The sequence below is a fragment of the Pseudomonas sp. D5(2026) genome (assembly GCF_057766845.1).
In genome coordinates, this window is record NZ_CM173421.1 from 1,822,318 (window position 1) to 1,879,988 (window position 57,671).

Sequence of the window (57,671 nt, forward strand, 5' to 3'; positions counted from 1 at the left end):
TCAGTGCCCGGTTGGCCGAGCAACTTGGCGAGCACCTGTTGCAGGTGTTGCAGCAGATGCTTGAGAGCGGCGCCGAAACAGCGTTGGGCGAGTTGCCGATGCTGAGCCCGCAGCAGGCGCAAGCGGTACTGCACGACCTTAACGACACTGCCACCGACTACCCCGGCGACTGGCGCGTGCACCAGCTGTTCGAGGCGCAGGCGCGTCGTCAGCCAGACACCACGGCACTGCTGTTCGGCGACCAGCGCATGAGCTACCGGGCATTGAGTGAGCTGTCCAGCCAGTGGGCGCACAAGCTGATCGAACAGGGTGTCGGCCCGGAAAGCCTGGTGGGTATCGCCGCCGAGCGCTCGCTGGAAATGGTCGTTGGCCTGCTGGCGATCCTCAAGGCCGGCGCCGCCTATGTACCGCTGGACCCGGACTACCCGGCCGAGCGGCTGGCCTACATGTTCGAAGACAGCGGCATCGAGCTGCTGCTGACCCAGGCGCACTTGCGCGATCAGCTGCCGGCGTTTGCCGGGCAGGTGCTGCTGCTGGACCAGCCCGGCGAGCTGGGCGGTTATTCGCAGCAGGTGCCGGCGTGCCGGCTGCACCCGGAGAACCTGGCCTACGTCATCTACACCTCCGGCTCGACCGGGCGGCCGAAAGGCGCCGGCAACCGCCACCTGGCGTTGTACAACCGGCTGGCGTGGATGCAGCAGGCGTATGCGTTGGGCAGTGCCGACACGGTGTTGCAGAAGACGCCGTTCAGTTTTGACGTGTCGGTGTGGGAATTCTTCTGGCCGCTGATGACCGGTGCGCGGCTGGCCCTGGCGGCACCGGGCGAGCACCGCGAGCCGGAGCGGCTGATCGACACCATCGAGCGCCACCAGGTCACCACCTTGCATTTCGTGCCGTCGATGCTGCAGGTGTTCGTCCGCGAGCCGGGCCTGCAGCGCTGCCACAGCGTGCGGCAGGTGATCTGCAGCGGCGAGGCGCTGGCGGTGGACACCCAGCAGCAGGTGTTCAGCCACTTGCCCGGTGCCCGCCTGCACAACCTGTACGGGCCGACCGAGGCAGCGATCGACGTCACCCACTGGACCTGTGTCGACGAAGGGCGTGACAGCGTGCCGATCGGCCGGCCGATCGCCAACCTGTACACGCACATCCTTGGCCCGGCGTTCGAAGCCCTGCCGCAGGTAGCCATGGGCGAGCTGATGCTGGGTGGCCAGGGCCTGGCGCGTGGTTACCATCGTCGCCCGTCGCTGACGGCCGAGCGTTTCGTGCCCGACCCGTTCGGCAGCCACGGCCAGCGGCTGTACCGCACCGGGGATTTGGCGCGCTACCGCGACAGCGGGGTGATCGAGTACTGCGGGCGTATCGACCATCAGGTGAAGGTGCGCGGGCTGCGTATCGAACTGGGTGAAATCGAGGCGCGGGTGCTGGAGCACCCGCAGGTGCGCGAGGCGGTGGTGCTGGCCCAGGACAGCGGGCATGGCCAGCAGCTGGTGGCCTACGTGCTGGCCGAAGAGCAGGGCATGGCGGTGGACGCCGCCGCACTGCGTGACAGCCTTCGCGAGCAGCTCAAGGGCAGCCTGCCGGACTACATGGTGCCGACGCACATCCTGCAGGTGCAGGCCTGGCCGGTGACCGCCAACGGCAAACTCGACCGCAAGGCTTTGCCCAAGCCCGACAACAGCGCCCTGCAGCAGGCCTACCGGGCACCGCAAACCCCGCTCGAGCAGCACGTTGCGGGTATCTGGCAGGAGGTGCTCGGCCTTGAGCGGGTGGGCCTTGGCGACCACTTCTTCGAGCTGGGTGGTCACTCGTTGCTGGCCACCCAGGCGGTATCGCGGATGCGCAAGCTGCCGGGTATGCAAGTGACTTTGCGTGACCTGTTCGATCACCCGGTGCTGGAGCGCCTGCTGGCAGCGCTCGGCGGCGCAGGCAAGGCTGCGACCGCGCACGGTGTCGAGCTATTGGCCCATGGTAAAAAAGCCACCGCGCCATTGTCGTTGATGCAGCGGCGCTTGTGGGTTGCCGAGCAATTGTCCGGGGGCAGCGCTGCCTACGGCATGCCATTGGCCCTGCGCCTGCAAGGGCCGCTGCAGGTCGAGGTGTTGCGCAACAGCCTGAACGCGCTGGCGCAGCGACATGAAGTGTTGCGTACGGGCTACGTGCAGGACGACGAGGGTGATCCGCTGGCGCAGATTGCTGACCAGATCGAGGTGGATATCGCCCTCGACGATTGGTCCGGGTTCAGCTACCAGGAACAGCAACGGTGCATCGCCGAAGCCACCCTGGCCAACGCCAGCACCCCGATTGCACTGGAGCATGCACCGTTGTTGCGCTGCCGTCTGGCACGCCTGGCAGACCAGGAGCATGTGCTGTTCTTCGCCATGCACCACATCATCTCCGACGGCTGGTCGATGGGCGTGCTGGTCCGCGACCTGGTTGAAATCTACCGTCACAGCGCCCCAGGGCAGACCCACCTTCTGGCGCCGTTACCGCTGCAGTATTCAGACTTCGCCTTGTGGCAGCAGGCCCTCGAGCAGGCGGGTGAGCTGCAGCGCCAGGCAAGCTACTGGCAACAGGCCTTGGCGGGCCATGCCGGCCGCCTTGACCTGCCACTGGAACAGCCGCGCAGCGAGCAGGGCTCCCATGCCGGCGGTGCGGTGGACTTCAGCCTGTCGCCAACATTGACCGATGCGCTTGGCCAGTTCGCGGCCAAGGCCGGGGTGACCCTGTACAGCACGCTGCTGGCGGCGTTCCAGTGGTTGATGCACCAGACCAGCGGTGCCCATGACGTACTGGTCGGGGCCGACACCGCAGGCCGGCAGCACAGCGAACTGGAAGGCCTGATCGGCTTCTTCGTCAATGTGTTGCCGCTGCGTTCCAGGGTGAGTGATGGGCTGGCCTTCGGTGACTTCGTGCAGGGCACCCAGCGCACCTTGCTCGCGGCCCTGGAGCATCAGGACCTGCCGTTCGACATGATCGTCGAGGCCCATGGCGCCCCGCGGGTGCGCGGCATGAACCCGCTGGTGCAGGTGCTGTTCGTGATGAACGACCTGCCCGTACGCAGCGAAGCCCTGGCCGATATTACCGTGCAGGCGCTGCCCGCCCCGGCGCTGTATTCGAAGTTCGACATGGCCCTGTTCATCGAACAGGAGGCCGGGCAGCTCAGTGGCAACTGGCAGTTTGCGACAACGCTTTTCAGGCAAGAGCATATCCAGCGACTCGTCAGCGCATGGATCGCGATGCTCGAACAGATCGTCAGTGTTCAGGATATGAGGTGGCAAGCGATGAACGTTCCATTACAGGGTGGCGGCCTGGCTGGCAGCACACCGGTAAGCGCCCCGGCCAGCAAGGCCGACAAGCTGGGCAAATTCCTCAAGCGCTCTGCCGGCGCCACTGCAGCTGCACCGCCACGGGCTGCGGTGCGCGAGTCGTTGCTGGTGCCAGGCCAGTCGTTCCCGTTGCTCGTCGAGCCTGGCGACGCATCGATCGACCTGATCGAGTGGGTGCGCAACAACCGGCCGCTGGTCGAGCGCAAGCTGGGCGAGCATGCAGGCATCCTGTTCCGCGGCTTTGCCCTGGAGGGTATCCAGGGGTTCGAAGCATTCGCCGAAGCAGTCCAGCCGGGGCTTTATGGCCAATACGGTGACCTGCCGAAGAAGGAGGGGGGCAGGAATACCTACCGCTCCACGCCGTACCCGGAAAACAAAATGATCTTGTTCCATAACGAGAGTGCGCACCAAGACAGCTGGCCGCGCAAGCAGATGTTCTATTGCGAGCAGCCTTCGCCGGTCGGCGGTGCCACGCCGGTGGTCGACTGCCGCCTGATGTACGAAAAGCTGCCGCAGGCACTGCGGCAAACCCTCGAGGACAAAGGACTGCTGTATGTGCGCACGTTCGCCGACAAGCTCGACGTGCCATGGCAGCATTTCTTCCGCACCGATGACCGCGCCGAGGTCGAGGCCCGTTGCCGTGCCGCTGGCATCGAATGGCGCTGGCTGGACAACGACGAGTTGCAGACCCGTACCCGTTGCCCGGCGATCATCACGCACCCGATCACCGGCGCACGCTCGTTCTTCAACCAGGTGCAGTTGCACCACATCTATTGGCTGGAGCCGGATGCGCGTGAAGACCTGCTGGCCATGTTCGGCCTGGAGCGCATGCCACGGCATGTGTACTTCGGCGATGGTTCGCCGATCCCCGACCAGGACATGCAACTGATCGGCGAGCTGTATGAAGCCTGTGCCGTGCGGTTCCAATGGCAGAAAGGCGACGTGATCCTGGTCGACAACATGCTGGCGGCGCATGCCCGTGACCCGTACGAGGGGCCGCGCAAGATCGTCGTGGCGATGGGCGACATGTTCGACCGGGCAGCGCTGGAGGCGGCTGCGGCCATGCAGGTGATGGCGACCGAGGAGGCCGAGGAATGAACAGTTACGTAGACCAGGCCGACGACATCGGTTTTGCCCTGACCGTCGACCAGCAACACTGGCTCGATGCCTTGCCCGCTTGCCCGGACTGGTCACAGGCCGCGACGCTGCTGAAGATCAGCGTTCAGGGCCAGCCGGACCCGGCGCGCCTGAGCCAGGCGCTTGAGCGCTTGGTCGAGCGCCACCCGATATTGGCCGGGCGCCTGGGCACTGCCTCGGGATACCGCGGCATGCGCCAGTTCATCGGCGCCCGGCGGCCAGCCCTGACGCTGGCAGTGCAGGCCGAGGCAGATGCGCCGGCACTGCTCGAGCCTTGGCTGCGGCAGCGCTTCGAAATCGACCAGCTGCCAGCCGCCCAGGCGTTGCTGGTACCGGCCGCCGAAGCCGGGCAGTGGCATTTATGGCTGGGGGTGGCGGGCTTTGCCTGCGACGAGGCGGGCATGGCCATGCTGTACCGTGACCTGACGGCGTTGTATGACACGCCAGCCGGGCCGGATGAAGACCTGCCTGAAGCTTTCGGGCAGTATCTGGAGTGGCGTGCCGAAGTGGCCCAGGATGAGGATGCAGCGGCAGCCCGTGGCTACTGGCAAGGGCACCTGATGCCAACGGAGCAGGGCATGAGCGCGCCTTGGCCAGCCTATCGCCAGGACCAGCCAGCGACACACCAGGCACACCATCAGGTGAATCTGCCGCTGGCCTTGCAGGGGCAGTTGCAACGCTTGGCCGACGCCCGTAAGGCCAGCCTGGACACGCTGCTGCAGGCGGCCTGGTGGGGCTTGCTGGGCCGGCTTGGCGACAGCAACCGGTTGTTGGGCGCATGGCAGCACGATGCGCGACAGGATTATGACTACTTCGCGAACAGTGCGGGGGCGTTCAGCAAGCTATTGCCGTTGTGCCTGCAGTGGGCTGACGAAACCCGTTTCGGCGAGCACCTTGCAGCACTCGGCGCCGCGCTGGAGCAGCATGTGGCGTGGCAGGAGTACTGGGTACCGGAATGGGTGCCCACAGCCGTGCCGACCGTGGCGTTTTCCACTACTCCGGCGCTCGCGCCGCAGGTTGCCGGCGGGCTGTGCTGGCAGGGCGAGCTACTGGCGCCACGCCTGCCGGCGGGCATTGAGCTGCAGCTGCGCATTTGCCCAGCGGCGGGTGCTGACCAACCGATTACCGTGAGCCTGGATTACCTGGCCGGGCGCTACAGTGCGCGCGGCATGCAAGGCCTGCTGGAGCAGTACATCGAGTTGCTGCGCAGCATCGTCCAGGCGCCGGACCGCCCGCTGCGGCAGTTGAACCTGCTGGGTGAAGCCGAGCGCCAGCGCCTGCTGTCGATCAACCCCGCACCGCAGCCACTGGGCGCGACGTCATTGGCGGCGCAGATCAGCCAGTGGGCAATCGACACCCCCGACGCGCTGGCGCTGATTGCAGATGACGCGGGGCTGAGTTACGCCCAACTGGAGCTGACAGTGCAGCGCCTGGCGCTGGCGCTGCAGCAGGCTGGCGTGCAACCCGGGGCGGTGCTGGCACTGGCACTGCCGCGCTCGCTGGACTGGGTCGTGGCGATGTTGGCCTGTTGGCGCGTCGGCGCGGCTTACCTGGCGCTGGAGCCGCACTGGCCCGTTGCCCGGCAGGTGCGCCTGATGACACAGGCCGGGGCCACGCAGGTGCTGGTCGAACCGGCAGCGGTGGCCAGCCTGCGTGAGCAGGGCGTGGAAGCGCTGAGCCTCGACAGCCTGTACCCGCTGGCGGTTGACACTGCACGGCTGCAACCGCACGCCGCCAGCGCCAGCGATGCCGCCTATGTCCTGTTCACCTCGGGCTCGACAGGCACCCCCAAAGGCGTGGTGGTCGAGCACCGGCAACTGCTGAACTACACCGCAGGCGTGTGCCACACGCTGGCGCTGGAGGACTGTCGTCACTTCGCCTTCGGCTCGACCGTGTCGGCCGACCTTGGCCATACCACGCTGTTCGCTGCCTTGTATGTGGGCGCGACACTGCACGTGGCCGCCGACGAGGTGATGAAGGATGCCGAACTGTTTGCTGCGTACCTCGAGCAGCAGGCAATCGACTGCCTGAAGATCGTGCCATCGCACCTGAGCGCGCTGCTGGAGTCGAGGGCACCGGCAGTACCGGCCACCGTCATTCTGGGGGGGGAAGCCCCGAGCGCGGCGTTGCTGCAGCGCCTGTTGCAGATACGTCCGGACTGCAAGCTGTTCAACCATTACGGCCCGACCGAAACCACGGTCGGGGTCATGGTGCACCCGGTACGGGCGGTGCCGACTGGCACCCTCGGGTTGTCGCAGGTGTTGCCCAATAACCAGGTCTATGTGCTGGATCAACACTTGCAGTTGGCGGTCACCGGCATGCTGGGCGAACTGTATGTCGGTGGGCAGCAGGTGTGTCGCGGCTACCTGCAAGCCGTGCAGAGTGACCAGCCGGCTTTCGTCGAGAGCCCGTTCGTGGCAGGCGAACGGCTTTACCGCACCGGCGACCTGGCGCGCTATCGCCCGGACGGTGCTATCGAGCTGCAAGGCCGGCGCGACCATCAGGTGAAGATACGCGGCTTCCGCATCGAGCTGGCGGAGATCGAGGCACAGCTGTCGGGCGCACCGCAGGTGGTCGAGGCGGCGGTGTTGTGTGATGGAGAAGCGCTGAGCGCGTATGTCAGCTTGCGCGACGAGGCCACGGCGGCTGCCCTGGACGCGGTCCGCGAGTACCTTGGCCAGCAACTGCCGGCGGTGATGCTGCCGCGTACCCTGCAGGCATTGCCGCGGTTGCCGCGCCTGGGCAACGGCAAGCTCGACCGGCCAGCGTTGCGGCAGATGGGCAATGAACCTGCGGCGGGTCTGCTGGCCCCGCGTGATGCACTGGAAACCGTGATTGCGCAGCGCATGGCGCAACTGCTGGGGCTGGAGCAAGTGGGCATCGAGCTGGACTTTTTTGCACTGGGCGGACATTCGCTGCTGGTCATCAAGCTGGCGGCCGGTATCCGCAAGTCGCTGCAGTGCGACATCAATCCGGGTGTCATTTTCGACCACCCGACGGTTGCTACCCTTGCCCAGGCGCTGCGCGAGCGCGAAGCCAACCCTGGCCAGTTGCTCAAATTGGCCCAGGCTCGTCTGCGGCTCGACAGCATGAGCCCTGAAGAAAAAGCCCGGCTGCTGGAAAAGAGCCGCTAAGCCTCACCACGCCCAGGGGCGGGCAACCCGCCCCTGAGGTCTTTTGCATTACCTCCCCGTACTGCCGTGCCGATTGCGTGGAAGGATGCCGGCGAGATACTAATGCAAAAAATTCTCATTCTGGATTTTCCAGGGTGATGCGTCTTATGTAGGAGCGCGCTGAAAGCCACACGTGGCAAGCCGTTTTGACTTGCGTGTCAGGCGTCTGTCGCGGGATCTGCCCGGGGGAGGATGGGCAGCTCGGCCGTTTGGAGGCCGTTGGCGGGCGCGGGACGATTTCATTACCCGATATAAATAGAGAAATACCATGCCAGCAGGATTTTTCGAGTTCAAACCATTGGCCAAGGCGCTTTGCATGTCCCGCTCGATCAGCGCCCGCTCATCCCGGGCGTTGCTCGGTAAAGGGGTGCTGGGCGCCGCATTGATGCTGCCCATGGCCGCCCAGGTCTGGGCTCAGGGGGTCAACTTCGACATCGCTGCCCAGTCGCTGCCCAACGCCTTGCGTGCGCTTGGTGAGCAGGCCGATGTGCAGTTCATCTACAACGCCTCGGAAATGGCCGACCTGCGTGGCAACGAAGTGCGTGGCAGCTACACCGTCGACGCGGCAGTGGCCAAGCTGTTGCGCGGCTTGCCGGTCAGCTACAGCCTGGAGGGCGATACCCTGACCCTGGTGCGGCGTGAGCGCGCTGCGTCCTCGGCGCTGGAACTGGGCGCCACCAACATCACGGGCAACACGTTGGGCGTGACCACCGAAGGCAGCAACTCGTATACCACCGGTGGCGTCACCATCGGCAAGAGCGAACACAAGCTCAAGGATATTCCGCAGAGCGTGTCGGTGATGACCCGCAAGCGCATGGATGACCAGAACATCACCGACTTGCCGACGCTGTTGGCCAACGCGCCGGGCATGACCTTCGCCAAAAGCCCGGGCACCGGCGGCTTTATCACCTCCCGCGGTTTTGAAATCGATTCGCTGCAGTACGATGGCGTGCCCATGACCCGTGGCATCTATGCGCTGGGCAGCTACCTGACCGAACCGACGGCATTCTATGACCGTGTCGAACTGCTGCGTGGCGGCGCTGCGCTGCTGCAGGGGGCCAACAGCCCCGGTGGCGCGATCAACTTCGTGCGCAAGCGCGGCCAGGCCAAGCCGACGGTCACCCTGACCGCCCAGGCCGGTTCCTGGGACCACTATGCCACTCAGGTTGACGTTGGCGGCCCGCTGAACGAGGCGGGTAACATCCGTGGGCGTGCCGTGGTCGACTACGATACGCGCAACTCTTTCATCGACTATGTGGGCGGCTGGGAACAGAAGGTCTACGGTGCGCTGGACTTCGACCTGTCTGAAGACACCACCCTCGGTGTCGGCATCAGCGATCGCAAGACGCGTTTCACGCCCATGGTCGCCGGTTTGCCGCGCTTCAGTGATGGCCGGGACGTAGGCTTGTCGCGCTCGACCTTTACCGGCTCCGACTGGAACCGCGGCATGACCGAGCAGTTGGCGTTGTATGTCGACCTCGAGCACCGCTTCAACGACCACTGGAAGTTCAAGACCGCGGCGGTGGCGATCAACGAGCGCAACGAAATGACCTACGCCTACGTGGTAGCGCCGACCGGCCTGGCCAACGATGGGTCCGGTTTGTTCGACTGGCGCTACGCCACCGATTTCAACTCCCACAGCCGCGGCCTGGACATGTTCGTCGATGGCGACTTCAACGGTTTTGGCTTCGACCAGGAAGTGGTCTTCGGCGGTAACTATTCTCGCTTTACCAGCGACAACACCATGGCGGTGGTGCGCAGCGCCGGGGCGAACATTTTCGATCTCGACAACCACTTGCCCTTCGAGAACTACGACAGCCTGGCGGCCCGTGGCACGCGTACCGACAGCCAGTACAAGATCGTGCAGAAAGGTATCTACGGTACCTGGCGCGTCAAGCTGACCGACCCGCTGACCTTGATCCTGGGCGGGCGTACCAGCTGGTACTCCTATGATTACGATTCCCAGGTCTATCAGGCCGGCGTCCATCAATACGACAGTCCGGCCTCCAAGGCCAACAACGGTGTTGTCACCCCCTACGCGGGCCTGGTTTACGAATTGACGCCGCAATGGTCGGCCTACGCCAGCTATGCCGACGTCTTCATCCCGCAGAGTGCCATTGGCGTGGGTGGTTCCACGATCGAGCCGATCACAGGTAGCAACTACGAGCTGGGCTTGAAGGGCGAGCTCAACGACGGCCAGGTCAATACCAGCGTCGCGCTGTTCCGCTATGACCATGAAAACCGCGCGGTGCCGATTCTGAACACCGAATCGTTGTGTGGCGGCTCCAACTGCGCGGCAGCGTCCGGCAAAGTGCGTAGCCAGGGCCTTGAGGCCGAGATCAACGGTGAGGTGCTGCCAGGCCTGCAAGCGTCGGCCAGTTACGTCTACAACACCACCAAGTACCTCAAGGACAACACGAACGAGGGCAAGATCTTCTCCACCTGGACGCCGAAACACTCGGTGAAGGTGTGGACGGACTACACCCTACCTGGTGACTTCAGCCGCTTTAGTGTCGGCGGCGGTTTCAACAGCCAGAGCAGTACCGTTGCCTTTGATCGCAAGTTCGATTCGCCCGGCTTCACCATTTGGAATGCGCGCCTTGGTTACAAGGTCAGCGACGAAGTCAGCCTGGCGGTCAACTTCAACAACATCTTCGACAAGGTCTACTACATTCCGTCGTATGCGGCCGTCACTGCCAACAACTATTACGGCGACCCTCGCAACTTCATGTTCTCGGTCAAATACACCCCGCAGTTCTGAACCTGGGGCCACGCAGGCCATCTTGGCGGGTACCCCGCCCAGATGGCCTGCGCCAGGTCACAGCTCCCGCGCTACACGAAAGCCCAGGAAGTCGCCACGTACCGTGCGTTCGCGATCATTGCGATTGCCCGAACGCGAGAAGATCGGCGCTTCACCCCAGTCATTACCGCGCATGTGCGCCGCCTGGCAAAGCCCGCCGTCGGCCTCCATCCAGGCACTGCCATCGCTGGGCGCGCCGACGTAGTCCTTGTGGTAGCAGTCGGCGACCCATTCATACACGTTACCGTGCATGTCATAGACGCCAAAGGCATTGGGCGGGTAGCTGCCAACCGGTGAGGTATAGCTGTAGCCGTCCTTGGGGCCGTAGGTATTGGCATGCTTGCTGATCTGGTAATCGCCTTCTTCGTCGAACGGGAACGGGAACGGCCCGGTGGAGCCGGCCCGTGCCGCGTACTCGCGTTCGGCCTCGCTGAGCATGCGGTAAGTGTGGCCGGTCTTTTTGCTTAGCCACTGCGCATAGGCCTGCACTTCGTAGTAATCGACGCACACTGCCGGCTGGCGCGGCCCTTGCGGGTAGCGAGGCTTGCTGGCCTGGCACAGGCGCCCTGGGCGTTTATCACCGTCCTTGATGACCACGCCGGTTTCCTTGATATAGGCATCCAGCTCGCCGGCGGTGACCTGGAAGCGGCTGATGGCGAAGGGTTTGGCGAAGGTCACGGTATGTTGCGGGCCTTCGTCGGGCTGCTTGCCCGGCTCGTCATCCGGCGTGCCCATGACGAAACTGCCCGCAGGCAGCACGACCATTTCCGGGCAGCCGGCCTTGCAATCCTGGAAGACCTCGCCCGGGGTCTTGCCGGCAGCCTGGGCGAGTAGCGGGCAGGCCGCCATGGCCAGGGCAAGGGCCAGGCCGGTGACGGTGTAGGGGGCGCACTTCATGGCGAACGTTTCCTTTTTGGCAGGTGTGACGGGGTATTCAGGGTGCCGGGCAGCTACGGCCAAACGCCTCGATGAACGAGTCGATCAGGGGCTGCTCCAGCATCATGGTTTCGTGTGGGTAGGGTGAGTGCAGCGAAACGTCCAGCTCACCCCCTGCGCAGAACTGGCGGATGACCTGCTCGGCGGCGTGAATGTGTGCTGCGCTCTTGTGCACCTGCGACCACCAGCAGCTGGGCTTGACCCTGAGCGGAGTGAGGGTGAAATCGGCGAAACTCGCTTCCAGCTGGTCGTGAATGTCGAACGCCTGGGCATTCATGATCTGGGCCTTGGCACTGGCCAGCACGCCCTGGACATCGATGCCAGCGTCAGCCAGGTGCGCCGTGGCCCACTGGTAGAACGCCTTGATGTCCTGAGTAGGGTTGGCGTGCAGCTGCTCGGTGGCGGCCTGCCTGGCCTGCGGGAACAACAGCCCGAACAGCTCGACGGTGTCTTGCAGTTCGCGCTGGCCCGGTGCATCGCTGTGGCGGGCTGGGCGAGGGGTGTGATGGGGGAACGCGGCGCGGCTCAACTGCGCCTCGGGCAGGGTGCTATCGACCAGCCCCAGGAATGCGACCTCGCAGCCGGCCTGTTCCAGCTGCCGGGCGATGTCCCAGGCAATGCTGCCGCCCAGCGACCAGCCCATCAGGCGGTACGGCCCGGACGGTTGTGCCTGGCGGATCTGTGCGGTGTAGTCGGCGATCATTGCTTGCCAGCCCTGCTGTTCGGCCGGCGCCGGGCTGCCGCCCCGGTGCTGCACGCCGTAGACGCAAGCCTGCTGCTCCAGGCAGCGGGCCAGCGGCTGATAGCTGAAGACCATGCCGCCGCTGGGGTGGATACAGAACAATGTAGGCAGCGGTGCGCCCGGGCGGTTGAGGGGAACGATGCACGGGCTCGTACGTGCATGCTCACGGCCCAGATGTGCGGCCAGCATGTCGATGCGGGGGTAGGCGAGCAGGTCCTGAATGCGCACTGCCAGGCCCAGTTCCTGCTTGATGCTGGCCAGCAGCTGGATAGCCAGCAACGAGTGGCCACCCAGTTCGAAGAAGTGATCGTCGCGGCTGATACGTTCGACGTTGAGCGCGGTTTGCCACAACGTGGCCAAGGCCTGTTCAAGCGTGCCTTGGGGAGCGTTGTAGGCTTGCTGCAACAGGCTGGCATCGGCCTTGGGCAGGGCCTTGCGGTCGAGCTTGCCGTTGGCTGTCAGCGGCCACCGGTCGAGCAGCAACAGGTGCGCCGGGACCATGTAGTCCGGCAGCGCCTCCTTCAGCTGTTCGCGCAACTGCGCGCGCAGCCCGGCGTGCTGCTCCAGCGCTACCTCGGCAGCGGGTATCAGGTAGGCCACCAGCTGCTGGCCGGTCGCGCCTTCCTGGGCCAGCACCAGGGCCTCGCGCACCTGCGGCTGGGCCTGCAGGCGGGCTTCGATCTCGCCCAGCTCGATGCGGAAGCCGCGGATCTTCACCTGGTGGTCGATGCGCCCGGCGTATTCGATCACCCCGTCGGCGTGGTAGCGCGCCAGGTCACCGGTGCGGTACAGGCGCCCGCCAGGGGCACCGAACGGGTCCGGCACGAAGCGCGTGGCGCTCAGTTCGCTGCGCTTGAGGTAGCCGCGTGCCAGGCCGGCGCGGCCCACGTACAGCTCGCCGATGCAGCCTTTGGCTACCGGGTTCAGGTCGCCGTCGAGCACATACCAGGACAGGTCGGGGATCGGCATGCCCATCGGGCTGCTGGCCGCCTTGCCCAGGTCAGCCAGCGACAGCGGCCGGTAGCTGACATGCACGGTGGTTTCGGTGATGCCGTACATGTTCACCAGCTGCGGCTGGCGGTCGCCGAAGTGTTCGAACCACGGTGCCAGGCTGTTGACGTCCAGCGCCTCGCCGCCGAACACCACGCTGCGCAGTGCCAGCGGCCGCTGCGGCTCGGCCGTGGTGGCCACCGCCATCAGTTGCTTGAACGCCGACGGGGTCTGGTTCAGCACCGTGACCTGTTCATCGGCCAGCAACTGGTAGAAGGCCTCGGGCGAGCGGCTGGTGTGCTGCGGCACGATCACCAGGCGCCCGCCATGCAGCAGGGCGCCGAAAATCTCCCACACTGAGAAGTCGAAGGCATAGGAGTGGAACAGGCTCCACACGTCGTCGCTGCCGAAGCGGAAGTCGGCGTCGGTGGCCGTGAACAGGCGCAGCACGTTGCGCTGCGGCAGCAGCACCCCCTTGGGCTTGCCGGTGGAGCCGGAGGTGTAGATCACGTAGGCGAGGTTGTCCGGGCTGACCGTGACCGGTGAGCAGGCCAGCGGGTCGGCCTGGCTGCAGTCATCGTTGCTTTCCAGGCTGAGCACGCGCACGCCTGCCGGCACTGGCAGGCTGGCCAGCACCTGGGGCTGGGCCAGCAGGCGCTGCAGGCCGCTGTCTTCGATCATGTAGGCCAAACGGTCGGCCGGGTAGGCCGGGTCCAGCGGCACGTAGGCACCGCCAGCCTTGAGGATGGCGAAGATGCCGACGACCATGTCCAGCGAGCGCTCGGCAGCCAGGCCGACCAGCACGTCGGGCCCGACCCCGTCGTCGACCAGGCGCCGGGCCAGGGCGTTGGCGCGCTGGTTGAGCTGGGCATAGCTCAGGGCCTGGCCCTCGCAGGTGACGGCAATGGCATCGGGCGTACGCTGCACCTGGGCCTCGATGCGGCTGTGCAGGGCCTGGTCGGCCGGGTGCTCGGCGGGGGCCGGGTTCCACTGGGCGAAGGTGATCTGCTGTTCCTGTGCGCCCAGCATGTCGAGCTCGCCCAGCCGTTGCTCGGGCCCCCGGGCCATGGCCAGCAGCAGGTTCTGCCAGTGCCGGGCCATGCGTTGCACGGTGGCGTGGCTGAACTGGCTGCAGTCGTATTCCAGGCTGAAGCCAAGGCCATCGGCTGCGTATTCAAGGTCGATGCCGATCAGGCATTTGGCCTGGGCGCTGGCGGTATCGAGGAAGTCCAGCTGCAGGGGGCCCAGGGCCAGCGGGCCGCTGGCAGTCCCGGCCACGCGCCAGTTGAACAGCGCCTGGAACAACTGGGTGGGTAGCACCTGGCCGTTGTGCTGCAGCGTCTCCAGGTACAGCTCCATCGGGTAGTCGCTGTGGCTCAGGGCCGCAATAGACTGCTCCCGCAGGTTTTGCAGCAGGGTCTGCACGGATTGCTGCGGGTCGAGTTCGGCGCGGTAGATCTGGGTGCTGACGAAGAACCCTACCAGCTGCTGGGTTTCGCTGCGGTTGCGCCCGGCGCTGGGCACGCCGAGGGTGAATTGCCGCTGGCCGCTGTAGCGGCCCAGCAGCACCTGCCAGGCGGCCAGGGCGATGACGAAGGGTTGCACGCCCTGCTGCCGGCTGAGCTGCAGCAGGGCCTGGAACACCTCGGCGTCCAGTTGCAGGCCATGGTAGCGCGCACTGGTGCCCTCAGGCGGCGCGCCAGCGCAGCGCGGGTCGAGGTCACCCGGCAACATCAACGGCTGCAGTTCGTCACCCAGCCGGGTATGCCAGTAGCGGGCAGACGCTTGGCACGCATCGCTTTGCAGGTAAGCCTGGCGTTGCCAGATGGCGTAATCGGCATACTGGATGGCGGGCCGTTGCAGCTTGCAGGCTCCCTGGGCGGCTGCCTGCGAATAGGCGCCCAGCAGGTCCTGCAGCAGGATCGGATTGGACCAGGCGTCTGAAACGATGTGGTGCATGTTCAGCAGCAACACATGCTCGTCTCCTTGTACTTTCACCAGCCGGGCCCGGATCAGGGGCGCCTTGCCGAGGTCGAACGGTGCCAGCGCATCCGCTTCGATGAGCCGCTGCAATGCATGAGGGCGTTGCGTGTCGGGCATGGCGGTCAGGTCTTCGCAGGGCATTTCGAGGCGTGCGTCGGCTTCGACGAACTGCTGCGGTATGCCCTCGACCTCGGCGAACCTGCTGCGCAGGATGTCATGGCGGTCGACCACCGCCTGCAAGGCCATGGCCAAGTGCTGGCCATGCAGTTCACCCTTCAGTGACAGTGCCCGTGGCAGGTTGTACGCCGCGCTCTGCGGGTTGAACTGCTGCAGGTACCACAGGCGCTGCTGGGCGAATGAGAGGGGGGCTGGCCCGGCGCGCTCGCGTGGTGCTATCCGGTCGGGTTCGGACGGCTCATCCTGGAGGAGGGCGAGCAAGGCGTCGTCCAGCAAGTCTTCAGCGAGCGAGTCGGCATCCAGTGATTCGTGCATGGCGGTCCCTGTGGCAGTCGAGTCGAAGGACAGCAGCATGGGGGCCGGCCTCGCCGGGGAATGGCCGCTGTCCTCTGGAGAGGTGTATGGCCAGTAAACGAGCCGCCGCACGGCAAATTTACCGGCAGGCGCAGGGGCGGGGCGGGTGGGCAGGCCCCGGCCAGGGCGGCCGACGGCCTGGCTGGGGCGAGGGATGCAGCCGGTCAGGCCGGCTGGGCTGCGGTGCGGACCTTGCCGCTGTCCATGTGTACCAGCTGGTCGGCAATATCGAAGTAGCGGTCATCGTGGGAGATGACAATGATGGTCTTGCCCAGGCGCTTGAGGTCCGGCAGCAGCTCTGTGTAGAAGATGCGGCGGAAGGTTGGGTCCTGATCGGCTGCCCACTCGTCGAACACCAGCACCGGGCGCTGCTCCAGCCAGGCGCTGATCAGTGCCAGGCGCTTGCGTTGCCCGGTGGACAGGTCGGTGGTGGTGAAGGCGCCGTCGCGTACGCTGACCTTGTGCGCGATCTCCAGGCGTTGCAGGTATTGGGTAGCATCGTCGGGAATCTGCTGGTCGCCCTGGACCACGTCGTCGAACAGGTAGTAGTCGGCGAAAATGGTGGTGAACAGTTGTCGGTAGTCATCCCGGTCAAGCACCGAGACCGGCTGACCATCCAGCAGGATGTCACCACTGTGCGGCGCATACAGGCCAAGCAGCAGCTTGATCAGCGTGGTCTTGCCACAACCGTTCTCGCCGACGATGAACACGATGTCGCCCTGATTGATCGTGAGGTTCACCGGGCCCAGGCGAAACGGCGTGCTGCCCTCGACTGCCGGAAATGCGTACTGCACATTGCGCAGCTCCAGGCTGTCGATGGCCTGGCGGGGAGCGCCTTTGCCGCCGAGCAGAAGGTCAGGTTCGGGCGAGGAAAACTGCTCTGACAGCTCGGCAATGCGCTGGAATGCCACCTGTGCCTTGCTGACCAGCGGCAGTACGCTGACCAGATGGTCCAGTGGGCCTTTCATGTACAGCAGCACCAGCACGAAGCCGGTCATTGCCGCCTGATCGACGCTTGTCCAGGTGCTCTGCAAGGCCAGTGCCAGGCCGATGACGATGAAGAACAGCGTCGAGCCGAACGTCTTGGCCAGGATGTAGGTGTTGACTGCCTTGATCTGGATGGCGCTGATCCGCTCGCTGATCCCCTGGATGTGTCGGGTGAACATGCGATACCGGCGCGGCCGGTGTATGCGCAGCTCCTTGGCGCCCTGGGCAATTGCGCTGTAATGCTTCTGCAGCTCGTCCTCGGCCTCGCGGGCGGTGTTGAACCCCTTGATGCCGCGCGTGCGGGCGATGACCTGGGCGGTAATGCCGGCGCCCAATGCCAGCAGCATCAGCAGGAATAGCGGGCCGGACAACGTTGCCAGGTAGCCCATGCAGCCCAGCGTCACCGTCAGCGAAATGGTCAGGGGGGCGAAGGCGAACGAGAAATCGCTGATGGTATCGATATCGTGGGTCAGCACCGGGATCAGGCGGTGGCTGCGATAGCGCTCGATCTGCTCGATGGGCGCCGAAAGCACTTTTTCGCCCAACTCCTTGCGCAGTTTGGCGATGATCTTCTGGCCAACGAAATTGGTGCCCATGTCGGAGAAGATGCTGCTGAGCAAGGTCAGCACGCAGAGGCTGGCAAACAACCACAGCACGGCATGGGTCAGCCCTGCTTCGCTGTTGAGGGCGCGGTTGATGGTGGCCAGTAGCGTGGTGACGCTGAAGCCGCCGAGGATGCCCAACAGTATGGACACCAGCACGATGGGCCAGAACGGCTTGAGCAATTGGGCAAGCTCGCGGGGCGCGCTGAGCGGTTTGCGAATCATGGGGAAGTCTTCTCCAGGCGGATCAAAGGACGTGGTCATCAAAGAAGGCTTCACGCTCCAGACGCAGCAGAGCGGCTTTCTTGTGGGCCAGTTGAATGTCCTTCAGGTGGCCGAACCCCTGGGACTTGAGGAAGTCGATCTGGCGCGTATGGTCGATGCGCGGCTCGCCGAGGATGCGCTGGGTACGTGGGTCATCGAGGAACATGTAATGCATCAGCGAGCGGAACCAGCCGCGCAGCTTGCCAATGCCCTGGTGCTTGGGCTCGCCGATCACCACATGCCAGCCACGGTCGTAATCGGCGACGTCGTAGTAGGGGGCGATGCGGTCTTCCTTGCACCAGTACACCTCGAAGTAGGCGAAGGGTTCGTCATCGAAGCAGCCGATCAGCGGGTGTACGCGCGGGTCGTCGAGCATTTCGCGAATGTATTGCGCATGTTCTTCCGGAGTGCCGGTCTGCTCCCAGAAGAACGCGACTTGCTCCAGGTTCATCCAGCGGTTGAAGGCTGCAAGGTCCTTCACCGGGTCGATGGTGCGCAGTGAAAAGGTGGCGTTCAGCTTCGGCAGATGGCGTCGATAGACTTCGCCCGCCGGTTTGGGCGGGCGTTGTGGGTGGCGTTTCTCGCCGCTGAAGCAATAACGCGGGGCAGTGTGCACGCTGGCCGGCTCACGCAGCCATGGCAGGGGTTGCTGCCAGAAGGTCTGGCGGGTGCAGCGCAGGGCAAGCCTGCCTTGGTCGTCGACCTGCCAATGATCGAAAATGCCTTCACGTACGGCACGCACGGCAAATTCCCGGTCGCCAGGGACCTGCACATTCACCTCGTTGCATTGTTTGCGGTGGCAGAAACGGGTCGCCAGTACCGCCAGCATCGCGCTGGCCGGAAATGCTGGCGGAAGTTGCTCGAAGACGATGCGGTTGTCGACCTCCCGGTAGGGGATGGCGGCGCTGCTGTCGAGGCGCAGGCTGCCGCTCTCTGGCGTTTCATCCTGGGCACTGGCTTTGCGGCCATCGGCCAGGATCAGACTGAAAGAGGGTGCGTTCATAGGGCTTCCTGTGAGGGGGCGAGTGCGACTTGTCGGGTGCTGTCCATGGATAAAGACGAACCGCACCTGCCGATGTTTAAGCGCCGGGTATGGCACCTGCTTCAGCGCCATCGACCTGCCAGCCGCCGCCCAGGGCCTTGTACAGGGCGATGCTGCCCATGACCCGCTTGAGGCGCAGTTGCACACCCTCGTCCTGAGCCTGGTACAGGGTGCGCTGGGTTTGCAGGACGGTCAGCAGGTCCTCGGCACCTGCCTGGTAGCGGCTTTCGGCGATGTTGAAGGCTTTGCGCGCCTGTTGCAGTTCGATGGCCTGCCAATGCAGTTGCCGGTCGATACCGTCCAGGGTATTGAGGGCCTTTTCCACATCGCTGAAACCAGCCAGGATGGCGCCGCGGTAGTTCTGCAGCAGTTCGTCCTGGGTTGCCACCGCCTTGTCGCGCTCAGCGCGCAGGCGGCCGTTGTCGAACACCGGCGTGATCAGGCCTGCGGCGAGGCTGGTGAAAGGGTTGCGCAAGACGTCCGGGAAATGATCGTTGCCGCTGCCGACGATCACCGTCAGGTTGAGTTTGGGCAGCATCGCCGCACGGGCTACGCGCACATTGGCCTGAGCCGCCGCCAGCTTGGCCTCGGCATTGGCGATGTCCGGCCGTCGGCTGATCAGTTCGCTGGGCAGGCCCGCATTGATCGAGGGCCACTTGAGCTGTTCAAAGCGCGTGTTGCCCAGTTGCAGGTTCTGCACCGGCTGCCCGACCAGGGTCGCCAGGGTAATCAGGGCCTCCCGGGCCTGTTGCTGGTAGAGAGGACGTTGCCGTTGCTGGGAGGCGACCAGGCTTTGTTGCTGGGCCAGTTCCAGTGCCGTGGCCGAGCCTGCATCGAAGCGGGTTTGTACCAGTTGCAGGACATGCTCCGCGTTGATCAGGTTGAGGTCAGCGATATGTCCTTGTTGCTGGAAGGCCAGCGCCTGCATGTAACTGTCGGCAACCTTGCCGAGCAAGGTCAGTTCAACGGTCGCGCGCTCGAACTCACTGGCTTGCAGGCCGTGCAGGGCGCTCTCGCGCGCTGCCGCGTTGCCGCCCCAGAAGTCCACCTCATAGCTGGCCTTCAGGGCCACATCCAGGTAATGAGTGGTGCGCTGGGTCGGGCTGGAATTCAGTTGGCTGTAGCCGTTGCCGTGCTGCAGGCGCTCGCGGTTGGCATTGGCGGCCCCGGTGACCTCGGGCAGCAAGGGGGCGCCAGCAATGACCGCATCGGCCTGTGCCTGGCGAACCCGGGCCATGGCCGCGCCGACTTCAAAACTGTCGGTGCGGGCTTGCTCCACCAGTTGGTTCAGTGCAGGGCTGCCGAACGACTGCCACCAGCCGGTCAAGTGGCGTGGTGGGGCCTCGGGCGTGGCCGCCTGCCAGCGGGCCGGGGCATGCACGCCGTGTTGTGGCGGCGTTGCCGGGGTGGCGCAGGCGCTCAGCAGCAGGCAGGCGCCGAGCAGGGGCAAGGGTTTGATCAACGTTGGGGTACTCATACGCTGGTGAGGGCGGCCACCGGATCGAGCCGGGCGGCCTTGCGGGCGGGCATGAAGCCGAATGCGATACCGGTGACCACGGCGCAGGCGAAGGCGCCAATGGCGGCGGGCAGCGAGAAGGCGACGGCGACCTGGGCCAGGCTCAGGGCGCCGCCGATCAGCAATGCCAGGGCGATGCCGCTGACGCCGCCGACCATGGTCAACATCACGGCTTCGGTGAGGAACTGGCGCAAGATGTCGCGCTGGCGCGCGCCGGTGGCCATGCGGATACCAATTTCCCGAGTGCGCTCGCGTACGGTCATCAGCATGATGTTCATCACCCCGATGCCGCCCACCAGCAGCGAAATGGCGGCAATGGCGCCCAGCATCAGCGACAGCGCGTTCTGCGTCCTGGCTTCGGCCTGGATCATGGCCGCATTGTTGGTCAGTTCGAAGTCGGGTACGCCGTTGTGCAGTTTCAGCAGCAACTGGTCGATGACCTGCTCGGTCTGCTTCACCTGGCGCGCATCTGCAGCGGCGATCACCACGTATTCCGGGGCCTGGTTGCCGAACAGGCGCACGCTGGCCGTGGTGTAGGGCACCATCACTCGGGCGTCGGCATCCTGGTCGCCAGAACTGGCGCCCTTGCCGGCCAGTACCCCGATGACCTGGAACGGTGCGTTCTCGATGAGTATGTACTGGCCCACCGGGTTGCGGTCGGCAAACAGTTTTTCCCGGGTCTTTTCGCCAATCACCGCCACTGCCGCGCCGGCGGCTTCGTCGGCCTCGGTGAAGAAACTGCCCTGTGCCACTGGCCAGTTGAATATCTGCGGGAAGTAGGTGTTGGAGCCTCCGACATAGAGCTTCAGGTCCTGGTTGCCATAGCGCACACCGGCTTTGCCGCCATTGACGGGCATGATCATGCGCACTTGGGGCAGGGTGGCGATGGCGCGGGTGTCGTCCAGGGTGATGATGCCTTCCGGCGCCCTGGGGGCGGGTGGCTTGCCATTGAGGTAGATGATGTTGGAGCCGAAAGCGCCCATCTGCGCCATGACCTGGCGCTTGCTGCCTTCACCCACGGCCAGCATGACCACCACCGACGCCACTCCGATGATGATGCCCAGCAACGTCAGTGCGGTGCGGAAGCGGTTGATCCACATCACCCTCCACGCCGCCTTGACGGCGTCCAGCAGTTCACCTTTCCAGGCGCCGTTGTGCTCGCTGCCGTCGTTCAGGCGCTGGCGCAGGTCGACGGCCTGCAGCACCTCGCTCTTGGGCGGCGAAGCGGGCAGTGGCTCAGGCTGGGCCTGGTCGCTGATGATCTGGCCATCGCGGATTTCGATGATGCGCTTGGCTCGTGCGGCGACTTCCCGGTCGTGGGTGATGAGGATCACCACATGGCCCTGGCTGGCCAGTTCGTCGAGCAGGGCCATGACTTCGGTACCGCTGCGGCTGTCGAGGGCGCCAGTGGGTTCGTCTGCCAGAATGATGTGGCCACCGTTCATCAGCGCGCGGGCTATAGACACGCGTTGCTGCTGGCCGCCGGACAACTGGTGCGGGCGATTAGCGGTGCGCTCGGCCAGGCCCAGGCGGGTGAGCAGGGTATGGGCGCGCGCGTGGCGCTCGGCGGCGGGCATACCGGCATAGATTGCCGGCATTTCGACATTCTCCTGGGCGGTGCCGGAGGCAATCAGGTGATAGCCCTGGAACACGAAACCGAAGGCTTCACGCCGCAGCCAGGCGAGTGCGTCACTGTCCAGGCTGGCCACCTGTTCACCCGCGAACAGGTAGTCGCCACTGGAGGGGCGGTCCAGGCAGCCGAGGATGTTCATCAGCGTAGACTTGCCTGAGCCAGAGGTACCGACAATGGCGACGAATTCACCGGCGTGAATGCTCAGGTTGATGCCGCGCAACACCTCGATTCGCGGTGTATCGACGCCGCCATAGCATTTGCGGATATCGCGCAGCTCGATCAGTGGGACTGGCATTTACCCTCCCGCACTGAGCAAGGGGCTGATCAGCAGGTGGTCTCCTTCTTCCAGCCCTTCGAGAATCTGCACGCGCAGCCGGTCACTGATGCCGGTGCGTACTTCGCGATTCTCGATGGCGCCGTGTTTCGTCAGTACCTGTGCCAGCCTGCGATCGGGTTGCTTGCCTGGGTTCAGCGCAGAAATCGGGGCGGTCAGCACATTGTGCGCACGGTCAGCGACGAAGAATACCTGGGTGGTCATTTCCGCCATCAGGGCGCCGTCGGCGTTATCGACGTCCAGCAAGACCGTATACAACACCACGCGGCCATTGCTTTTGCTGGCCGGGCTGCCGCTGCCCTGGTTGGCGTGCTCCAGCGGCTTGGGCGGCACCGGCAGGATCTGCCGTACAGTGCTGTTCCAGCGCCGGGTGCCACCGCTGAGCGTGGTGAAATAGGCGTGCATGCCGGGTTTGACATGACCAATGTCCGCTTCCGACACTTCAGCCCAGACCGTCATCGGTGACAATTTGGCGATGCGCAGGATCAGCGGGGTCTGCTGCTGGGCGTTTAGCGTCTGCCCCTCGCGGGCATCCAGTGCGACCACGGTGCCACTCATGGGGGCATAGATGCGTGTGTAACCCAGTTCGGCCTGGTCGCTGCGCAGGCTGGCCTGGGCCTGGCGAATCTGCGCCTGGATCATGTCGATGCGCGCCTTGGTGGCCTTGAGTTCGGCGCGCGCCGTTTGCACATCCTCTTCGCGCGTGGCACCGCCCGCCGCCAGGCTCTGCTGGCGCCGGGCCTTCTGCCGGGCCAGCTCATGCTGGGCACGTTGCTCTTGCAGCTGTGCCTGCAGGTTCTCGATCGAGTAGCGCCCCGCGTCCAGCTTGGCCTGTTGCGTGGACGGGTCGATCTCGACCAGCAACTGGCCTTCTTGCACCGTGTCGCCGACCTCGACCTTGATGGCACGGATTTGCCCGGATGCCTGGGCGCCGACGTCTACATAGCGGCGTGGCTGCAAGGTGCCGATGGCGGTAACGCTGCTCTCGATATCACTCCGGCTGACAGTGACGGTATTCAGGCCGTTGCGGCTGGGCGGCATGATCTGCCAGGCACTCACGGCCAGCAGTGTTGCCAGACCAAATAAGGTGATCAGGGCCCGACGGGCCAAGAGGGGACGTTTCATGCAGGGTTCCGGCCAAAGTAAATTCCTCCGAGACACGTCGCGGGGTTGTACTTTGAACGAGAAGCAGCCCGCAAAATTTACTGCGCGGCACGGGACGGGGGGTGATAGTTGCCGAAGGCGAGTGAACTATCGGCTTAAACGGTTAAGCTGCAACTTGCGAACACAAAAAAACCCGACAGTTGTCGGGTTTTTTTGTTCGCTCAAGTTACTGCTTGGCAGGTTCTGCCGGAGTAGCTGGAGCTGCTTCTGGCGCCGGAGTAGTCGGAGCTGCTTCTGGTGCCGGAGTAGCCGGAGCGGCTTCTTCGGCAGCCTTCTGCTCGGCTTCGGCCTGATCTTTGGCAGCTTCAGCGTTTTCCTTGGCTGCTTCGTTCATCTTATCCTGAGCTTCACCCATTTTTTCCTGGGCTTGCTCGGCGTGTTGCTGTGCGTCTTGGGCTTTGTCTTCGCTCGCTTTATCGCAAGCAGCCAGGCCCATGGCAGCGGCCAGCATCAGAGCAAAAGCAAAAGGTTTACGCATGGGGATGTTTCTCCTTGGTGGAATAAGTGACTTGTTCCTTCGAGTGCCACTACGCGGAATAAGTTCAACAAAGAATACAGATATATAACGTCCGGTTCTATATAGACTTTTAAACGAATTCATGCCGCTGCCCTGCGGCCGGTGGAAACAGCCAATGAGCGATTCAACCTTGATGGCAATGGCCGAGCGCTTTCTCTCGGCGTTAAAACATTGTCAGTTGTTGCAGATGCGCGTGGCGCAGGCCGATGGCGACGGCATGACCTTGGTCCTGCCATGGTCGCCGGCCATTGTCGGCAACCCGCAAACCGGTGCCGTGCACGGCGGTGCACTGACCACGCTGATGGACACCACTTGTGGGATGGCCACGTTGTGTGTGCTGCCGCGCTTCGAAGTGTGCCCGACGTTGGACCTGCGCATCGACTACATGCACCCGGCTGAGGCGGGCAAGGACATTTACGGCCACGCCCAGTGCTACCGTGTAACCCGCGACGTGATCTTCACCCGTGGCACCGCCTACCAGGACGACCCCGACCAGCCCATTTGCCAAGTGGTCGGCACGTTCATGCGCCTGGGCCAGGACATCAAGGGCGGCATCCGTTTCGGCGACAGCCTGAAGGAGGGCGACGCATGATTCCACACGCGGTGCGTCAGCAGCTCAACGCCGCCCATGCGGTAGGCGACTATCGACCATTGCTGGCGCTGATTCCCTATGCCGGGCTGATCGGCATCGAATGCGAGCGTCAGGGCGATGATGTGTTGTTCCGCTTGCCGGCCAGCCCGGACAATATCGGCAACCCGCTGCTACCGGCCATCCATGGCGGCGTGATCGCCGGCTTCATGGAGCTGTCGGCAGCGCTGTACCTGCTGATCTACAGCGAGAGCGCAAGCATTCCGAAGATCATCGACTTTTCCATCGACTACCTGCGCGCCGGGCATTTTCGCGATACCTACGCCCAGTGCCAGCTGTGGCGCCAGGGCCGGCGGGTGACCAACGTGGCCATCACTGCCTGGCAGGGCGACAGACAGTCGCCGATTGCCACGGCCCGTGCGCATTTCAAGATCGAACCGGAAAAGCCCTTGAAATCATCCGGGCAGCCCCCATCTGCATGACATCCGCCGTTAACGCTGGCCGAACCGGCCGCCAGGCGCCACCGCCATCAGATCGGAGTTTCGAAGACCATGACTGTGGAAACACAAAAGGAAACGTTGGGCTTCCAGACCGAGGTGAAGCAACTGCTGCACCTCATGATTCACTCGCTGTACTCGAACAAGGAAATCTTCCTGCGGGAGCTGATTTCCAACGCTTCCGACGCCGCCGACAAGCTGCGTTTCGAAGCCCTGGCCAAGCCAGAGCTGTTCGAGGGCGATACTGACCTGAAGATTCGCCTGAGCTTCGACAAGGACGCCGGTACCGTGACCCTCGAGGACAACGGCATCGGCATGAGCCGCGAAGACGTCATTGCCCACCTGGGCACTATCGCCAAGTCCGGCACTGCCGACTTCATGAAGAACCTCACCGGTGACCAGAAGAAGGACTCGCACCTGATCGGTCAGTTCGGCGTGGGCTTCTACTCCGCGTTCATCGTGGCCGACAAGGTCGATGTGTACAGCCGCCGTGCTGGTCAGCCTGCGGCCGAAGGTGTGCACTGGTCGTCGAAAGGCGAGGGCGAATTCGAAGTCGCCACCATCGACAAACCACAGCGTGGTACCCGTATCGTCCTGCACCTGAAGAAGGACGAGCAGGAGTTCGCCGATGGCTGGCGCCTGCGCAACGTGGTCAAGAAGTACTCCGATCACATCGCCCTGCCGATTCAACTGCCGAAAGAGCAGACCGCCGCCGAAGGTGAAGAACAGCCGGCCGAAGAGTGGGAAACCGTCAACCGCGCCAGCGCCCTGTGGACCCGTTCGCGCACCGAGGTGAAGGACGAGGAGTACCAGGAGTTCTACAAGCACATTGGCCATGACTTCGAAAACCCGCTGGCCTGGAGCCATAACAAGGTCGAAGGCAAGCTCGAATACAACTCGCTGCTTTACGTGCCGGCCCGTGCGCCGTTCGACCTGTACCAGCGCGAAGCGCCGCGCGGCCTGAAGCTGTACGTGCAGCGTGTGTTCATCATGGACCAGGCCGAGTCGTTCCTGCCGCTGTACCTGCGCTTCATCAAGGGTGTGGTCGATTCCAACGACCTGTCGCTGAACGTGTCGCGTGAAATCCTGCAGAAAGACCCGATCATCGACTCGATGAAGACCGCGCTGACCAAGCGTGTGCTGGACATGCTGGAGAAGCTGGCGAAGAACGAACCCGAGCAGTACAAGGGCTTCTGGAAGAACTTCGGTCAGGTACTGAAAGAGGGCCCGGCCGAAGACTTCGCCAACAAGGAGAAAATCGCCGGCCTGCTGCGCTTTGCGTCCACCCAGGACGACAGCGGCGAGCAGAGCGTCGCCCTGGCCGACTACCTGGCCCGCGCCAAGGAAGGTCAGGACAAGATTTATTACCTCACCGGCGAGTCGTACGCGCAGGTCAAGAACAGCCCGCACCTGGAAGTCTTCCGCAAGAAAGGCATCGAAGTGCTGCTGCTGACCGACCGCATCGACGAGTGGCTGATGAGCTACCTCAACGAGTTCGACGGCAAGGCCTTCGTAGACGTTGCCCGTGGCGACCTGGACCTGGGCAAGCTGGATTCGGAAGAAGACAAGAAAGCCCAGGAAGAAGTGGCAAAAGACAAGGAAGGCCTGGTCGAGCGCCTTAAAGGTGCGCTGGGTGACAGCGTCGCCGAAGTGCGTGTCTCGCACCGCCTGACCGACTCGCCGGCAATCCTCGCCATTGGCGAGCAGGACCTGGGCCTGCAGATGCGCCAGATCCTCGAGGCCAGCGGGCAGAAAGTGCCGGAGTCGAAGCCGATCTTCGAATTCAACCCGAGCCACCCGCTGATCGAGAAGCTGGACAACGAGCAGAGCGAAGACCGCTTCGCCGAGCTGTCGCATATCCTGTTCGATCAGGCAGCCCTGGCGGCCGGTGACAGCCTGAAGGACCCGGCAGCGTACGTTCGTCGCCTGAACAAGCTACTGGTCGAGCTGTCTGCTTGAGTTGATGCACAGCAAAGCCCGCTTCGGCGGGCTTTTTTATGACGAGTGCCAAAGGAGTGCTTGATGAGCAAAGTAATCGTCGAATCACTGGTTTATCACCTGTCCGGCAAAACCTACGAAAGCCGCCTGGTCTATGAGCCGGGTGCGCTGGGCCGCCCAGGGCTGGTGATGGCGCCGAACTGGATGGGCATTGGTGAAGGTGCCGAGCGCATCGCCAAAGAAGTGGCCGAGAAGGGCTATGTGGTGCTGATCGCCGACCTGTACGGGCAATCGGTGCGCCCGTCCAATGCCGACGAGGCTGGCGCGGCGATGATGCCGTTGAAGGACGACCGTGGTGAACTGCGCAAGCGCATGCAGGAAGCCTTGGCGCAATTGCTGGGGCAGTCGAAGGCGCTGCTGGAGCCTGGCAAGGTGGCCACCTTCGGCTTCTGCTTCGGTGGCTGCTGCGCCCTGGAACTGGCCCGTAGCGGCGCCGATCTGCGCGCGGCAGTGTCGTTCCACGGGACCCTGGACACGCCGAACCCTGAAGATGCCAAGCGCATCAAGGGCTCGGTGCTGGTGTTGCACGGTGCCTCCGACCCATTGGTGCCTAAAGAGCAGCTGCCGGCATTCGAAGACGAGATGAACGCGGCCAAGGTGGACTGGCAGTTGCTCAGTTACGGCGGCGCGGTGCACTCGTTCACCGACCCGAGTGCCAATGTACCGGGCAAGATGCAGTATGACCGGCGGACCTCGGAGCGGGCGTTCCGCTCAATGCATAACCTGCTGACTGAAGTGTTCCAGCGCTGATAGTGCACGGGGCCGCAAAGCGGCCCCAATCACCGAGGCAACTCGATCCTCGAAGTTTCCCCTGGCACCGCAGGCCAATCCCCGGCAGCCCACCTGGCCCTTGCCTGCTCGATCAGTTCCGGGTCGCTGGCCACGAAATTCCAGTTCATCCGCCGCGGCCCATCCAGCGGTGCGCCACCTATCAGCACCAGCTGACACTCACCTTCAGCATACAACGTCACCGCTTCGCCCTCCGGAAGCACCACCAGGCTGCACGGCGCCACGTCCTCGTCATTCATCATCAGCTCACCGTCGAGCAGGTACAGCGCACGCTGCGCAGGCTCTTCTGGCACCAGCAGGGTAGTCGCCGGCTGCATCCGGACATGGGCATACAGGGTGGGGGACAGCACCGGTACCGGGGACGTCAGGCAAAACCCGCTGCCGGCAATCATGCAGATACGCACCCCCAGGCTGTCGCTGACCGGCAGGCTCGCCGCAGGGTGATGGCTGTAGCTCGCCGGCCCTTGTTCATGCTCACGCGGCGACGCCAGCCATACCTGCAGGCCGTGCAGACGTGAGCCATGGGCCAGGGCGTCCGCAGGCGTGCGCTCAACGTGGGCCACGCCGCTGCCAGCCGTCATCCAGCTGACATCGCCGGGCAGCACGTGTTGGTCCGAACCCAGGCTGTCCTTGTGCTGGATTGCCCCTTCGAACAGGTAGGTCAGGGTGGACAGGCCGATATGCGGGTGCTGGCGGATGTCCATGCCATGCCCCGGGGCGTAGTCGGTTTCGAGCATGTGGTCGAAAAACACGAACGGGCCAACGCTGCGGCACTGGGCCGATGGCAGCGGGCGCAGGATCGGCTGGCCCTCGACCGATTCGGCACGGGGGTGAATGACCAGGGGGCTGCTCATGGGACGGCTCCAGGCGAGGTGACAGTGCTTCAAGCATAACGGTTTGCCTGCCGTGGCTGAACCGTCGCGTTGGCCGGCCGGTCTATTGTTTTCATACTCGGAGAAGGAACCTGCCCATGATTGCCAGAGCGCTGGCCTGCGTGATGTTGTCTGCCTGTCTAAGCCAGGCGGCCCAGGCACGCGACTACCGCTACAGCGATGCCCATTTGCATTACGTGGACTTTTTCCAGGAAAGCGAAGGCATGCCGGCCCTGCTTGAGGCCATGGATGCTGCGGGTATCGAGCAGTCGATGATTTCCGGAATACCAGTGGCCAAAAAATGGCACGAAGACGAACCCAAACGCCCGCGCTACTACGCCGGTGATGACGCTGATGCCTACTGGTACAGCGCCACCGACACCTACGTGGCTGCGGCTCTGCAGCAGCTGCCGATCGAGCAGCGCAAACGTTTTCACCCGTTTTTGAGCGGTTTCAACCCGGTGGACAAGAACGCTGTCAGTCATATCGAGCGCATGCTCGATATGTACCCAGGGCTGTGGCAGGGCATCGGCGAGGTGTTCACCCGCCATGATGACCTGACAGCGCTGACCAGTGGCGACACGCCACGTGCCAACAATGAAGCCATGACGCGTATCTACCACCTGGCGGCCGAGCGCGACCTGCCCGTGCTCCTGCATTCCAACCTTACTTCCAAGCGCGAGCGCAACCCGCTGTACCTGGCGGAGATCGAAGAGCCGCTGCGCAATCACCCGCATACGCGATTCATCTGGGCGCACGCGGGCAGCAGCATGGAGATACACCGCCACCAGACGCAGATGGACTTTCTGCTGCCAGTGCTGACGCGATTGCTGGAGGACTATCCGAACCTGTATGTCGATTTGTCGTGGAGTGTGCTGCAGCCTTATCTGCTGAACGAGAAGGGCAAGCCGCGCGAGGAATGGCTGGCATTGGTCGAGCGCTTCCCGGAGCGGTTCATGCTGGGTTCGGATGTGGTAGGGCGGTTTGGCAGCCTGGGGGAGCAGATGCACGGGTTCAAACCGTTTCTGGATGCCTTGCCGGAGGCGGTAGCGCACAAGGTGGCCCGTGAGAACTTTCTGGCGGTGCTGCCCAAGGCGCGCCATTAGCCTGTGACGGCCTCTTCGCGGGCAACACAAACAAAAACGCCCCGAACCAGTCGGGGCGTTTTCATTTACAGCAGCAGCGTCTTACTTGCCTTCCCAGCGCTTGAGCACCAGGGTGGCGTTGGTGCCGCCAAAGCCGAAGCTGTTGCTCATGACCGTGTCGATCTTGGCGTTTTCTTCGGTTTTACGCAGGATTGGCAAGTCGGCGACTTCCGGATCCAGCTCGTCGATGTTGGCAGAGCCGGCGATGAAGTTGTTTTCCATCATCAGCAGGCAGTAGATCGCCTCGTGCACGCCGGCAGCGCCCAGCGAGTGACCCGACAGGCTCTTGGTAGAGCTGATCTTCGGAGCCTTGTCGCCGAACACGGCACGCACGCCCTTGATCTCGGCCACGTCACCGACCGGGGTCGAGGTACCGTGGGTGTTCAGGTAGTCGATCGGGGTGTCGACGGTGGACAGCGCCTGCTGCATGCAGCGGATGGCGCCTTCGCCGCTAGGAGCAACCATGTCGTAGCCGTCGGAAGTTGCACCGTAGCCAACGATTTCGGCGTAGATCTTGGCGCCGCGGGCCAGGGCGTGTTCCAGTTCCTCGACCACGACCATGCCGCCACCGCCAGCGATGACGAAGCCATCGCGGTCAGCGTCGTAGGCGCGCGAGGCCAGTTCCGGGGTTTCGTTGCGCTTGGTCGACAGGGCGCCCATGGCATCGAACAGGAACGACTGGCTCCAGTGCTCTTCTTCACCACCGCCGGCGAAGACGATGTCCTGCTTGCCCCACTGGATCTGCTCCAGTGCGGTACCGATGCAGTGAGCCGAGGTGGCGCAGGCCGACGAGATCGAGTAGTTGATGCCCTTGATCTTGAACGGGGTGGCCAGGCATGCCGACACGGTGCTGCCCATGGTACGGGTTACCCGGTATGGGCCGACGCGCTTGACGCCCTTCTCACGCAGGGTGTCCAGCGCTTCCATCTGGTTCAGGGTCGAGGCGCCGCCGGAGCCAGCCACCAGGCCGGTACGCGGGTTGGAAACCTGCTCTTCGGTCAGGCCGGAGTCCTTGATCGCGTCCTGCATGGCCAGGTAGGCGTAGGCAGCCGCGTGGCCGACGAAGCGGTAAACCTTGCGGTCGATCAGTTCTTCGAGGTTGAGGTCGATGGACCCGGAAACCTGGCTACGCAGCCCCATTTCCTTGTATTCCGGGTTGAAACGGATACCCGGACGGCTGTTGCGCAGGTTTTCGGTGACGGTAGCTTTGTCATTGCCCAGGCACGATACGATGCCCAGACCAGTGATAACGACGCGGCGCATGCGAATAACCCTTAGAAATTGTCAGTGGAGGTGAACACGCCGACCCGCAGGCCTTCGGCAGTGTAGATCTCGCGGCCGTCGACGCTGACCGAGCCATCGGCGATGGCCATGTTCAGCTTGCCTTTCAGGACGCGCTTGATGTGAATGTTGTACGTGACTTTCTTGGCTTCAGGCAGTACCTGGCCAAAGAATTTCACCTCGCCCGAACCCAGGGCGCGGCCACGGCCCGGCAGGCCCTGCCAGCCGAGGAAGAAGCCAACCAGCTGCCACATGGCGTCGAGGCCCAGGCAGCCCGGCATTACCGGATCGCCTTCGAAATGGCAGGCGAAGAACCACAGGTCCGGGTTGATATCCAGCTCGGCGACCAACTCACCTTTGCCGTACTTGCCGCCTTCTTCGCTGATATGGGTGATGCGATCGACCATCAGCATGTTCGGCGCGGGCAGTTGCGCATTACCTGGGCCGAACAGCTCACCGCGACTGCAGCGCAGCAGGTCTTCCCGAGTAAAGGCGTGTTGTTTGGTCATGCGAGCTCCTCAATAACCCCCTGCGGCAGGGGATGAATCTTCCCGGCCGGCCCGAAAACCAAGCGCTTCGAGGCGGCAGCCTACAGGTAGACTATTGCGTTGTGGTGAAAGTCACAGCGCACCTGGTGAAAGAAGTACAGGTGTGCACTGAAACGTCTATTTTCAGGTCCGATGAAGGTCCTGTCCAGTGTTTAAGACTGCCGCACTTTAGCATTTATCGCCAGTCGCGGTTGTCTGACCGGGTAACCAGTGCTGCAGCACCCGCTGCAATTCGGTGCGGCGCAAGGGTTTGCTGAGATAATCGTCCATACCGGCGGCCATGCAACGTTCACGGTCGCCCTGCAGGGCGTTGGCGGTCAGGGCGATGATCGGTAGCCCCTTGCCGTTGGGCAACTGGCGGATGCGTCGGGTGGCTTCATAGCCGTCCAGGTGCGGCAGGCGGCAATCCATCAGTACGGCAGCAAAGCGCTGGCGGCCGACCAGTTCGACGGCTTCGAGGCCATCCTCGGCCGTGCACACTGGCACCCCCAGACTGCGCAGCATGGCTTCTACGACACTCCGGTTGACCGGATTGTCCTCCACCAGCAGTACCTTATCATTGTCCGGTACCGTCGTTTGTGCAGTTGTTGGCGGCGTCCGCGGAATGGGGGCAGGGGTGGCGAGGGCCAGCGGCATCTCCAGGGTGAAGGTCGAACCCAGGCCCTCACGGCTTTCACCGCGTAGCTTGCCGCCCATGCGCTCGGCCAAGGTACGAGCGATCGACAACCCCAGCCCGGTGCCGCCGTAACGACGGGAAATCGAGCTGTCGGCCTGCTGGAAGGCGACGAACATCATTTCCAGGCGATCGCTGTCGATGCCGATGCCGGTGTCGCGCACGCTGCAGGTCAGCCAGATCAGCTGCCGGTCGAGCACCTGCCAGCGTGCCTCGACTTGCACTTGGCCACGTTCGGTGAACTTCAGGGCGTTGCCCACCAGGTTAAGCAGGATCTGGCGGATGCGCGTGGGGTCGCCGTTCACCTGCAACTGCTCGATACCGGCCGGCAGTTGCAGGTGCAGGCCCAGGCCGCGTTGCTGGGCGCTGTGCTGGAACGACTGGACACTGCTGGTGATCAGCTCGCCGAGGTTGAAGTCGATGTGTTCCAGTTGCAATGCGGCGCGTTCGATGCGCGAAAAATCGAGGATGTCGTTGATGACCTTAAGCAAATGCCCGGTGGACTCGCTGGCCACTGCCGTGTAATCGGCCTGTTCACTGCTCAGCGGTGTAGTTTCCAGCAGTTGCAGCATGCCCAGCACGCCATTCATCGGCGTGCGCAACTCATGGCTCATCATCGCCAGGAAATCCGATTTGGCGCGGTTGGCTTGTTCGGCCTCCTCGCGCGCCTGGATCAGTTCGGCAATGGCCTGCTTCTGTTCATCACTGGCCTGCTCCAGGGCGCTGGCCAGGTTGTTGATGTGGCGGGCCAAGTGGCCCAGCTCGCTGTCGTCGACTACCGGCAGGGGGGTGTTGTACTCGCCTTGCTGAATAGCCTTGACCGCGTGGCCCATGTCGCTGATCGGCTTGGCCAGGCTCAGGGCCAGGCGGCGTGCCAGCAAAAAGGTGAACAGCAGGGCGAACAGCGCCAGGATCCCGGCCTTGATCACGATTTCCTGCTGGCGCTGACTGAAGGCGTCATCAGACATGCCGACAATCACCCGGCCCAGGTAGTCGTCACCGATGGCCGGGAGGGTGGTTTTGCCCTGTTGCAGGAAGTCGTTGTCCAGGCGGATTTGTTGCAGGCGAATGGGCGCCTGGAACACCTCGACCTGTTGCGCGCGGTTGGCGCTTTCGTCGGACTGCTCGACGTACACCAGGATGTGGTTGCGGCTGTCCTGCACTTCCAGAAAGCGCACGTGCGGGATGCTGAGGGTGGCGCGCATCAGCCCTTCAAGCACTTCGTTGTTGCCCGAAATCACCCCGTACTCCGACGCCGGTGCCAACTGGTTGGCGATCAGTTGCCCGGTGTGGTTGAGTTCCTGGCGCAGGTCCTGGATGCGTACGAAGGTAAAGAAGCTGATCAAGAGCAAGGTCAGTAACAGGGCGGGGCCGAGGCTGATGATCTGCGTGCGGGTATGAATGTCCCAGCTCAAGCGTTTGCTCATGGGGTAGGTTCTCCCTCGGCCAGGGCCTTGGCGGCGGCGTTCTGATCGATCGGTTCCAGACCCAGGGCACGGGCCACCTGCTGGTTGCCACTGACGCCGTAGCGCATGGGGTACAGGCTGCGCGGCCAGCGCGTCGGCGGCTGATCGAGCAACTGGTCAAGCACCCACAACCAGTCGTCCTGGTCGCTGTAGGTACTGGCCAGGGCGCCGGCGCGAACGAAGCCGGCGTTCGGGCCGATCAGCGCCATCTGCCGGCCATAACTGCTCAACAGCAGATTCTTTGCAGTCTTGGAGTTGTACAAGTCAGGGTCGTCCAGGCCCAGTAGGACATCGCTGTTGCCCAGCAGATGCTGCAGGGGGCGGTTATCACGCGGATCGGACCAGTCCTGGGCAATGATCTCCAGGCCTAGCGGCCGTGCAGCATGGCGCAGTTCGTCCAGCAGGAAACTGCTGTGCTCGCCGTACAGCACGCCAATGCGCCTGGCCTGCGGCAACAAGTAGCGTATCAGGCGCAGTTGCCGTCCCAACGGTGCGTCGCTCCACAACAGTGTGAGGAACGCGGGGCGCGACTTTCCCAGGCGCTGTTCAGCCTGTACCCGGCTGACCCGCATGACCAGTGCCGGCGGGCCGGCGGTTTCCCCCAGGCGCCATTCCAGTGCTGCGCTGTCGAGCAGGATCAGGCGTTGGTCGGCTTTGAGCTTGCCTGGGCGTGGCAGGTTGGCGGTGATCTGAAACTGCACGTGATCTTGCGGTCGGCGGCTTTCCAGTGCGGCGATGAAGCTGCGGATACCGGGCTGGTCCTCAGCCCCCACCAGCAGGATTTCGCTGGCGGACAAAGGCCCCAACGGCCACAGGCACAGCAGCAACAAGCGCAGCAGCAGGGCCATCAGAACTCCAGCTCCGCGCTCACGCTCAGGCGGTGACGGCTGTCGTAGCGGTTCTGCACGGCAGTGGTCGGTTCATCGTCCAGGCGCTGCTGCCACAGCGCCGCCAGTTCCAGGTTACTGCCATACACCCGAAAGCGTTTTGCCAGGCGCAGGTCCAGACGCTCGTAGCGGTACTGGTTAAGGGCATCGTCGCCGTAGTAGAACAGCGCGCTCGACCAACCGGCACCCCATTCGCGCATCCACCCGGCCGAGCCGCTGTTGCGGGCGCTGAGGCGGCGGTCGTCGGGGTTGCTGGCCCAGGCATCGACGTAGGCATAGGTCAGGCGCAGGCGGTCGCGCAGGGTGGGACGCCAGTCCATCTGCGCCTCGCTGCCGCTGAAACGGGCCTTGTTGGCGTTGCTGGCGATGTACTGGTTGTTCCTCAGAGGCTCGCTGATCATGCCGGTGATCTCGTCGTAGAACAGCTTCACATCCAGGCTCAGGTCGATGTCGCTGAAGTAGCCGTTGTAGCCTAGCTCGCGCGAGCGCATGCGCTCCTGTTCAAGATCGCCAGGGCCACGGGTCTTGACGAAGTACTCACCGTTTTGCAGCCCGAATGCATTAGGGGTCAGGTTCTTGACCGTGTAACTCCAGTTGACGTTGTTCTCGAACATGTCGGGCGAGCGCACCGCTTCGGAGTACACCGCACGCAGGCCGTGGCGCGGGGTGATCAGGTAGTTGACCGCGACGCGCGGGGTCAGCGAACTGCCAGACAGGCGCGAGTCTTCGAACATGGCCCCACCTTGCAGTATCCAGTGCTCGTCGGCCCGCCATTCCAGCTGGCCGAACAGACGCCAGGTCTGGTCGTCGATGCTGCCGTTGAAGTAGGTCTGCGAGTCGGCGCGGTCATAGCGGTAGTTCATGCCACTGAGCAGACGCAGGCTGTCGGTCAGGCTCAGGGTGTCCTGGATTTCCAGGTCATAGCGGGTTTCACGGGTGCTCTGGTCCACATCGCCGCAGACCGGCTGGCTGCCACCGGCCTTCCATTGCGCCTGCACTTTGTCGGAGAGCGCACTCAGCACCGGGTCGCTGGTCGTGGGCAGGTTGCCCAAGGCAATACCGCGCGCCACTTTTTCGGCGAAGTCGGGGTTCAACTGCCACAGCTGGGTCAGTTCGGGGCTGAACGACTGCAAGGCATCACAGGCGCGCCACACTTGCTGGCGATCGAAATGCTGGGCTGAGCCCTGGATATAAAGGCTGTGTTCGGCGCTGAAGTCTTTGGTCCAGCGCAACGAGCCCGCATAGTCCTTGGCGTTGACGTCGGCATTGTTCCCGGACTCGTACTTCTGGAACACTGGCTGGTAGGTGTAGGGCCGCTGATTGCTGCCTTCCTTGGCCGCCAGTTGCCACTCCAGTGTCTGGTCGACCGCCAGGTTGTGGTTGGCGCTGAGGTTGAGGCGGGTAAGGCGGCGGCTGTCGCGGTAGTCCTGGCCGAACTGGTTCTCATCGAAGCCGTCGTCCTGTTGGCCTGACAGCGACAGGCGCATGTCGCCGCCGTCCCAACCGAAGCCGTGGCTGGCATAGAAGTCGTTGATGCCGTCCTGGCCGCGCGTCACTTTCAGCCGCGTACCATGGCTGTCAGCGGGGTGGCGGGTGAGGATGTTGACCACCGCCATCAATGCGTTGGCGCCATAGCTGACTGTGTTCGGGCCGCGGAATACCTCGATGCGCTCGATATCCTCCATGGCCAAAGGGATGTCGCTCCAGTCCACCGTGGCCAGGCCTGCGCGATACACCGAGCGGCCATCGATCAGTACCTGCATGCGCCGTGCGTCGTTGACGTTGCTGCCGTGGTAGTTGACCGTGGGTTGATTACCGGCACCGTAGCCGATCATCATGCCCGGTACCAGGCGCAGCAGTTCGGGGATGTCACGGGCACCGCTGGCGCGAATCAGTTCGCTGTCGAGTACGGTCATGCTGCCCGGTACAGCGGCGGGGGATTGTTTCAGGCGTGTGGCGGTCAGAACCTGTGGCAGATCGGTATTGTCGATGAACAGGTCGTCGGCCATGGCCTGACCGCCAAGCAGGGCGGTCAATAACAGCAGGCGCGGGTAAGGGGGCGTGCCAGGGAACACGGGGCTGCCTTTGTTTCAGGATTGAAACAGGCATGGTAACTGACCTTGGCGTATTTTCCAGTGATCTGCAGCGGTTTTGCAGCGTGCCTGTCTTGACGCTTTCACGGGGGGCGGAAATCGAACGCCGCCCGCGCGGCGCATCGCGAGCAAGCTCGCTCCTGCATTTGTTGCAATGTGGCCATGACAGTGTCATCTGCGTTGCTAGCCTTGGCGCATGGCAGGCGAGCCGTATAATGGCGGAGTCGCCACTAACTTTTGGCTTTAATGGATTGGATATGACTGAACAGCAACCTGTTGCGGTTCTGGGCGGCGGCAGCTTCGGCACCGCCGTGGCGAACCTGCTGGCGGAAAACGGTGTGCCGGTGCGCCAATGGATGCGCGATCCGGCGCAGGCCGAGGCCATGCGTGTGAATCGCGAGAATCCGCGCTACCTCAAGGGCATCCGCTTGCACGATGGGGTTGAGCCGGTCAACGACCTGCTGGCCACCCTGCAGGCCAGTGAGCTGATCTTTGTTGCCCTGCCATCGAGTGCCTTGCGCAGCGTATTGGCACCCCATGCCGAACTGCTGCGCGGCAAAGGCCTGGTCAGCCTGACCAAGGGCATCGAAGCGCAAAGCTTCAAGCTGATGAGCCAGATCCTCGAAGAAATCGCCCCCGAGGCGCGCATCGGCGTTTTGTCGGGGCCTAACCTGGCGCGCGAAATCGCCGAACATGCACTGACTGCCACAGTGGTGGCCAGTGAGCACGAAAAACTGTGCCAGCAGGTACAGGCCGTGCTGCATGGGCGCACCTTCCGCGTTTACGCCAGTGCCGACCGTTTCGGCGTCGAACTGGGCGGGGCACTGAAGAACGTCTACGCGATCATCGCCGGCATGGCGGTGGCCTTGGGGATGGGCGAGAACACCAAGAGCATGTTGATTACCCGGGCCTTGGCCGAGATGACCCGCTTCGCCGTCAGCCAGGGCGCCAACCCCATGACCTTCCTCGGCCTGGCCGGTGTCGGTGACCTGATCGTCACCTGCTCCTCGCCCAAGAGCCGCAACTATCAGGTTGGCTACGCACTGGGTCAGGGCCAAAGCCTGGAAGAGGCGGTCAACCGCCTGGGCGAAGTGGCCGAGGGTGTCAACACGCTCAAGGTGCTCAAGAGCAAAGCCCAGCAAGTGCAGGTGTACATGCCGCTGGTCGCTGGCCTGCATGCCATCCTGTTCGAAGGCCGCACGCTGAACCAGGTGATCGAGCACCTGATGCGCGCCGAGCCCAAGACCGATGTCGATTTCATTTCCATCAGCGGTTTCAACTGAGCCCTTTGTGGCTCTGACACGAGCAAGGAGCAACACATGAACGATACGCCCGAACGCGCCCAGCGCGAGTCGATCATCCTGCGGGTGCTGTGGATGCTGGTGTTCCTGGTGGTATGGCAACTGGCCGAGGTGCTGCTGGGTGGCCTGGTGCTGGTACAGCTGATCTACCGACTGGTGTATGGGGCACCCAGCGCCAGTCTCATGAACTTCGGCGACAGCCTGAGCCAGTACCTGGCACAGATCGGCCGCTTCGGCAGTTTTCACAGCGACCAGAAGCCATGGCCGTTCGCTGACTGGCCTGCCCCGCGTGCGCCGGAAGGCGAAGCCGCGCACGCCGTGGCGCCGGCACCCCACCCGGTGCGTGACGAGGAACCCAAGCTGTGAAGCTGTGGGTACTGCGCCACGGTGAAGCTGAGCCGCGGGCCAATACAGACGCCGAGCGCCGGCTGACGGCCCATGGTCGCGAGCAGGTGCTGCACAGTGCTGCTCACCTGATCGGGCAGCCATTGCAGGCGATTTTCGCCAGCCCTTACGTACGCGCCCAGCAGACAGCCACGCTGGTACATGAAACCCTGGGCTTCGCCGAGCCAGTGCGCACCGTGCCTTGGCTGACGCCTGAGGGGGATGTGCAGCAGGTCATCGGCGAAATCGAGCGCCTGGGGCTTGAGCATGTACTGCTGGTCAGCCATCAGCCGCTGGTGGGTACCCTGGTCGGTGCGCTGGAGCACGGTCACAAGCAACAGCCGGCAGCCATGAGTACTGCCAGCCTGGCGGAGCTGGAAGGTGACTGGCCGCTGGCCGGGCTGATGACGCTTCGGGCCATCCACTCACCCGCTTGAACCTGCGATGGCTTGTGCAGGCCACTGTCTCGCCCGGGTCTGAGTGCTGGCGTGGGTAAAGATCGCTAAGGCAACTGGCATTTTTGTCAGTTGTCGCGCTTCACCATCGCTTGCTAGCGTTGCCCCACGGCAAATATCAGGGAGCGGCGAATGAGGGGTGAAATGCTGGAGCTGTTGCGCTCCTTGGACCTGCAACCCACCCTGGAACAGGTTGACCAAGGTACTTCGCTGGATTTCGCCCAATACAGCCTGCTGCGCGAATCGGCCGATGCCAGGTTCTATCACCTGATGCGCAAGGTGAGCGACAACCCCAGGCTGGAGCCCACGGCGAGGCAACAATGCGAACAGGACTTGCGTACACTGCAGGACGCCTGCCTGCGGGTCTCGCACCTGCTGCAAACCAGTTGTCTGGCCTTGCGCCGCCTGCAACTGGACTACCAGGGCCAGCGTCTGGCCCGCGAGGCGCTGGAGAGCCAAGTGGCCTACATGCAGGCTTGCCTGCGGCGGTCGCTGAGCAGTTTCGACCGCTCGGCATGACCTGATCCCCCTCGCCGATGACCTTTATGGACATTGCCGAACCGCCCGCTGATGCCGACAATGGGCCATCACTCCGCTCTGGACCAGGCGCCATGTCGCAGCAGATCTTCTTCGCCCATGCCAACGGTTTTCCATCGGCCACCTATGGCAAGCTGTTTGCAGCGCTGGCGCCGGACTATCAGGTGCAGCACCTGGCCCAGCATGGGCATGACCCGCGCTTTCCCGTGGACGAAAACTGGCAAAGCCTGGTCGATGAACTGTTGCATCACCTGGCGCAGCAGGACCAGCCAGTCTGGGGCGTTGGCCATTCGCTGGGTGGGGTGTTGCACCTGCATGCGGCATTACGCTGCCCCGAGTACTACCGGGGGCTGGTAATGCTCGACTCTCCAGTGCTCACCCGCGCGGATCAGTGGCTGCTGCGCACAGCCAAGCGCTTTGGTTTCATCGACCGCATCACACCGGCCGGGCGCACCCTGGGGCGTCGCGAAACCTTCAACGACCGCGACAGCGCCCGGGACTATTTCGCGGGCAAGTCACTGTTCCGCCATTTCGATCCCGATTGCCTCGACGCTTATTTGGAACATGGCCTGCAGGCGGTGGAGCAGGGGCTACAGTTGCGCTTCGATCCTGCGACCGAAATCAGCATCTACCGCAGCATCCCGCATACCAGCCCCGCCCCCGCGCGCCAGTTGCAGGTGCCGCTGGCCATGGTGCGCGGCAACCGTAGCAACGTCATCCGTCGCCACCACACCTTGGCTGTGCGTGGCATGCCCAAAGGTGAATACCACAGTGTACCGGGTGGGCACATGTTCCCGCTGGAACGCCCGACCGACACTGCCAGCCTGATCAAGGGCCTGTTCGACCGCTGGAGCCAGGCATGAGCGCGCACGTTGAGGAGATTCGCCTGAGCCTGGGCCATATCGAACTGGCTGCACACCTGTTCGGCCCCGAAGACGGGCTGCCGGTGATTGCCCTGCATGGCTGGCTGGACAACGCTAACAGCTTTGCCCGCCTGGCTCCGCAACTGAAAGGGCTGCGCATCGTCGCCCTGGACCTGGCCGGCCATGGCTATTCGGAGCACCGCCCGCTCGGCGCCGGTTATGCCCTGGCCGACTATGCCCATGACGTGCTGCGAGTGGCCGAGCAACTGGGCTGGCAGCGTTTCGCCCTGCTGGGGCATTCGTTGGGCGCGATCATTTCGGTGCAACTGGCCGGGGCATTGCCCGATCGGGTCAGTCACCTGGCGTTGATCGACGGCGTCATCCCGCCGACCGGCGCCGAGCAGGACGCCGGCGAGCGCTTAGGGATGGCACTGCAAGCCCAGTTGCGGCTGGATGGCAAACGCAAGTCGGTGTACGCGACATTGGAAGCTGGTGTGCAAGCCCGAATGAAAGGCATGGTCGCGGTCAGCCGTGAGGCGGCCGAACTGCTGGCCCAGCGTGGCCTGATGCCGGTGCCCGGTGGCTACAGCTGGCGCAGCGACAGCCGCTTGACCCTGCCCTCGCCGGTGCGCCTGAGCGAGGCCCAGGCCATGGCCTATGTGCGGCGGGTGAGTTGCCCGGCGCTGTTGGTGGTGGCTGCCGACGGCATGCTGGCACGCCACACGGGGTTGCTGGAGCAGCTACCCTTTGAACAGGTGACGCTGCCCGGCGGCCATCACCTGCACCTGAACGATGCGCAGGGCGCAGTCCTTGTCGCAGACTGTATCAATCGCTTCTTTGGCTTTGCTTGACTTGCACCGGACAAGTGTCGAGGCTTGGCGGGTTGAACAGGGAGACAACCATGCAACTGCCAGACATCCTGGAGCTTCAATTCGGCGCTGAACGCCGCCTGGTTCGCCAATGAGCGCGCCTGTTTCCATTCGCACTGCCCTGGCAGCCTGCCTGGTGCTCGCCAGCCCCGTATTGTGGGCTGGTAGCCTGCCGGTACCGCAGGACGCCAAGGTGGTCGATCAACGCCCGGCCGTCGAGCAGGAGCGGGTCTACCCGATGGGCCCGTTGCGCAAGATCAGTGGCCGCCTGCGGGTCGATGACAAGGTCGAGAGCCGCGGTCAGGTCAGCTCGGTGACCTACGAATTGCCCGTCGAGCGTACTGCCCGTGAGGCCTTCACCAGTGCCCGCGAAGCACTTGTACGCGACGGTGGCTACCCGTTGTTCTGGTGCCAGGGGCGTGATTGCGGTGAGGCCAGCCTGTGGGCCAATGATGTATTCGCCAATGCCCGCCTCAACGGTGGCGATGAGCAGCAGGCGTTCATTCTGCTACGCCGCTCGGCAGAAGAGGCCGACACCCTGGTCGCGCTGTACAGCGTTACCCGTGGCAACCGCCGTGCCTACCTGCATGTGGAAGAGTTTATCGCAGACAGCCCGCTGGGCGAGCTGCTGCCAACCGCTGCCACGGTGCTGCGCGAAATGCTCGACACCGGCAAGCTCGACTACCCGGACCTTGCAGCGCCGCAAGACACCTGGGTAAACCTGCTGGCCCGCAGCCTGAACCTCGACAGCAGCTTGCGCGTCAGCCTCAGTGGCGCCCAGGCTGAGGCCTGGCGCGAGGCGCTGGTCAAGGCCGGGGTGCGTAGCCGCCGCCTTGAAGTCGGCAGTGCGCCTGCAGACGGCCTGCACCTTGAACTGATCCGTTGAACGAGCACCATCATGATTAACAATGATCGCCTGCTGGTCCAGATTCTGCTGGTGGCGTTGCTCGGTGCTGGCCTGTGGGTGATGGCACCGTTCATATCGGCATTGCTGTGGGGGGCCATCCTGGCCTTTGCCAGCTGGCCGTTGATGCGCTTCCTCACGCGCCTGTTGGGGGGGCGTGAGACGCTGGCAGCGGGCCTGCTGACCACGGCCTGGATCCTGATTGTGGCACTGCCGCTGGTGTGGCTGGGGTTCAACCTGGCCGATCACATTCGCGATGCTACGGCGTTTGTGCGTGATGTGCAGGTCGACGGCCTGCCCGATGCGCCGGCCTGGCTGGGCGGCATACCCTTCGTTGGCGAGCGCCTGGTCAACGGTTGGCAATCGCTTGACCAGCAAGGTGCAGCCTTGCTTGCCTCGATCAAGCCTTACTTTGGGCAGGTGGGTAACTGGTTGCTGGCTCGCAGCGCACAGATTGGCAGCGGCGTGCTGGAACTGACCCTGAGCCTGGTGTTCGTGTTCTTCTTCTACCGCGACGGGCCACGCTTGGCGGCATTCGTGCTGCGCTTGCTGCACCGGCTGATGGGCGAGCGCGCCGAGTATTACCTCGAGCTGGTAGCCGCTACCGTGCAGCGGGTGGTCAACGGGGTGATCGGCACGGCGGCCGCGCAGGCCATCCTGGCGCTGATCGGCTTCCTGATCGCGGGGGTGCCCGGGGCGATCGTGCTGGGGTTGGTGACCTTCATGCTCAGCCTCATCCCCATGGGGCCGCCGCTGGCCTGGATCCCGGCCACCGCTTGGCTGGTGTGGAAGGGCGAATACGGCATGGCAGTGTTCCTGGGCGTCTGGGGCACCTTCGTCATCAGTGGCGTGGACAACGTGCTCAAGCCGTACCTGATCAGCCGTGGCGGCAACCTGCCGCTGGTGATCGTGCTGCTGGGCGTGTTCGGTGGCTTGCTTGCCTTTGGCTTCATTGGCCTGTTCATCGGGCCGACCTTGCTGGCGGTCGGCTACAGCCTGTTGCTGGACTGGAGCCGTAACGCGGCGCAGCAGCCGCCACAACAATAAGCCTGTAACGGCCCTTTCGCGGGCAAGCCCGCACACAGGTGCCACACAGGCCTTAAAGGCTGTGCAGTGCCTGTGGGAGAGCGGGCGTGCCCGCGAAGAGGCCGTTACAGGCAGACCACAACGCTGATTTTTACGCATTCTTTATACCCACCCCCACACCCCGCTCTCGCCCCTTTACGCCCCTCCCTCGGACAATTTCCCTAAAGCGGCCCAAGCCGTAACACGGGGAGAACCACATATGAACATGCTCGACGGGCTGTCACTGCTGCTGGCAGTGGCATTGGCGTTTTATCTGCTGGTGGCGCTGCTGCGCGCCGATCGCAGCTAGGGAGCGGCCATGCACAGTTACGATTTCGCCTTGCTCCTGGCATTTTTCGCCATTGTGCTGCTACCGGCACCCTGGCTCGGGCGGTTCTTCTTCAAGGTCATGGAGGGCCAGCGTACCTGGCTGACGCCTGTGCTGGGCCCGGTCGAGCAGGGCTGTTACCGGCTGGCAGGTGTGAACGCCAACCAGGAGCAGGACTGGCGGCAATACGCACTGGCCCTGCTGGCGTTCAACCTGGTCGGCTTCCTGCTGCTGTTCAGCGTGCTGCTGTTGCAGGGCTACCTGCCACTCAACCCACAGCACCTGCCTGGCCAGGAATGGTCACTGGCGTTCAACACCGCCGTCAGTTTCGTTACCAATACCAACTGGCAGGCCTATAGCGGTGAGGCGTCGGTCAGCTACCTGAGCCAGATGCTTGGCCTGACCGTGCAGAACTTTGTCAGCCCTGCCACCGGCCTGGCCGTGCTGGTTGCCCTGTGCCGCGGTATCGCCCGGCGCAGTGCGACGACGCTGGGCAACTTCTGGGTCGACATGACCCGTGCCACCCTCTATGGCCTGTTGCCGCTGTGCGTGCTGCTGGCGCTGCTGCTGGTCTGGCAGGGCGTACCGCAGACCTTTGCCGACTACGCCCACGCGCTGACCTTGCAAGGTGGCGATCAGACCATTCCGTTAGGGCCGGCCGCCAGCCAGATCGCCATCAAGCAGCTGGGTACCAATGGCGGCGGCTTCTTCGGCGTCAACTCGTCGCACCCGTTCGAAAACCCTACGGCCTGGAGCAACCTGTTCGAGGTGGCGTCGATCATCCTCATTCCGGTGGCTTTGGTGTTCACCTTCGGTCACTACGTGAAGGACCTGCGCCAAAGCCGCGCCATCCTCGCCTGCATGCTTGCCCTGTTCCTGATCGGAGGCAGCACGGCATTGTGGTCCGAGCACCAGCCGAACCCAGCGCTGGAAAGCGCCCAGGTGCAGCAGACCGCCCCCCTGGAGGGCAAGGAAAGCCGCTTCGGCACCACTGGTTCGGTGCTGTGGGCGGTCACCACCACCGCTGCCTCCAACGGTTCGGTCAACGCCATGCACGACAGCCTGAACCCGCTGACCGGCATGGTGGCGATGGTCAACATGATGGTCGGCGAGGTGATCTTCGGCGGCGTTGGCGCCGGGCTGTACGGCATGTTGCTGTTCGTGCTGATCGCGGTGTTTCTGGCCGGGCTGATGATTGGTCGCACGCCGGAATACCTGGGCAAGAAACTGCAGGCCCGTGAGGTGCAACTGCTGGTGGCAACGCTGCTGGTGATGCCGGTCGGTGTGCTGGTACTTGGCGCCATCGCCGCCAGCTTGCCCGGCCCGGCCGGGGCGGTCACCAACCCGGGGGCGCATGGTTTCAGCCAGTTGCTGTACGCCTACACCTCGGGCTCGGCCAACAACGGCTCGGCCTTTGCCGGCTTTGGTGCCAACACCGTGTATCACAACCTGATGATCGGCGTGGCCATGCTCATCGGCCGCTTCGGCTACATCCTGCCGATACTGGCGTTGGCCGGCAGCCTGGCGGCGAAAAAAAGCGCGCCGCTGGGGCAGAACAGCTTCCCCACCCACGGCCCGCTGTTCACCGGCTTGCTGCTGGTGACCATCCTGCTGGTCGGTGGCCTGACCTTCCTGCCGTCCCTGGCCCTTGGGCCAATCGCCGAACACCTTAGCCTGGGTTTTTGAGGACCGATCATGAACATGCCCATTCCTGAAGTGAATAGCCGGCACAGCGCCAAGGACCAGACCCGCTTCGCCGCGCTGTGGCGCCCGGCGCTGGTGCAGGCGTTCGTCAAGCTCGACCCGCGTCAGCTCAAGCGCTCCCCGGTAATGCTGGTGGTGGCCCTGACCGCAGTACTGACCACCGTGCTGTGCTTTGCGCCCGGCGGCGGCGTGAGCACCGGCGTTGCGGTGCAGATTGCCCTGTGGCTGTGGTTCACCGTGTTGTTTGCCAACTTCGCCGAGGCGTTGGCCGAGGGCCGTGGCAAGGCCCGCGCCGACAGCCTCAAGGCCGGCAGCCAGGGCCTGACCGCTCAGCGTCGCCAGCGTGATGGCAGCTACGAGACGGTGGCTGCCAGCGCACTGCGCAAGGATGATGTGGTACGCGTGGTCGCCGGCGAAATGATCCCCGGCGACGGCGAGGTACTTGAAGGCATTGCGGCCGTCAACGAGGCCGCCATTACCGGTGAGTCCGCGCCGGTAATACGCGAATCAGGTGGCGACCGCTCGGCGGTGACCGGCAACACGCGGCTGGTCTCCGACTGGCTGCTTATCCGCATCACCAGCAACCCGGGCGAGTCGACCCTGGACCGCATGATCGCCCTGGTTGAAGGTGCCAAGCGGCAAAAGACCCCGAACGAAATCGCCCTCGACATCCTGCTGATCGGCCTGACCCTGATTTTCCTGATCGTGGTGGTGACCTTGCAGCCGTTCGCCCACTTCGTGGGTGGCAGCCTGCCGCTGATCTTCCTGGCCGCGCTGCTGGTGACGCTGATTCCCACCACCATCGGCGGCCTGCTGTCGGCCATCGGCATCGCCGGCATGGACAGGCTGGTACGGCTGAATGTCATTGCCCGCTCGGGCCGCGCCGTCGAGGCGGCCGGGGACGTGCATACACTGATGCTCGACAAGACCGGCACCATCACCTTCGGCAACCGGCGCTGTAGCGCGCTGCATGCAGCGCCGGGCATTACCACCAAGGAACTGGGGGAGGGCGCCTTGCTGGCTTCGCTGGCCGACGACACCGCCGAAGGCAAGTCGATTGTCGAGTACCTGCGCCAGTTGCACGACTTTGTCGAGCCGCCTGCCGGGCAGTTCGAAGCGGTGGCCTTTAGTGCCGAGACACGCCTGTCGGGCATCGACTTCCAGCAGCACCGCTACCGCAAGGGCGCCGTCGATGCGGTGCTGGCATTCGTCGGTATGCAACGCCTGGAAATGCCGGCAGCGCTGGCCCGCGAAGTCGAACGCATTGCGCAGAGTGGCGGCACACCGTTGCTGGTGTGCGTCGACAAGCGCTTGCTTGGCGTGATCCACCTCAAGGACGTGGTCAAGCCTGGTATCCGCGAGCGCTTCGCTGAGCTGCGCAAGCTGGGCATTCGCACGGTCATGGTAACCGGCGACAACCCTTTGACTGCGGCCGCCATCGCCGCCGAAGCGGGGGTCGATGACGTGCTGGCCGAGGCCACGCCCGAGAAGAAGCTGGCGCGCATTCGCCAGGAGCAGAATGAAGGCCGCCTGGTTGCCATGTGTGGCGACGGTGCCAACGACGCCCCGGCACTGGCCCAGGCTGACGTAGGCATGGCCATGAACGATGGCACTCAGGCTGCGCGGGAGGCCGCCAACATGGTCGACCTGGACAGCGACCCTACCAAGCTGCTGGACGTAGTCCAGGTCGGCAAGGAGCTGCTGGTCACCCGTGGTGCGCTGACCACATTCTCCATTGCCAACGACGTGGCCAAATACTTCGCCATCCTGCCGGCGCTGTTCGCTGCCATCTACCCGCAACTGGGCGTACTCAACCTGATGCAACTGGCCAGCCCGCAGAGCGCGATCCTGTCGGCCATTGTGTTCAACGCGCTGATCATCATCGTGCTGATCCCGCTGGCGCTGCGTGGCGTGCGCGTGCAGGCGGTCAGTGCGGCGCACCTGTTGCGGCGCAACCTGTTGATCTACGGGTTGGGTGGCATTGTGGTGCCGTTTGCCGGGATCAAGCTGATCGACCTGCTGCTCAATGCCCTGAACCTGGTCTGAGGAGGCCACCATGACTGCTTATCTACGCCCGGCATTGAGCCTGGCTTTGTTGATGACCCTGGTGACTGGCGCCCTGTATCCGCTGGCGGTGACCGGTATTGCTCAGGTCGCTTTCCCGAACCAGGCCAACGGTAGCCTGGTGCGCGATGCGCAAGGGCAGGTGCGGGGTTCGGCATTGATCGCCCAGGACTTCCAGGGCGATGGCTGGTTCCACTCGCGGCCTTCGGCAGGTGCCTACGCGACCGTGGCCAGCGGCGCCAGCAACCTGTCGCCGAGCAACCCGGCGCTGGCTGAGCGGGTAAAGGGCGATGCGGCTGCGTTGTATCAGGTGCAGCAAGGGCCGGTGCCGCAGGCGCTGCTGACCACCTCGGGCAGCGGGCTGGACCCGCACTTGCCACCTGAGGCCCTGGCCTATCAGATCCCGCGGGTGGCGGCGGCACGGCAGTTGCCGGTCGAGCGCTTGCAAGCCTTGCTGGAAGAGGCCACCCTCCACCCTTTGATCGGCCCGCCGGTGGTCAACGTGCTGGCGTTGAACCAGGCCTTGGAAAAGCTCGCCATTGTCAGGTAATCGAAGCACTGGCAGGAAGCCTGTAGGAGCGGGTTCACCCGCGAATGCGGTGGTGGTGCCACTGACGTATTCGCGGGTAAACCCGCTCCTACAGTTAAGGGCTTTCCCTGAATTGGCCGACTGCTGGAAAAAGCAAAGGATGAAACATGAGTGACTCCACCCGCGCCGATGCGCTGTTGGCCAACCTCCCGCGAAATGGCCGGGGCCGGCTAAAGGTGTTCCTCGGCGCCGCCCCTGGCGTCGGCAAGACCTTCGCCATGCTTCAGGCCGCCCACGCCCAGCAACGCCAGGGCGTGAAGGTGCTGGCCGGCGTTGTCGAAACCCACGGCCGCGCTGAAACCGAGGTGTTGCTCGCAGGCCTTCAACAGCAACCTCTGCTGCGCAGCCAGTACCGCGGCGTCACCCTCGAGGAAATGGACCTCGACGGCCTGCTGCGGGCCGCGCCGGCCTTGGCCCTGGTGGACGAACTGGCCCACACGAACGCCCCCGGCAGCCGCCACGCCAAGCGTTGGCAGGACGTACAGGAACTGTTGGCCGCTGGTATTGATGTATTCACAACGGTCAACGTCCAGCACCTGGAAAGCCTCAACGACAAGGTCCGCGACATTACCGGCGTGCAAGTGCGCGAGACCCTGCCGGACTGGGTGCTGCAGGAAGCGTTCGAGCTGGTGCTGATCGACCTGCCACCGCGAGAGCTGCTTGAACGCCTGCGTGAAGGCAAGGTGTACGTGCCCGAGCAGGCTCGGGCGGCCATTGATGCGTTCTTTTCGCAAACCAACCTCACCGCCCTGCGCGAGCTGGCCATGCAGACCGCCGCTGCTCAGGTCGATGCCGACCTGGCCCACGGCTATCGTCAGCGCGGCCAGGAAGCGCCGGCCTTGCGCGGCCGGTTGCTGGTGGGCATAGACGGTGACGACCAGGCCGAACGCCTGGTGCGCCATGCCAGCCGCGTGGCCCAGCGCCGCCACCTGCCCTGGAGCCTGGTGCATGTGGACAACGGCCGGCTACGTGACGAAACCGCACGGCATCGTTTGCAGGCCGCTCAGCAACTGGCCGAGCGACTGGGCGGGGAAGTGGTGCTGCTGCGTGCTGGTGAAGTGGCCCGCACACTGATCCAGCATGCTGCCGAGCGGCGGGCCAGCCTGGTGCTGGTCGGGCAGTCCCGTGACCGCCTGCGCAGGCGTTTGTTCGGCACCGGTGTGGCGGCGCGGCTGCTGCGCGAGAGTCATGGCCTGGAAATCAACGTGCTGGACCGTGATGTGCAGCCGCCAGCGCCGCGTTCGGCGGTGCGGCGGGTGTGGGTGTGGCGTCATTACCTGCTGGCGCTGCTGGCCACCGTGATGGCTGCGGGTCTGGCCTGGGCGGTGTCCAGTGTGCTCGCATTGCCCAATATCTCGTTGGTGTTCCTGGCGGCGGTGTTGCTGGTGGCGGTGCGCAGTAGCCTGGGACCTGCGCTGGCCTGCGCTGCGCTGTCGTTCTTGGTCTATGACTTCCTGTTCATACCGCCCAACTTCTCGTTCACCATCCAGCGCGAAGAAGACGTGCTGACACTGGTGTTTTTTCTGTTGATGGCTGCGCTTACCGGCAACCTGGCCGCGCGTCAGCGTCGCCAGTTGCAGGCGCTGCGCGAGACCCAGGCGCAGACCAGCCAGTTGCTCGACCTGTCTCGCCGGTTGACGGTAGCCACCGATCGCCAAGCCATATTCAAGGCTGCCGGCCAGCACCTGGGCGGCTGGCAGGACACCCAGGTGTGCTTGCTGGAGCGCAACGCCGAAGGCCAGTTGCAAGTGGCCAGTGGGGAAGCCCACACTTTCAGCGACACCGAACGGGCTGCTGCCGATTGGGCCTGGCAGCACGTGCAGGCCGCTGGCCACGGCAGCGATACCCTGCCCGAAGGCCGCTGGTGGTGGTGGCCGTTGGCGGTGGACGAGCAGCCTCTGGCGTTGCTGGGCGTGCGCCCGCGCACCGGGCGGCCGCTCAGCGACCCTCGCAGGCGCCTGCTCACTGCTCTTGGCCAGCCCTTGGCCCAGGCCCTGGCCCGCGCACGCTTGGCTGAACAGTTGGAAGCCGCACGCCTGCACGGCGAAACCGAGCAACTGCGCAGTGCCCTGCTGGCCTCCGTATCCCATGACTTGCGCACGCCGTTGACCGCCATGCGTGGCAGCATCGACAGCCTGCTGGCGTTGGGCGACGCGATTCCGGCTGAAGACCGCCGCGAGTTGCTGGAAGGCACCCGCAACGAGGCCGAGCGTCTTGATCGCTACATCCAGAACCTGCTGGACATGACCCGCCTGGGCCATGGCGGCCTCAAGCTGGCCCGCGACTGGGTGGCCCCGGCGGATATCGTCGGCAGTGCGCTCAACCGCTTGCGGGTGGTGCTGGCGCCGCTGCGTGTGCACACGGACGTGCCGGCCGAGCTGCCATTGCTGTTCGTGCATGCGGCGTTGATCGAGCAGGCGCTGGTCAACGTGCTGGAAAACGCCGCACGCTTTTCGCCGGCCAATGGTCGGCTTGAGCTGCAGGTGGCCGTGCATGACGACCAGTTGCGCCTGACCGTCAGCGACCAGGGCCCCGGCATTCCCGTGGCCGACCGCGAGAAGATCTTCGACATGTTCTATACCGCCGCCCGTGGTGACCGCGGTGGGCAGGGTACCGGGCTGGGCCTGGCTATCTGCCAGGGCATGATCGGTGCCCATGGCGGGCAGATTCTGGTGGGCGAAGGCATTGATGGCCAAGGCACCAGCATCACTTTATGCTTGCCGCTGCCTCCTCAACCTGAAGCCGATAGCGAAACCCCATGAGCCAGTCCGCCACCCTGTTGGTCATCGACGATGAACCGCAGATCCGCAAGTTCCTGCGTATCAGCCTGGCCTCGCAAGGCTACAAGGTGCTGGAGGCAGCCACCGGTGCCGAAGGGTTGGCCCAGGCGGCACTGGGCAAGCCGGATCTGGTGGTGCTCGACCTGGGGCTGCCGGACATGGACGGCCAGCAGGTACTGCGTGAATTGCGTGAATGGAGTGCAGTGCCGGTGATGGTGTTGTCGGTGCGTGCCAGTGAAGTGCAGAAGGTCGATGCGCTGGATGGTGGCGCCAATGACTATGTGACCAAGCCGTTCGGTATCCAGGAGTTTCTCGCGCGCGTGCGGGCTTTGCTGCGCCAGGTGCCACAAGCTGGCGGCTCGGAAGTGGCGGCCTGCTTTGGGCCGCTGACGGTGGATTTTGCCTTCCGGCGGGTGACGCTCGATGGTGTGGAGGTGGCATTGACACGCAAGGAGTATGCGTTGCTGGCGCTGTTGGCCGGGCACCCCGGGCGGGTGATTACCCAGCAGCAACTGCTCAAGGATATCTGGGGGCCTACCCATGCGGAGGATACCCACTACCTGCGGATCGTGGTCGGGCATCTGCGACAGAAACTGGGCGATGACCCCACGGCGCCGCGGTTCATCATTACCGAGGCGGGGGTTGGGTACAGGTTGGTAGCGCCGACAGCATAATCCGCTCCCACAGCCCAAAGGGTTCGTCGGGCGCCTGCTGGGCAGGGTCTCGTACAAGGGATATCAGGCCCTGGGGGGTTCCTTCTCGAACAGCTGGCGCATGACTTCCAGGTAGCGCCGCGCGCCCAGGCCCAACGGGCGCGACTTGATCCAGATAATGTCTACCCACAAGCGCAGTCGGCTGGCCATATTGTCGAAGCGCACCTCGGCGAGTGCGCCCGAGGCAATCAGCGGTTCAACCAATGGCTGCGGCAGGTAGGCCCAGCCCAGCCCGGACTGCACCAGGTCCAGCGTGGCCAGGTAGCTGTCGGTCAGCCAGATGCGCCGGGACAGGACCATGCGCGGGTCCGATCCGGTGGCCTTGCCCGAGGCCACGATGATCTGCCGTTGTTCGGCAAAGGCCTCCTCCGGCAGTGGCGTACCGCTGTTCTGCCCGGCCGGATGGCGCGGTGACGCTACGGCCACCAGCAGTTGGCTGCCGGCTTCGAGGAATGACTCGCGCTCGTCGATGCCGGGCCGTTCGAACACCAGGGCCAATTGCACACTGCCGTCATGCAGCAGGCGAATGGCCTCGGTCTGGGTGGCCGAACGTACCTCGACTTCCAGGCTGGGAAATGCCTGGGCGAGGATTTCCAGCGGTTGGTTCCAGGGGCCGGTCTGCAACTCGGGCGCCATGGCGATGGTCAGGCGTTTTTCCAGGCCTTTGTGCAGTTGCAGGGCCTGGGCGTCGAGCAGGTTGAGCTGGCAGATCACCTGCCTGGCCTGGGGTTCAAGGGCCAGGGCCGCGCTGGTGGGCAGGGCCTTGCGCGTGGCCCGGTCGAACAGCGGCAGGTCCAGCTCGGCCTCAAGCTGGGCGATCGCCATGCTCACGGCTGAAGGTACGCGGCCCAGCTTGCGGGCGGCGGCGGAGAACGAGCCGGCGTCCAGCACTGCGAGGAAAATTGCCAGGGAGTCGCTGGAGAAGGCCATGTTCGGTGAACCTGATGTTGGGGCGTTGTGAGCGAATAGTAATGGATGGGATTGCGAAGGGTAGGGTTTGAAGTATTCGGTGTTTGTGAGATCGAACGCCGCCTGTATGGCGGTAGAGGTGCGTCGCCTGGGAGATCGAGCGCCGCCCGCGCGGCGCATCGGGAGCTGCGCTCGCTCCTACGTTTGTTTCGGGCCAATCATTCCTGTGGGATTTGTGCGCGAACGCCTTGGCGCATGGCTCGATATCGCGTCGTACAAACAAGGCGGTCGCGCGCGCCTGCCACAGGCGTTACTGGCCAGAAACAAACGTAGGAGCGAGCGCAGCTCGCGATGCGCCGCGCGGGCGGCGCTCGATTTCTGCCACCCCCTAAAACCCACGGCAAACACACCCGGCCATTACGCAACGTCATGCCGGGCGGTGTGGCCTTGAGGGTATGGTGGGAGAGGTGCGTCGCCTGGGAGACCGAGCGCCGCCTGTATGGCGGTAGAGGTGCGTCGCCTGGGAGATCGAGCGCCGCCTGTATGGCGGTAGAGGTGCGTCGCCTGGGAGATCGAGCGCCGCCTGTATGGCGGTAGAGGTGCGTCGCCTGGGAGATCGAGCGCCGCCTGTATGGCGGTAGAGGTGCGTCGCCTGGGAGATCGAGCGCCGCCTGTATGGCGGTAGAGGTTCAGCGCCTGTTAGATCGAGCGCCGCCCGCGCGGCGCATCGCGAGCTGCGCTCGCTCCTACGTTTGTTTCTGGCCAGTAACGCCTGTGGCAGGCGCGCGCGACCGCCTTGTTTGTACGACGCGATATCGAGCCATGCGCCAAGGCGTTCGCGCACAAATCCCACAGGAATGATTGGCCCGAAACAAACGTAGGAGCGAGCGCAGCTCGCGATGCGCCGCGCGGGCGGCGCTCGATCTAACAGGCGCTGAACCTCTAAAGCCCAACACCCCAACCCAAAACCCTACAGCCCTTCACCCAGCACCCGGTCAATACAATCAACAAAGTAATCCACGCTGGCCCGGCTGGTACACATCGGCGGTTTGATCTTGAGGATGTTCAGGTAGTCGCCAGTTGGCTGCATGAAGATACCCAGATCCCGCAACCGGTCGCACAGCAGCATGGTCTCTTCGGTGGCCGGCTCCAGGGTGTCGCGGTCGCGCACCAGCTCCAGCCCCAGATAGAAGCCCGAACCATGTGCCGCACCGGCCAGCGGATGCTTGTCGACCAGCGCCTGCAAGCGTGCCTTGAAGTAGCGCCCGGTGTCGCGGGCGTTGTCCCACAGGCCTTCTTCCTGCATGACATCCAGCACCGCCATGCCGATGCGGCAGCTGACCGGGCTGCCTCCGGCCGAGGAAAAGAAGTAGCCCTCGGCCTCCAGCGCCTCGGCGATTTCGCGACGGGTGATGACCACGCCCAGTGGCTGGCCGTTACCCATGCCTTTGGCCATGGTAATGATATCCGGCACCACGCCCTGTTCCTCGAAGCCCCAGAAGTACTCGCCCAGGCGGCCATAACCCACCTGCACTTCGTCGGCGATGCACACCCCGCCGCGGGCGCGGACCTTGGCATAGGCGTCGCGCAGGTAGCCTGCGGGCAGCGAGATGCCGCCGGCATTGCCGTACACCGGCTCGCAGATGATGCCCGCCAGCTGACGGCCACGGGCGTCGAGGTCTGCCAGCTTGGCGTCGACGTCTTGCAGGTAGTCGGCGGCGCTGTCGGCCCCGCGGAAACGACCGCGGAAGGTGTTCGGTGCTTCGACCGGGTGTACCCAGTCCGGGCGGGTTTCCAGGGCTTGGGGGTTGTCGGCGATCGACGTGGAGATGGCATCGGTAGCCACTGACCAGCCGTGGTAGGCCTCCAGCACGCTGAGCAGGTCGCGCCCGCCGCTGTAGGCCCAGGCCAGGCGAATCGCCAGGTCGTTGGCCTCGGTGCCGCTGTTGACCATGAACACCCGGTCGAAACCTTCGGGGGCCAGGTCCAGCAGGCGTTCGGAGAACTCGGTGATCGCCGCGTAATGGAAGCGCGAGTTGGTGTTCAGCAGTGACCACTGCCGCGCCGACTCGGCAACCATGCGTGGGTGGCCATGGCCCAGCACCGCGACGTTGTTGAGCATGTCCAGATAGGAACGGCCCTGCATGTCGATCAGGTAGTTGCGCCAGCCGCGCTCAATGTGCGGCGGTTGCGCGTAGTAGTGCTTCTGCGAGCGGGCGAAGCTGGCATCGCGGCGGGCCAGCAGCGCTTGCGGATCGGGTAGCGGCTCGGCATCGCAATCGAAACCCAATAATGTGGCTGGCGACGGGCACAGGGCCAGCCACGCAGCAGCCTGTGACGGCGTGGCGAAGAAGGGGGGCTGGATGCTGTTATCCAGGCACAGTTGTACGCTGAGGATACTGCCGCTGCTGCCCAGGGGCTGGCCTTTTTCCACGGCCTGGCCGTCTGCCGGTGCGTCTTCCAGGCCTTGCAGCCACAAAGCCCAGTGCACGGTGCGCAGACAGCCACGGCCGTCGCCATGACGCTGCCAGGTGCCGGCTGCTGGCGCTTGCACAGGGCTGCCGTTGGGCACATGCAGCTCGACGCCAAGGGCGCAGGTGGCTGGCTCTTCGGGGCGGTCGATATGGGTTTGCGACAGGCGATATTGCCCGTGCAGGCTGCAGGCCGGTGCGGCTTGCGAGGTCAGCAGTTGCTGGTCGTAACCGGGTTGTTCCCAGTTACCGGCCTCGAAGTGTTCGCTGAGTACCCCCAGGTCCACCCGTGTGACAGCCTGCCCGGCCAGCTCGGGGAGCAGGGGGGCGCAGCCGTTCAAGTCCGGCGCCGCGGGTTGCAGGCCCGCAGCCTGCAGAATGGCCGCCTCCATCAGGGCGAAAGGCACGGCGGTGGCCGTGTCGAAAATTTCCCATTCGTGGGCAATGTTGTCGCGGGTGTACTGGTTGCCCGGGTCGACGGCTAGCTGTTGTTCGCTGCTCAGCACCAGTACGGCAGCGCGGTTCAGTACCAGCGGCCACAGGGCGCGCAGTTCGGCCTCGGTCAGCGGGTTGAGCGCCTGGTAGGCCTGCACGGCTGGGAGGATGCGCAGCGGGTCGCCCTCGGCGTGGTGCAACAGCGCAGCGCAGGTCACCGACAGGTCGGCGATACGCCAGGTGCGCAGCAGGTCGCCAAAATCGATCACGCCTTGCAGTTGCCACTGACGCTGGGCATCACGGGCCCACACGGTGTTGTCGTCGGTGATGTCCAGGTGCACGGCCTGACTGGGCAGTTGATCGACCAGCGGCATCAGGTGCTCGTTGGCCTGTCGCGTGGCGTGTTCGATGCGGGCGCGTAGCCCACTGTCCTGCAGCACCGGTAGCAGGTGATCGATCAGTGCCCCGGCATGCTGCGGGTCCCATTGCAAGGTGCGCGCAAGGCCTGGGTGGTCGAAATGGGCAAGCGCCTTGTCCAGCTTTGCACAGAGCCCGCCCAGCTCGGCCATCAGGCGTGGCTCCATGTGCTTGAGGCGGGTCAGCGGTTGGCCTTCGATGTAATCGAGCAGGCGCAGGCGCAGTGGTTGCGCGTCGATGTCCAGTTCCAGCAGCCCCATGCCGTTGTGGGCTGAGCGCACGGCGGGTACCGGCAAGCCTTGATCGCGCAGGAAGGCCAGGGCGGCGTGCTGGGCTTCAAGCTCCAGCTGGGCATAGCTGCCGTGGCAGGCCTTCAGCACATAGCCACCTTGCGGCGTGACCACGCGAAAGTTCAGGTCTTGCTGGCTGCCCAGTAGCGACAGGTTGCCGGCAAGGCCGTAGTGGGCCTGCAGCACAGCGTGTGCCTGGGCTTCGCTCAGCGTTGGGCTGGGCAGGCCGGAGCGCTGGATCAGGGTGGCCAGGGCGGGGGAAGCGGGCTGGGGTTGGGGGCTGGACATGGGATCTACCGTGGGTACTGGGAGGTGACGGTGGAGAATTTATGCCCGATCCGGCTGATGATGGAAGACGATTATTGTCAGAAAAATTGATCACTGCTGCATTGCGTCAGGGCGGCAAGGCGCCTGCCTTGGTTTTTGTGGTGTTGCGTAGATCGAGCGCCGCCCGCGCGGCGCATCGCGAGCAAGCTCGCTCCTACATTTGTTTCGGGCCAATTATTCCTGGGGCAGACGCGCGCGTCCCCTTGGCGCTCAACTCGACATCGTGGGGAACAAACAAGGCGGTCGCGCGCGCAGGCACAGGCGATACTGGCCCGAAACAAATGTAGGAGCGAGCTTGCTCGCGATGCGCCGCGCGGGCGGCGCTCGATCTACGCAACGCCGCAAGAATCAAGGCGAACACCCACCCATTCCCTACGAACCCTCAACCTCCAAAAACGCCGCCTCCAGCAACTGCCGGGTATACGGATGCTGCGGCGCATGGAAGATCGCCTGCGCATCCCCTTGCTCCACCACCTGCCCATGCTTGATCACCATCAACTGGTGGCTCAGCGCCTTGACCACCGCCAGGTCATGGCTGATGAACAGGTACGTCAGGTTGTACTTTTGCTGCAGGTTACGCAGCAATTCCACTACCTGCCGCTGCACGGTGCGGTCCAGTGCGGACGTGGGTTCATCCAGCAGAATCAGCGCTGGCTTCAACACCAGCGCCCGGGCAATGGCAATGCGCTGGCGCTGCCCACCAGAGAACTCATGGGGGTAGCGATGCCGCGTGCGCGGGTCCAGGCCTACTTCTTCCAGGGCCGCGATAATCGCCGCTTCCTGTTCCTGCGCGGTACCAATGCCGTGAATGCGCAACCCTTCACCCACAATGTCCGCCACGCACATGCGCGGGCTCAGGCTGCCAAACGGGTCCTGGAAAACTACCTGCATCTCGCGCCGCAGGGGGCGCACCGCTTTCTGGTTAAGCCCTTCGAGGTTCTGCCCATGAAAGCGAATGCCGCCTTGGCTGGAGATCAGCCGCAAGATGGCCAGGCCCAATGTGGACTTGCCCGACCCGGATTCGCCAACAATGCCCAGCGTCTGGCCCTGGGGCAAGCTGAAGTTGACCCCGTCCACCGCCTTCACATGATCGACCGTGCGCTGCAGAAAGCCCTTCTTGATCGGGAACCAGACCTTGAGCTCATCCACCTCCAGCAACGGCGCGCCCACCGGGTTGTGCGCCGGCAGCCCGCTGGGCTCGGCATTGATGAGCATCTGCGTGTAGTGGTGCTGCGGGGCGCCGAACAGCGTGGCGCATTCGGCCTGCTCCACGATCTGCCCGTGCTGCATCACACACACACGATGGGCGATGCGTCGTACCAGGTTCAGGTCATGGCTGATCAGCAACAGGGCCATGCCCAGCCGCGCCTGCAGTTCCTTGAGCAGTTCGAGGATCTTCAACTGCACGGTCACATCCAGCGCCGTGGTCGGCTCGTCGGCAATCAGCAGCTCGGGCTCGTTGGCCAGCGCCATGGCGATCATTACCCGCTGGCGCTGCCCGCCCGACAATTCGTGGGGCAGGGCCTTGAGGCGCTTGTGCGGCTCGGGAATGCCGACCATATCCAGCAGCTCCAGCGTGCGCGCAGTCGCTTCCTTGCCGGTCAGGCCCTTGTGCAGCAGGAGGATTTCGTTGATCTGCTTCTCGATGCAATGCAGCGGGTTGAGCGAGGTCATCGGCTCCTGGAAGATCATCGCAATGCGGTTACCGCGAATGCGTTGCAGGGTCTTCTCGTTCTGCTGCAGCAAGTCCT

At 64.1% G+C, this 57,671-nt stretch carries 40 protein-coding genes (2 of these 40 only partly in view); 23 read left to right on the forward strand and 17 right to left on the reverse strand.

All coding sequences use genetic code 11. The features are described from left to right. The 3 genes from AC3B5Q_RS08375 to AC3B5Q_RS08385 form a co-directional block, all read left to right on the forward strand. Positions 1 to 4,424: the final stretch of a non-ribosomal peptide synthetase gene (locus AC3B5Q_RS08375; protein ID WP_488392969.1), read on the forward strand. It extends 5,875 nt beyond the left edge of the window; only the last 4,424 of its 10,299 coding nucleotides appear in the window; its start codon lies beyond the left edge, outside the window; the stop codon is at positions 4,422 to 4,424. Beyond that, positions 4,421 to 7,597, forward strand: a complete 3,177-nt coding sequence (locus tag AC3B5Q_RS08380) for a non-ribosomal peptide synthetase (RefSeq protein ID WP_488392970.1) — start codon at positions 4,421 to 4,423, stop codon at positions 7,595 to 7,597. The genes AC3B5Q_RS08375 and AC3B5Q_RS08380 overlap by 4 nt, the downstream gene beginning before the upstream one ends. Before the next feature lie 307 nt (positions 7,598 to 7,904). After that, positions 7,905 to 10,397: a TonB-dependent siderophore receptor gene (locus AC3B5Q_RS08385; protein WP_101196448.1), complete on the forward strand. Its 2,493-nt coding sequence runs from the start codon at positions 7,905 to 7,907 to the stop codon at positions 10,395 to 10,397. Between the two features lie 57 nt (positions 10,398 to 10,454). On the opposite strand, the gene pvdO is transcribed toward AC3B5Q_RS08385, so the two are convergent. The 8 genes from pvdO to AC3B5Q_RS08425 all read right to left on the reverse strand — a co-directional run bounded on the left by pvdO (position 10,455) and on the right by AC3B5Q_RS08425 (position 23,638). Beyond that, a complete protein-coding gene (gene pvdO / locus AC3B5Q_RS08390) occupies positions 10,455 to 11,333 on the reverse strand; it encodes a dihydropyoverdine dehydrogenase (protein WP_021785466.1) in 879 nt (292 codons plus the stop codon). A gap of 37 nt (positions 11,334 to 11,370) precedes the next feature. Next, entirely contained in the window at positions 11,371 to 15,618 is a 4,248-nt protein-coding gene (locus AC3B5Q_RS08395) for a non-ribosomal peptide synthetase (protein ID WP_488392971.1), read from the reverse strand. Positions 15,619 to 15,782: 164 nt separating this feature from the next. Next, positions 15,783 to 17,432 (reverse strand): cyclic peptide export ABC transporter, encoded by a 1,650-nt coding sequence (locus AC3B5Q_RS08400; RefSeq protein ID WP_392471654.1) that lies wholly within the window; start codon positions 17,430 to 17,432, stop codon positions 15,783 to 15,785. Between the two features lie 22 nt (positions 17,433 to 17,454). Then, positions 17,455 to 18,474, reverse strand: a complete 1,020-nt coding sequence (locus AC3B5Q_RS08405; RefSeq protein ID WP_003251532.1) for a GNAT family N-acetyltransferase — start codon at positions 18,472 to 18,474, stop codon at positions 17,455 to 17,457. A gap of 76 nt (positions 18,475 to 18,550) precedes the next feature. Next, positions 18,551 to 19,990 (reverse strand): efflux transporter outer membrane subunit, encoded by a 1,440-nt coding sequence (locus AC3B5Q_RS08410; RefSeq protein WP_488392972.1) that lies wholly within the window; start codon positions 19,988 to 19,990, stop codon positions 18,551 to 18,553. Beyond that, positions 19,987 to 21,957: a MacB family efflux pump subunit gene (locus AC3B5Q_RS08415; RefSeq protein ID WP_103444699.1), complete on the reverse strand. Its 1,971-nt coding sequence runs from the start codon at positions 21,955 to 21,957 to the stop codon at positions 19,987 to 19,989. Before AC3B5Q_RS08415 ends, AC3B5Q_RS08410 begins: the two co-directional genes overlap by 4 nt. Beyond that, positions 21,958 to 23,121: an efflux RND transporter periplasmic adaptor subunit gene (locus AC3B5Q_RS08420; RefSeq protein WP_021785471.1), complete on the reverse strand. Its 1,164-nt coding sequence runs from the start codon at positions 23,119 to 23,121 to the stop codon at positions 21,958 to 21,960. It abuts the gene before it with no gap. 205 nt (positions 23,122 to 23,326) lie between these two features. Further along, positions 23,327 to 23,638 carry a hypothetical protein gene (locus tag AC3B5Q_RS08425; RefSeq protein WP_021785472.1) on the reverse strand — a complete coding sequence of 104 codons (312 nt, stop codon included), beginning with the start codon at positions 23,636 to 23,638 and terminating at the stop codon, positions 23,327 to 23,329. A 154-nt stretch (positions 23,639 to 23,792) separates the two neighbouring features. On the opposite strand from AC3B5Q_RS08425, the gene AC3B5Q_RS08430 reads away from it, so the two are divergent. From AC3B5Q_RS08430 to AC3B5Q_RS08445, 4 genes are all read left to right on the forward strand, one after another. Then, complete coding sequence (locus tag AC3B5Q_RS08430) at positions 23,793 to 24,269, forward strand: PaaI family thioesterase (protein WP_021785473.1); 477 nt, start codon at positions 23,793 to 23,795, stop codon at positions 24,267 to 24,269. Next, a complete protein-coding gene (locus tag AC3B5Q_RS08435; protein WP_003251519.1) occupies positions 24,266 to 24,748 on the forward strand; it encodes a PaaI family thioesterase in 483 nt (160 codons plus the stop codon). The genes AC3B5Q_RS08430 and AC3B5Q_RS08435 overlap by 4 nt, the downstream gene beginning before the upstream one ends. A gap of 69 nt (positions 24,749 to 24,817) precedes the next feature. Further along, positions 24,818 to 26,722: a molecular chaperone HtpG gene (gene htpG / locus AC3B5Q_RS08440; RefSeq protein ID WP_488392973.1), complete on the forward strand. Its 1,905-nt coding sequence runs from the start codon at positions 24,818 to 24,820 to the stop codon at positions 26,720 to 26,722. Positions 26,723 to 26,785: 63 nt separating this feature from the next. Continuing rightward, on the forward strand, positions 26,786 to 27,511 hold the full coding sequence (locus AC3B5Q_RS08445; protein WP_392523401.1) for a dienelactone hydrolase family protein: 726 nt from the start codon (positions 26,786 to 26,788) through the stop codon (positions 27,509 to 27,511). A 29-nt stretch (positions 27,512 to 27,540) separates the two neighbouring features. Here the strand turns inward: AC3B5Q_RS08445 and AC3B5Q_RS08450 are convergent, their stop codons facing one another. Further along, on the reverse strand, positions 27,541 to 28,404 hold the full coding sequence (locus AC3B5Q_RS08450) for a pirin family protein (protein WP_488392974.1): 864 nt from the start codon (positions 28,402 to 28,404) through the stop codon (positions 27,541 to 27,543). 116 nt (positions 28,405 to 28,520) lie between these two features. Here AC3B5Q_RS08450 and AC3B5Q_RS08455 point away from each other — a divergent pair, with 116 nt between their 5' ends. After that, the gene (locus AC3B5Q_RS08455; RefSeq protein WP_392523402.1) at positions 28,521 to 29,528 is read left to right on the forward strand and encodes an amidohydrolase family protein; all 1,008 of its coding nucleotides are present in this window, start codon (positions 28,521 to 28,523) and stop codon (positions 29,526 to 29,528) included. A gap of 81 nt (positions 29,529 to 29,609) precedes the next feature. On the opposite strand, the gene fabB is transcribed toward AC3B5Q_RS08455, so the two are convergent. From fabB to AC3B5Q_RS08480, 5 genes are all read right to left on the reverse strand, one after another. Next, positions 29,610 to 30,830, reverse strand: a complete 1,221-nt coding sequence (gene fabB / locus AC3B5Q_RS08460; RefSeq protein WP_021785478.1) for a beta-ketoacyl-ACP synthase I — start codon at positions 30,828 to 30,830, stop codon at positions 29,610 to 29,612. Positions 30,831 to 30,841: 11 nt separating this feature from the next. Then, positions 30,842 to 31,357: a 3-hydroxyacyl-[acyl-carrier-protein] dehydratase FabA gene (gene fabA, locus AC3B5Q_RS08465; RefSeq protein WP_003251509.1), complete on the reverse strand. Its 516-nt coding sequence runs from the start codon at positions 31,355 to 31,357 to the stop codon at positions 30,842 to 30,844. A gap of 207 nt (positions 31,358 to 31,564) precedes the next feature. Further along, complete coding sequence (locus AC3B5Q_RS08470) at positions 31,565 to 33,496, reverse strand: ATP-binding protein (RefSeq protein ID WP_084850704.1); 1,932 nt, start codon at positions 33,494 to 33,496, stop codon at positions 31,565 to 31,567. Next, positions 33,493 to 34,383 (reverse strand): ABC transporter substrate-binding protein, encoded by an 891-nt coding sequence (locus tag AC3B5Q_RS08475; protein WP_103444698.1) that lies wholly within the window; start codon positions 34,381 to 34,383, stop codon positions 33,493 to 33,495. Before AC3B5Q_RS08475 ends, AC3B5Q_RS08470 begins: the two co-directional genes overlap by 4 nt. After that, complete coding sequence (locus AC3B5Q_RS08480) at positions 34,383 to 36,497, reverse strand: TonB-dependent receptor plug domain-containing protein (RefSeq protein WP_488392975.1); 2,115 nt, start codon at positions 36,495 to 36,497, stop codon at positions 34,383 to 34,385. The genes AC3B5Q_RS08475 and AC3B5Q_RS08480 overlap by 1 nt, the downstream gene beginning before the upstream one ends. A gap of 275 nt (positions 36,498 to 36,772) precedes the next feature. On the opposite strand from AC3B5Q_RS08480, the gene AC3B5Q_RS08485 reads away from it, so the two are divergent. From AC3B5Q_RS08485 to AC3B5Q_RS08550, 14 genes are all read left to right on the forward strand, one after another. Next, positions 36,773 to 37,798 (forward strand): NAD(P)H-dependent glycerol-3-phosphate dehydrogenase, encoded by a 1,026-nt coding sequence (locus tag AC3B5Q_RS08485; protein ID WP_325950587.1) that lies wholly within the window; start codon positions 36,773 to 36,775, stop codon positions 37,796 to 37,798. A gap of 36 nt (positions 37,799 to 37,834) precedes the next feature. After that, positions 37,835 to 38,182: a DUF4389 domain-containing protein gene (locus AC3B5Q_RS08490; protein ID WP_252459068.1), complete on the forward strand. Its 348-nt coding sequence runs from the start codon at positions 37,835 to 37,837 to the stop codon at positions 38,180 to 38,182. After that, on the forward strand, positions 38,179 to 38,637 hold the full coding sequence (sixA, locus tag AC3B5Q_RS08495; RefSeq protein ID WP_488392976.1) for a phosphohistidine phosphatase SixA: 459 nt from the start codon (positions 38,179 to 38,181) through the stop codon (positions 38,635 to 38,637). The genes AC3B5Q_RS08490 and sixA overlap by 4 nt, the downstream gene beginning before the upstream one ends. Before the next feature lie 162 nt (positions 38,638 to 38,799). Next, entirely contained in the window at positions 38,800 to 39,174 is a 375-nt protein-coding gene (locus AC3B5Q_RS08500; RefSeq protein ID WP_325951013.1) for a hypothetical protein, read from the forward strand. Positions 39,175 to 39,266: 92 nt separating this feature from the next. Then, entirely contained in the window at positions 39,267 to 40,055 is a 789-nt protein-coding gene (locus AC3B5Q_RS08505; protein WP_101196440.1) for an alpha/beta fold hydrolase, read from the forward strand. Continuing rightward, on the forward strand, positions 40,052 to 40,906 hold the full coding sequence (locus AC3B5Q_RS08510) for an alpha/beta hydrolase (RefSeq protein WP_176682187.1): 855 nt from the start codon (positions 40,052 to 40,054) through the stop codon (positions 40,904 to 40,906). The genes AC3B5Q_RS08505 and AC3B5Q_RS08510 overlap by 4 nt, the downstream gene beginning before the upstream one ends. Before the next feature lie 109 nt (positions 40,907 to 41,015). Then, on the forward strand, positions 41,016 to 41,810 hold the full coding sequence (locus AC3B5Q_RS08515; RefSeq protein WP_021785487.1) for a DUF4892 domain-containing protein: 795 nt from the start codon (positions 41,016 to 41,018) through the stop codon (positions 41,808 to 41,810). A 12-nt stretch (positions 41,811 to 41,822) separates the two neighbouring features. Beyond that, positions 41,823 to 42,875, forward strand: a complete 1,053-nt coding sequence (locus AC3B5Q_RS08520) for an AI-2E family transporter (protein WP_021785488.1) — start codon at positions 41,823 to 41,825, stop codon at positions 42,873 to 42,875. 238 nt (positions 42,876 to 43,113) lie between these two features. Next, positions 43,114 to 43,203: a K(+)-transporting ATPase subunit F gene (kdpF, locus tag AC3B5Q_RS08525; RefSeq protein ID WP_003251485.1), complete on the forward strand. Its 90-nt coding sequence runs from the start codon at positions 43,114 to 43,116 to the stop codon at positions 43,201 to 43,203. Between the two features lie 9 nt (positions 43,204 to 43,212). Continuing rightward, the gene (gene kdpA / locus AC3B5Q_RS08530) at positions 43,213 to 44,907 is read left to right on the forward strand and encodes a potassium-transporting ATPase subunit KdpA (RefSeq protein ID WP_488392977.1); all 1,695 of its coding nucleotides are present in this window, start codon (positions 43,213 to 43,215) and stop codon (positions 44,905 to 44,907) included. A 9-nt stretch (positions 44,908 to 44,916) separates the two neighbouring features. After that, positions 44,917 to 46,971: a potassium-transporting ATPase subunit KdpB gene (kdpB, locus tag AC3B5Q_RS08535; RefSeq protein WP_101196443.1), complete on the forward strand. Its 2,055-nt coding sequence runs from the start codon at positions 44,917 to 44,919 to the stop codon at positions 46,969 to 46,971. A gap of 10 nt (positions 46,972 to 46,981) precedes the next feature. Next, positions 46,982 to 47,539: a potassium-transporting ATPase subunit KdpC gene (gene kdpC, locus AC3B5Q_RS08540; RefSeq protein WP_488392978.1), complete on the forward strand. Its 558-nt coding sequence runs from the start codon at positions 46,982 to 46,984 to the stop codon at positions 47,537 to 47,539. Between the two features lie 146 nt (positions 47,540 to 47,685). After that, positions 47,686 to 50,340, forward strand: coding sequence for a DUF4118 domain-containing protein (locus AC3B5Q_RS08545; RefSeq protein ID WP_488392979.1), 2,655 nt, complete (start codon positions 47,686 to 47,688; stop codon positions 50,338 to 50,340). Next, complete coding sequence (locus AC3B5Q_RS08550; protein WP_021785493.1) at positions 50,337 to 51,032, forward strand: response regulator; 696 nt, start codon at positions 50,337 to 50,339, stop codon at positions 51,030 to 51,032. Before AC3B5Q_RS08545 ends, AC3B5Q_RS08550 begins: the two co-directional genes overlap by 4 nt. A 63-nt stretch (positions 51,033 to 51,095) precedes the next feature. Here AC3B5Q_RS08550 and AC3B5Q_RS08555 read toward each other — a convergent pair whose 3' ends face one another. Further along, a complete protein-coding gene (locus AC3B5Q_RS08555) occupies positions 51,096 to 52,001 on the reverse strand; it encodes a LysR family transcriptional regulator (RefSeq protein ID WP_488392980.1) in 906 nt (301 codons plus the stop codon). A gap of 949 nt (positions 52,002 to 52,950) precedes the next feature. Next, complete coding sequence (locus AC3B5Q_RS08560) at positions 52,951 to 55,881, reverse strand: aminotransferase (RefSeq protein WP_488392981.1); 2,931 nt, start codon at positions 55,879 to 55,881, stop codon at positions 52,951 to 52,953. A gap of 41 nt (positions 55,882 to 55,922) precedes the next feature. On the opposite strand from AC3B5Q_RS08560, the gene AC3B5Q_RS08565 reads away from it, so the two are divergent. Then, a complete protein-coding gene (locus tag AC3B5Q_RS08565) occupies positions 55,923 to 56,207 on the forward strand; it encodes a hypothetical protein (RefSeq protein WP_238090219.1) in 285 nt (94 codons plus the stop codon). Between the two features lie 85 nt (positions 56,208 to 56,292). On the opposite strand, the gene AC3B5Q_RS08570 is transcribed toward AC3B5Q_RS08565, so the two are convergent. Beyond that, positions 56,293 to 57,671 carry the 3' portion of an ABC transporter ATP-binding protein gene (locus AC3B5Q_RS08570; RefSeq protein ID WP_488392982.1) on the reverse strand. 229 nt of this gene lie beyond the right edge of the window, so 1,379 of the gene's 1,608 nt are visible here — the last part of the coding sequence; its start codon lies beyond the right edge, outside the window; the stop codon is at positions 56,293 to 56,295.

Bases quoted from the DNA above. Each gene is read 5' to 3' on its own strand.
- kdpF (WP_003251485.1), top strand. From the start codon at position 43,114: ATGAACATGCTCGACGGGCTGTCACTGCTGCTGGCAGTGGCATTGGCG.
- AC3B5Q_RS08490 (WP_252459068.1), top strand. From the start codon at position 37,835: ATGAACGATACGCCCGAACGCGCCCAGCGCGAGTCGATCATCCTGCGG.
- AC3B5Q_RS08445 (WP_392523401.1), top strand. From the start codon at position 26,786: ATGAGCAAAGTAATCGTCGAATCACTGGTTTATCACCTGTCCGGCAAA.
- AC3B5Q_RS08505 (WP_101196440.1), top strand. From the start codon at position 39,267: ATGTCGCAGCAGATCTTCTTCGCCCATGCCAACGGTTTTCCATCGGCC.
- AC3B5Q_RS08555 (WP_488392980.1), bottom strand. From the start codon at position 52,001: ATGGCCTTCTCCAGCGACTCCCTGGCAATTTTCCTCGCAGTGCTGGAC.
- AC3B5Q_RS08475 (WP_103444698.1), bottom strand. From the start codon at position 34,383: ATGGCCCTGCTGCTGCGCTTGTTGCTGCTGTGCCTGTGGCCGTTGGGG.
- AC3B5Q_RS08510 (WP_176682187.1), top strand. From the start codon at position 40,052: ATGAGCGCGCACGTTGAGGAGATTCGCCTGAGCCTGGGCCATATCGAA.
- kdpC (WP_488392978.1), top strand. From the start codon at position 46,982: ATGACTGCTTATCTACGCCCGGCATTGAGCCTGGCTTTGTTGATGACC.
- AC3B5Q_RS08455 (WP_392523402.1), top strand. From the start codon at position 28,521: ATGATTGCCAGAGCGCTGGCCTGCGTGATGTTGTCTGCCTGTCTAAGC.
- AC3B5Q_RS08450 (WP_488392974.1), bottom strand. From the start codon at position 28,404: ATGAGCAGCCCCCTGGTCATTCACCCCCGTGCCGAATCGGTCGAGGGC.
- AC3B5Q_RS08380 (WP_488392970.1), top strand. From the start codon at position 4,421: ATGAACAGTTACGTAGACCAGGCCGACGACATCGGTTTTGCCCTGACC.
- pvdO (WP_021785466.1), bottom strand. From the start codon at position 11,333: ATGAAGTGCGCCCCCTACACCGTCACCGGCCTGGCCCTTGCCCTGGCC.
- AC3B5Q_RS08485 (WP_325950587.1), top strand. From the start codon at position 36,773: ATGACTGAACAGCAACCTGTTGCGGTTCTGGGCGGCGGCAGCTTCGGC.
- htpG (WP_488392973.1), top strand. From the start codon at position 24,818: ATGACTGTGGAAACACAAAAGGAAACGTTGGGCTTCCAGACCGAGGTG.
- AC3B5Q_RS08435 (WP_003251519.1), top strand. From the start codon at position 24,266: ATGATTCCACACGCGGTGCGTCAGCAGCTCAACGCCGCCCATGCGGTA.
- AC3B5Q_RS08550 (WP_021785493.1), top strand. From the start codon at position 50,337: ATGAGCCAGTCCGCCACCCTGTTGGTCATCGACGATGAACCGCAGATC.
- fabA (WP_003251509.1), bottom strand. From the start codon at position 31,357: ATGACCAAACAACACGCCTTTACTCGGGAAGACCTGCTGCGCTGCAGT.
- AC3B5Q_RS08410 (WP_488392972.1), bottom strand. From the start codon at position 19,990: ATGAGTACCCCAACGTTGATCAAACCCTTGCCCCTGCTCGGCGCCTGC.
- kdpA (WP_488392977.1), top strand. From the start codon at position 43,213: ATGCACAGTTACGATTTCGCCTTGCTCCTGGCATTTTTCGCCATTGTG.
- AC3B5Q_RS08405 (WP_003251532.1), bottom strand. From the start codon at position 18,474: ATGAACGCACCCTCTTTCAGTCTGATCCTGGCCGATGGCCGCAAAGCC.
- AC3B5Q_RS08515 (WP_021785487.1), top strand. From the start codon at position 41,016: ATGAGCGCGCCTGTTTCCATTCGCACTGCCCTGGCAGCCTGCCTGGTG.
- fabB (WP_021785478.1), bottom strand. From the start codon at position 30,830: ATGCGCCGCGTCGTTATCACTGGTCTGGGCATCGTATCGTGCCTGGGC.
- kdpB (WP_101196443.1), top strand. From the start codon at position 44,917: ATGAACATGCCCATTCCTGAAGTGAATAGCCGGCACAGCGCCAAGGAC.
- AC3B5Q_RS08420 (WP_021785471.1), bottom strand. From the start codon at position 23,121: ATGAAACGTCCCCTCTTGGCCCGTCGGGCCCTGATCACCTTATTTGGT.
- AC3B5Q_RS08560 (WP_488392981.1), bottom strand. From the start codon at position 55,881: ATGTCCAGCCCCCAACCCCAGCCCGCTTCCCCCGCCCTGGCCACCCTG.
- AC3B5Q_RS08500 (WP_325951013.1), top strand. From the start codon at position 38,800: ATGCTGGAGCTGTTGCGCTCCTTGGACCTGCAACCCACCCTGGAACAG.
- AC3B5Q_RS08395 (WP_488392971.1), bottom strand. From the start codon at position 15,618: ATGCTGCTGTCCTTCGACTCGACTGCCACAGGGACCGCCATGCACGAA.
- AC3B5Q_RS08400 (WP_392471654.1), bottom strand. From the start codon at position 17,432: ATGATTCGCAAACCGCTCAGCGCGCCCCGCGAGCTTGCCCAATTGCTC.
- AC3B5Q_RS08565 (WP_238090219.1), top strand. From the start codon at position 55,923: ATGCCCGATCCGGCTGATGATGGAAGACGATTATTGTCAGAAAAATTG.
- AC3B5Q_RS08520 (WP_021785488.1), top strand. From the start codon at position 41,823: ATGATTAACAATGATCGCCTGCTGGTCCAGATTCTGCTGGTGGCGTTG.
- AC3B5Q_RS08415 (WP_103444699.1), bottom strand. From the start codon at position 21,957: ATGCCAGTCCCACTGATCGAGCTGCGCGATATCCGCAAATGCTATGGC.
- AC3B5Q_RS08425 (WP_021785472.1), bottom strand. From the start codon at position 23,638: ATGCGTAAACCTTTTGCTTTTGCTCTGATGCTGGCCGCTGCCATGGGC.
- AC3B5Q_RS08430 (WP_021785473.1), top strand. From the start codon at position 23,793: ATGAGCGATTCAACCTTGATGGCAATGGCCGAGCGCTTTCTCTCGGCG.
- AC3B5Q_RS08545 (WP_488392979.1), top strand. From the start codon at position 47,686: ATGAGTGACTCCACCCGCGCCGATGCGCTGTTGGCCAACCTCCCGCGA.
- AC3B5Q_RS08470 (WP_084850704.1), bottom strand. From the start codon at position 33,496: ATGAGCAAACGCTTGAGCTGGGACATTCATACCCGCACGCAGATCATC.
- AC3B5Q_RS08385 (WP_101196448.1), top strand. From the start codon at position 7,905: ATGCCAGCAGGATTTTTCGAGTTCAAACCATTGGCCAAGGCGCTTTGC.